Raw genomic sequence first — 57671 nt, 5'->3', positions numbered from 1 at the left:
GATAGGCGGCCGAGGTCACATAGCCGACTGATGATCTCTTGACGAAATCCGTCACAGAAAGCGGTCCGAAGGTTCGCGCCCACCGGCTGGTCGGCAGCACCGCATTGGGCCCGAGGACGAAGTTGGCGAGGGTCACCGGGGTATGCGGCCCCATGAGGATCTCGGCGGCTTCTGTGATACGTCCGAGATGCGCAAATGGCTCCGTTGACAGAATCTCGAGATGCTCCGGCGCATAGTCGTTGATGAAGCGGTAGCTGTCCTCCAGCGATTCGGTCAGCACAATACCGCCGCGTTTTCCGGTGAGCACGGCGCGCGAGAACTCCACGCGCTGTTCGGTCATCCGGGACCAGTGTTCCGGTATCGCAATCAACGCGGCTTCGGCGACCTTGCGGCTGTGCGTCACCAGATAGGCGGACGAATCCGGCCCGTGCTCGGCCTCGATCAACAGGTCAAGAGCGGCCAGGCCGCCGTCGATGCTGTCATCGGCAAAGATGATCGCTTCGGACGGACCGGCGGGGAGACCCGTGTTGACGATCGGGGACAACACGCTCTTTGCCGCCACTACCCACGGGCTCCCCGGTCCGACGATCTTGACGGCGGGCTTCACAGTCTCGGTTCCATAGGCGACAGCGGCAACCGCATGGGCGCCGCCGCACTTGTACACGGTCTCCACGCCGGCGAGGCGGGCGGCAACCAGCGTCGCGGCATCGACGGAACCATCCGAAGTCGCAGGCGTCACGATCGCGATCTGCGGAACCCCGGCAATCACCGCCGGAACCGAGGTCATCATCGTCACCGAGGGGAAGGCGCCTTTGCCGCGCGGAACATAAAGCGCAACCGAAGCGATCGGTGTGTATCGGTCACCCGCATAGGCGCCAGGCCGAACTTCCTTGAGCCACATCGTCTCCGGGCGCTGCTCCTCGTGGAAATGCCTTATGTTCTCGATGCCAAACCGGATACTCTCCACGACATCCTTGTCGACCTTGTCGAATGCCGCATCGAACTCCGCTTCCGAAGCTTTCAGTCCACCGTCGGCAACATCGGCTTTGTCGAGCTCGCGCGCAAACCGGAGCAAGGCCGCGTCACCTTCATTCTTGACGGCCTGGATGATTGGACGGACCTTTTCGATGAAGGAAGACAGATCTCCTTCGGCGCGTTTAAGTAAATTGGCGCGCTGATCGACACTGAGGGATGACAGGCGGTGGAAGCTGACGTCAGACATGGCGGCTCCTTTTCTTAGTACGCAATCACGGTTAGCGCTTGTCGATCACTTCTGGGACACGTCTCCAGTCCCTGAAGCCTTCAAATCGATGCGAGAAAGCCTCCATCCACGGGAATGGACTGGCCCGTTATGTAGGCTGCCGCATCCGAAGCGAGGAACACCGCGATTCCGTGCAGGTCCGAGAGATCACCAAAACGGCGCTGCGGAATCTTGGCGAGCATCGATTGCTGCCATGCCTCGTTGCTGTAGAACACGTCTGTCATCGCTGTCCTGAAATAGCCAGGCGCGATGGCGTTGACCCGGATCCCGAGATCGGCCCACTCCGCCGCAAGCGCCCGCGTCATGCCGAGGAGGCCTGATTTCGACGAGCCGTAAGGCACCGCCGTGGGAATCCCGACCTCGGAGGTCAACGAGCAGAGATTGATAATGACGCCGGGCCGTCCGGCGTCTCTCATCTGCCGCGCGGCGGCTTGGGCGCAGAAGAAGGCGCCTTTGAGATTCGTATCGACAATCCTGTCCCACAAGGCCTCGTCGACATCGAGCGAGGGCCGGACCTCTTCCACACCCGCATTGTTGACGAGAATATCGAGACCTCCGAGCAGGCTGCCGGCCTCGGCTGTCGCCGCCCGGCATTGGTCGACATCGGTGACGTCCAGGGCGATGGCATGCGCGGCCCCGCCGGCAGTGCGGATGGCGGCCACCGTCTCCTCGAGCGAGGCCACGCTGCGCGCCGTGATCGCGACGTCGGCGCCGGCTGCGCTGAGCGCCTCGGCGATGCTGCGCCCGATGCCACGGCTTGCGCCGGTTACAAGCGCCTTCCTGCCTGACAGGTCGAAGAGAGATGCGTTGCGCATGTCATCCTCCTTGGTAATGTCGCGCTTGGACCGATCGCGTCGAGACTATCCGAATGCAGCTTATCTATACAAGCATGTACATCATGGCGGTAGTGCGCCATGCGGAACTTTGCTTGTCAGAGCGGCAGCGTATTGGCCGGCATCGGACGGGTCTGCGCGGTTCGCCGCAGCCCATCTGGAGTTCATCGGGAGGATAGATGAAGCGCGCAGTAGACCACGACGCGATGAGCGTGGTTGGTTATACCACCCCCTGGAGTGCCAAAGCAGGCCAGCAGATCAACCTCAGCCTGTCATGCGATCGGCCGATAAAGGCCACACGAATTTGCCGACTCGACAAGCCGGCTCCGGAATTTCTGGCCTGGCCCATCGAAGCGGTGGGTGAACCACGGCATCGGCATTTCGACCAAGGGTCGTTCCTGTTCGTGCGAGCCGGCGAACTGGCCAAAGTACAAGCCGTCCACGGCATTCGTTTTGAGCTGTTCCTCACGCGCAACGGAGGTGCGCGTACGATCCTGGAAGCAGGCGCCCTCAAGCTGCGCCTCCGCGACGGCGCATTTGCCCTGGAAATCGGCGGCGAAACCTTTGTCGAGAGGAAGGCGCCAACTGGTGTGTGGCTCACTGTCGAGTTGGATCTGCGGCAGGAGCAGCCGCGTCTGCGGATCAAATCGCATGATCTCCTCGCGCCTTACGAACTTCGTGAAGGTTTTGGCAGCCCTGCGCGGAACCTTCAAGCGCACGGCATCCATTTCGGCGCAAGTGCTACTCACCACGAACCTACCCTCAACGCGAAATTTGCCGCGATCCGGCTCGAGACACCGCAGGGGACCATTGCCTGGGATTTCCCGACGCTGTTACCAACGCAGCCGATCCTGTCGTCGGGCAGAGCAGATCCGCTGCTCCTCGATGTGATCAATCAGCCAGCCTTCTGCATGACTTCGGCACGCTGGGACGGATCGAGCTTCGAACCTCGCTTCGTGCCGTCGCACTACGACGCTATCCATTGCCACGACGACGACATCGGCCCGCTTGAGTGGCCGGCATCGCACTGCGTGACAATCCCTGAAAACGCACGCCCAGGCGTCTACGCGTTCCAGATCGAATGGGAGGATAGCTACGAACGCGTGGTGTTCTTCGTCACCTCATCACAGGTTTCGTCGCCGCTGTTGTATCTCGTGCCGACGGCCACCTATCTCGCTTATGCGGACGAATATCTCCCAGATCATCTTTATGAATGGAAAAGCGACGACCGGGGACATCGCTTCGCGGTCGCCAACAATCTGAAGTCTCTTTACGACTACCACTCCGACCTTAGCGGCGTTTCTATCTGCTCCTACAAAAAGCCGAAAGTGACGCTCAGGGACGATTACGATTATCCCCTCTGCGGCTGCCCACACAATTTGCCGGTCGATCTGCACTTCCTCCGATTCTGCCACGACAATGGAATCGTGTTTGACGTCATGACCGATCATGATTTGCACGAATGCGGTATAGACGGTCTGCGTGGACACCAAGCGGTCGTCACCGGCAGTCATCCCGAATATATGTCGATCGAGATGGAGCAGGCGCTGCGGCAGTTTGTGGCCGAAGGCGGCAGCATCGCCTATCTCGGCGGAAACGGCTTCGCCGCCACTGTGGCTTTCAAGGACGATCTGATGGAGCTGCGGCGCTCGCCGCTGGAGGCCGGCCGCACGTGGGACGGCCCGGTCGCCGAACAAGCGCTGTCGATCACCAACGAACCAGGCGGCTATCTCCGCTCCCGTGGCCGCGGCGAATTCTCGCTGATCGGTGGCGCGATCTCACTGATGGGATTCGAAGGCGCACGCCCCTTCACGCGCACTGACGAAAGCCATGAAGCAGGATGCGCATGGCTGTTCGAAGGCGTTGAAAATGCGACCTTCGGTTCGGACGGCATCGTGCTGGGCGGTGCCGCGGGCTACGAAGTGGATGCGACGGATCCAGCCCTCGGCACATCCGCGGACACCGTCGTGATCGCGCGTGCGACGGGATTTCCCGACAGCTTCTTCCAGGATCCGACGCGCTGGTGCGAGGGCGGGGATACGCAACGCATCGCCCGCCGCTGCGCCGAAATGACCCTGCGAAAGCTCGCAGCAGGCGGCTTGATCTTTTCGGCAAGCTCGGTTGCCTGGTGCGGCGCGCTGCCAGCCGCAGGCGCCATGAACGATGTCGGCAGGATCACGTTTAATCTGCTTAACCGCCTCGGCGCGACGAAAGGAGAACCCGGCCGAGAAAATCGATAAGCTGATTGGTCTCATTACGAGAAAGACCGCATCCTCAAGTCGCTGAGCCCAGCCTTCAACCGCGCAATGCGGCCGCGACGAGGCTTTGCATCGAAGTGGTCGGACGACCGATCAGCCGCCCGAGGGCGCCTCCGTCATCGAACAACGCTCCGCGTGAGGCTGCGGCGTCGGTATCGGCCAGAAGCGCAGCGAGGTCGGCCGGCAGCCCGGCCCCCGCCAACACATCCTGATAGGCGGCTTGGGAAAAATCGTTGTAGGCGATAGCCTTGCCCGACTGCCGCGAGACCTCCGCCGCAAGCTCGGCGAGCGTAAAGGCTTGGTCTGCGGCGAGCTCGTACGTCTTTCCCGCATGGTCGTCGGTCGTCAGCACCACGGCTGCGGCCTCGGCATAGTCCCGCCGCGCTGCGGACGAGAAACGCCCGTCTTTCGCGGCGCCGACGAAGGCGCCGTGCTCCAGAGCCGCCGGAAGCGCCAGCAGATGGTTCTCGGTGTACCAGCCATTGCGCAGGATGACGGCGGGAACGCCCAAGTCCGCGATGACCTCCTCCGTCTGCCGGTGCTCGATTGCGAGCGTTGCGGAAGACGTGTCGGCATGCAGCATGCTGGTGTAAGCGATCAGCGAAACTCCGGCGCGTTGGGTTGCCTCGATCACCGCCCGATGCTGCGGCAGGCGGCCGCTGACCTCGGTCGACGAAATCAGTAGCAGTTTCTGGACGCCGGCGAAGGCCGGGGCGAGCGTGTCGGGACGGTCGTAGTCCGCCTCCCTTACGATCACACCGAGCTCCGCCAGATCGCTGGCCTTTGCCGGATTGCGAACCGCCGCGACGATCCGGTCGGCGGGAATGGTCTTCAGCAGTGCCTCGATCACGAGACGGCCAAGCTGTCCTGTTGCTCCAGTTATTGCATACATCGTTCAGTCCATTTCGTGGTTGTGTGATTGGAGAGCCTTCGAATAGCGGCCATCGTTACCATTGGAAACCACGTATCTTGCGGTTACCGCCATTTTCCGGTAACCAACTGGAAACTCCTCGAGAAGGGTGTGCGATGGTTCTCAAGGCGCGAAAGAAGGTGAAGGCTCCCCCCGGCTGCCCCATGTCGAGATGCATGGCGCTGCTTGGCGGCTGCTGGACACCCGAGGTGCTCTGGTCCCTGAGCGAAGGCCCGCGTCGGTTCTCGGAACTCCGCCGCGATATCCCAGCCGTTTCGGCGAAGGTACTGACCAGCAGACTGCGGGATCTCGAGGAGCGCGGCGTCCTCGGTCGCAACGTGATGGCGACCTCGCCGCCGACGGTGGAATATGAGCTGACCTCGTTGGGGCAGGAGCTGCTGCCGGCTATCAGGTCTATCGTGGAGGTCGGGTCGCGCCTGCTGCTCGGTGATTCTGTTCTTTAGAGAATCGCGAGCACATCAGAGAATCGCGAGTTTGTGGCGTCGACACTACTTTCGGCCTGCGCTTAACAGCGAGGATGACGCTTGATGTGCGTGTTGATCTGGTGGTGGAGCAGTTCCGCCCGCCCAGGTCAGCGTTCAAAATAGATGGCCAACCTTAGCCTCGGGTCATCATTTCGGACTGAAAGATACGGAGCGCCAAAGGGTGGTAATGCGCAGTGACTTGGGCCCTCCAGGAGTCTAAGCTAGCATGCTTCTGCCAGCACGAAGAAAAACCGCCGCATGCCCCGCTTTCTTGCCGTCTACACCATGAAGCCCGAAGACCTCGCCCGCTTTCGCAGCCTGCCTAAGCCCGAGCAGGATACGATTGATGCCGTCGGCTTACAGCTGTGGGCGGACTGGGAGGAGAGAAATGCCGCATTTTTCCCCGATCGCGGCGGCATGGTCGGTAAGACGAGGCGCGTTACCAGGGACGGCATCGCCGACGCCGTGAACCCTTTCTGCGGCTATATTGTCGTCGAGGCCGATACCATCGATGCCGCCGCCCGCCTGTTCGAGAACCACCCGCATTTCACCGTCTTCCCAGGAGACGGCGTGGACATCATGCCCTTCCTCACCGACCCTGCTCCGACTTGAACATCCGCTAATCGCTTGCGATTTACCAGAAGGGGCGGCCGGCAACGCAGCCCACTCGGTCTCCCCTTGCACGCCGCCAGCCCGTCTGTTAAATACTGAACCATATGGTTCAGTATTTAATGCCCCACCTCGATGCCTCATTCGCCGCGCTCTCGGACGCCACCCGGCGCGGCGTTTTGGAGCAACTCGGACGAGCAGACGCCTCGATCACGGACCTTGCCGAAAAGTTCCACATGACCCTCACGGGCATGAAGAAGCACGTCGGCGTCTTGGAGAAGGCGGGGCTCGTCACCACGGAGAAGGTTGGGCGCGTGCGGACCTGCAAGCTTGGCCTACGCGCACTGGAGGAAGAGGCGGCATGGATCGAGAGGCACCGCCAGCTCTGGGACGCACGCTTCAACGAGTTGGACAAGGTTGTCGAGGAATTGAAACGGAAGGAGAAAGTCGATGGACGAAACAAGAGCTAGTGAGCCCACCCCCATGCAGAACCGCACGATGGTGGAACGGAAGTCCGACCGGGAGCTGGTCGTTACGCGAACCTTTGACGCGCCGGCACGCACCGTGTTCGAGGCTTGGACCAAGCCCGAGCTGTTCATGCGGTGGTGGGCACCGAAGTCGATGGGCATGTTCCTGCGTTCCTGCGAGATGGATGTTCGTGTCGGGGGCAGGTACCGTTTGGTATTCGGCCACGATGCCTCAAACCCTGACGAGTTCTTCGGTAGGTATATCGAAGTGACACCGCACTCGCGCCTCGTCTGGACCAATGACGAAGGTGGTGACGGTGGACCCATCACCACGGTGACCTTCGAGGAAATAGGTGGCAAGACGCTGCTGGTCATGCACGAGCTCTATCCCTCAAAGGAAGCTCTCGACGCTGCCGGCACCGGGGCGGCGGATGCGATGGGCGAGACGTTCGAGCAACTGGACGAGCTTCTCGTCACGCTAGGCGCGAGCGTGCGACGGTGATGAAGTCGTCGATCTCCCGGTCGGCAGCCTGGATCTTCAACTAGGCGGAAGAGAACCCCGACGAGATCGTCGCCGCCCTCTGTGAACCTACGAGGCCAATCATCAAACTCATTGAGGTTTCGCCAACTATCGGGACCAATCGAGTGATTTTCGCACCTCGCGACGTTCGGCGACGCGCTCAGGTCGTCTCAAAAAGGACCGTCACCGCCCCAGCTAAGGCATTAGCCAGAGGCCATAGCGATCGACAAGTAACCGGTGTTGCACACACTCTGCCGCAGGCGGTGTGTTGTGAGCGCTGGCGTCCACTCGATTCCTGCCGAAATTCCGGCTAGCTTGGGCGATAGATGGCTCAGTTCTGGTCGGTGAATCATAATCAGACCGCCCGTCAAGAGATTGATGGGCAGCACTTTTGGTCCCCCAAGACCGAGAGCAATGGCGCGCGAAATGAGTTCTACAACAACATGCGCCGTGCGACGCCCGGTGACCCTGTCCTTTCGTATACCGATCAAGCAATTGACTATATGCGCAGGATAGCGGAATTCGCTTTCACCGCTCGGAAACCAATCAAGTTCGGAGAGGCCTTATTGGAATCAAGAGCGATGACTTCTGCCGATCTTTTGGACACCGCTTTCCCCTTCGATCCCCAAAACAACAACGGGGAGTCTCGACCCGCTCCCGCCGAGGCGATATTCGTCAATCCATCTAGTTTCGGACTCAGGCAATCAGAAAGTTATCTGACAGGCATTCCACAGAAGTAATACAAATTGAAAATCGCGGCCTCATGTTTCAAAACCAGGATGGTTTCGAAGCCGGCGGGTCGCTCACGGTCCTCAAAGCGAGAATTCTAAGAGACGTTCAACAATGACCCAGCACGCAGAAAACGCTCGAATTCTCATGTACAGCCACGACACGTTCGGGCTCGGCCATTTGCAGCGCTGCCGGACTATCGCGCATTCGCTGGTCGAGGATTTCCGCGGACTTCAGGTGCTTATCATTTCGGGTGCGACTATCGCTGGCGCCTTCGACTACCGCGCCCGTGTCGACTTCGTGAAGATCCCCAGCGTCATCAAGCTGCGCAACGGCGAATACACCTCGCTGGAAAAGGACATCGATCTGCATGAGACGCTAAGGATGCGCCAGTCGATCATCCGCCATACAGCTGAGACCTTCCGGCCGGATATCTTCATCGTCGACAAGGAACCGCTCGGCCTGCGCGGTGAGATCGAGGACACGCTGTCCTACCTCAAGACGCGGGGCACCACTCTCGTGCTTGGCCTGCGCGAGGTAATGGATGCGCCGCATCTGCTCGAAGCAGAGTGGGCACGCAGGGATGTGATGCGCAAGATAGGCCTGTTCTACGACAAGGTCTGGGCCTATGGCCCGCCGGATTTCTACGATCCGTTGACCGGCTTGGATGTGCCGCCGGCTGTCAGGGCAAAGATGAGGTTCGTCGGTTTCCTGCAACGGAGCCTGCAGCGGAACGAGTTGCCCGGCCACCGGCCCGAGGGCGACTATATCCTCGTTACTACCGGTGGCGGCGGTGACGGCGCCGAACTGATCCACGACGTCATCGATGCCTATCAGCAGGATCCGCAATTGCAGCATAGGGCCCTGATCGTGCTTGGGCCTTACATGCCGGCGCGCAAGCGCAACAAGCTGCTCAAGAAGGGGTCCAAGATCCCCTACATCAAGATCATCGAGTTCGACAACCGCATGGAAGACCTGATTGCCGGCGCCAAGGCGGTAGTGGCGATGGGCGGTTACAACACCTATTGCGAGATACTGTCTTTCGACAAGCCGGCGCTGATCGTGCCGCGCGTCGAGCCCCGCCAGGAACAACTGATCCGCGCTCGGCGCGCAGCCGAACTTGGCCTCATCGAGATGCTTTTGCCGGAGGAAGCCAAGGATTCCCAGCGGTTTGCCGATGCACTGGTGGCGCTGCCGGACCGGCCCCACCCATCACAGAGCAATCCGCATCTGACGCTGGAAGGGCTGCCTCATATTTCCGAAATCGTCGCGGAACTGCTCGACCGGCGGGCCGGCCATCACCTTTCGGTCATTGAAGGAATGACCTGAGTTGCAACATCGCAAGATCGTCGTGGTTCTGAAGGGCTATCCGCGGCTGTCCGAAACCTTCATCGCGCAGGAATTGCTCGGTCTGGAGCGTGCAGGGTTCGACCTGATACTCGTCGCGCTCAGGCGGCCGACCGACGAAAAACGCCACCCCGTGCATGACGAGATCAAAGCGCCGGTCCATTATCTGCCGGAATATCTGCATGAAGAGCCGCTGCGCGTGCTTCGCTCGCTGTTTGCCTATCTGCTGCGGCCGTGCTTCTGGCGCACGCTCGGATCGCTGGCTGCCGATCTCCCCCACGACTTTACGCGCAATCGCGCGCGCCGCTTCGGGCAAGCGCTCGTGCTGGCGGCCGAATGGCCGGAAGACGCGGGCTGGCTGCATGCACATTTCGCGCACACACCGGCATCGGTGACGCGCTATGCCAGCCAGCTTCGTGGCCTGCCCTGGACCTGCTCGGCCCATGCCAAGGACATCTGGACTTCGGCGGACTGGGATCTGGCCGGCAAGCTTTCCTCGGCGCGCTGGACGGTCACCTGCACGAAAACCGGCTTCGACCGTCTGAAAAAACTCGCTAACGGCAACTCGTCTATACATCTGAGCTATCATGGGCTCGACCTTGATCGCTTCGGCAGTTTCGGCGAGGCGCGAAAGCAGCATGACGGCTCGGCGCCGGACGAACCGGTTGTCGTTCTGAGTGTCGGGCGCGCCGTTGAAAAGAAAGGTTACGATACGTTGCTGCAGGCCCTTGCCCTGTTGCCCGGTGATTTGGCGTGGCGTTTCGAGCATATCGGCGGCGGCGAGGAACTGGAGCGGTTCAAGGCGCTGGCGCAAAAGCTCGGACTGGATGGTCGCGTCTCTTGGAAAGGCGCGCTTGCGCAGGAGGAAGTGCTTGAGCACTACCGCCGCGCCGACATCTTCGCCCTGGCCTGCAGGATCACCGCAAATGGCGATCGTGACGGTCTGCCGAATGTTCTGGTGGAGGCGGCCAGCCAGCGGCTTGCCTGCGTGTCGACCGATATTTCCGGCGTGCCGGAGCTTTTATCGCCGGATGAAACCGGGCTGCTGGTTCCGACGGAAAACCCAATTGCCCTGGCACAGGCGCTGGAGCGCCTGATCCGTGATCCCGTACTGCGCGCCCGCCTCGGCGACGCCGCAGAGCGGCGCGTGCGCGGCAATTTCGATCATATGGCAAGCATTGGACAGCTCAAGGAACTGTTCGAGCGGGAGTGGCGGGCCGCCGAATGAAGCGGCTGCGCGCTTTCTTCTATGTCCAGCACCTGCTCGGCATCGGCCATCTTGCGCGCGCCAGCCGCATTGCGGCGGCTCTGGTCGATGACGGGTTTGACGTGACCGTCGTGACCGGCGGAGCGCCGATCGCCGGGTTTCCGGGACTCGGTGTAAAATCTGTAATCCTGCCACCTGTCACCTCCGGTGATGAAGGATTTTCCGGACTTGTCGACCTGGAGGGCAACCCGATCGACGATGATTTCAAGAAATGGCGTTCAGAGATGCTGCTGCAGGCATTCCGGGATTGCAGGCCTGATATCGTCATTCTCGAGGCGTTTCCATTTGGACGCCGACAGATGCGTTTCGAACTCTTGCCGCTGATCGAGGCCATCGACGCGACGTCGCCCAGACCGCTGCTGGCGACGTCCGTCCGTGACATCCTTCAGGAGCGCGTCAAGCCGGGCCGAAACGAGGAAACGGTCGATCTCATCAACAGGCATTTCGACCTTGTTATGGTCCACGGCGATCCGGCGTTCGCAACCATCGACAAGACATTTCCGCTGGCTGGGACGATCAGGGCCGAGGTCACCTACACAGGGCTCGTTGCCGCGCCGCCCTCACCCGCGGCCTCCGAGCGCTTCGACGTTCTGGTGTCGGTTGGCGGCGGGGCTGCCGGAAAGAGCCTTGTCAGCTCCACGATCGCAGCGGCGCGGAATGCCAACAACGCTCGGAAATGGTGTTTGATCACCGGCCCAAACCTGCCGAAAGACGAATTTGACGCGATCGCACGCGATGCCACGCCGGGCCTGTCCATCTTCCGGTTCCGCGAGGATTTCGCCAGCCTGCTGACAGGCGCCCGCCTGTCAGTCTCGCAGGCGGGTTACAACACGGTCTGCGATGTCCTGCGCGCGGGTTGTCGCTCCCTGCTCGTTCCATTTGCAGCCGGCGGGGAAACCGAACAGACGGTTCGCGCCCTGATGCTCGAAGAACTCGGTCTTGCAACGGTGCTGATGGAAAAGGACCTAACGCCTGAAGGTTTGGCGCAAGCGATCGAACAGGCGCTTGTGAGACCGACGCCATCCGCGCATCGTCTCGATCTGGAAGGCGCGCGTCGCTCCGCGCAAATCCTGCACGAGCGGTATCGAACATGGTCCCTAAAAGTGGAGCCCGGTTTCGGAAAAGCTCATGATCAAACAGACGATAGATCCTAGTCCTACTGCGTTACTGACTCAGTAGGACTAACGCACGTCGCGTCTGGTGAGTTTCGTGCGACGCGCTTCAAGTCCTGTTTTATGCATGTCGTTGTCCGAAAACCGCTACGCACTTTTGGGCGAAATACATTAAACAGTTCCAATCAGCATGAAGCGCGTATAATTTTTTGTCGGCAGTTCGCCGGAGAACCGCACCTCCCGTAGCGCCGCCATTGCTTCGAAGGTTGCAAGTGAAGCCACGCAGTTGATGTGCGTCGGCTCGCTGAAATAATCGTTCGATTGCAGCAGTACATTCGTGCCCCGCGGAAGCAGAGCAAGCCAGGCGCGCAGATCGGCTATGTGTTCGCAGCTCGTATTGACTATCAGGTCGGGCCGGACGGCCGCATAGTCGAGTGCGTACATATCTGCCGTTAGCGCCCGGAACCGGTCGCCGGCTTCCCGGTTGAGGGTCCGGGCGACCGGCGCGACTTCGGGATCGATGTCGATGCTATCGACCGCCGCGATGTCGAAGCGGGCGTCGTTGAAAAGCATTGCCGGCAATACGCCGTACCATCCACCCAGAACCCATATGCGCCCGAACCGGCCGCCGCAGCTTTCGAACAGCCTGTCGAGCGCCCACATCTTGCAGGCGACCTGCTTGTGGTTGAAGGCGTTGGCGATATCGGCCTTCGGATGCTTGGTGACGACGCGCGCCAGCCCTGCCACGAGAGGGCAGTTGACATAAGCAGCAATTCCCCGCGTGAGGTCCAAGGCTTGCTCGTGCCAGTCCATACCGGCATTGCGTGGTTGCGTGACATCCATCATATTTGTCTTGTATGTTGGGATTTCGGGCGACACAACGCAATCTTGCCTCCCGCAAGACTGTTTGATTCCGCGGACGTGATTATGCTGCAAGCCGCTTGGCTATTGCCCGGTGCCGGAGAGAGCCTGTTGCATCTGTCCGGATCATCGGCGTCCATCCGCCAGCACCAGCCGCCCAGCTGCGGCCTCGTGCTGCTCGGCTATTCGCCAACGCCCTGCGGAAGCCGCGAACCGTCTGGCCAGCTGCCTTCTTCGCTGATCAACAATGCCCATGTCGTTGTCATCGACCATGCGCCGGAACTGGATCGCGCCGCCTCGCAGGTTCCTTGCATCGTTGAGCGCAGGACAATGTCCGTGCACTGCAGCTTCGACTTTGTCGTTGGCGACGAAGAAATTGCCGATACGCCATTCGCCAGCAGGTGCGTTTACATCCTGCATCCTTTCAACTGAAGGGTCCGCAGTCGCATATGGAACCCAGCCTAGCCCGCTACATCTGGACGCACACCAAGAAGCAGCAGCTCTGGATATTGATGATCGTCGTGCTTTCGATGGTCCCGTATTTCATGTCCTTCGACCTACCGAAGCTGATCGTCAACGGCCCGATCCAAGGTAGGGGCTTCGAGCAACCGGGCGCGACCCAGCCATTCATGAGGCTACACTATAACCTGCCGTTCATTGGAGAGGTCCAGTTCTTCTCCGGTTTTCAGCTCGACCGCAAGGAGACCCTGTTTGCCCTGAGCCTTGTGTTCCTCTTGCTAGTCGTCATCAACGGCCTGTTCAAATTCTACATCAACACCTACAAGGGCCGCCTGGGCGAACGCATGCTGCGACGTATCCGCTTCGATCTGGTGGACCGTGTGCTGCGTTTTCCGCCGGTCTACTTCAAGCGGGTGAAATCCGCCGAAGTGGCGACCATGGTGAAGGACGAGGTAGAGCCGCTGGGCGGCTTCATCGGCGACGCCTTCCTGCAGCCGGTACTGCTCGGCGGCCAGGCGGTGACGGCCATGCTGTTCATCATGATCCAGAACGTCTGGCTCGGAATGATAGCGGTCGTGATCGTGGTGATCCAGATCGTACTCATCCCGCGAATGCGGCGGCGGCTGATCGTGCTCGGGCGCCAACGGCAGTTGACGGCGCGCGCGCTTTCGGGCCGGGTTGGCGAAATCGTCGACGGCATCGGCGCGGTTCACGTCCACGATACATCAAACTACGAGCGCGCCGACATAGCTGCCCGGCTCGGGCTCATCTTCAAGATCCGCTTCGATCTTTACCAATGGAAATTCATGGTGAAGTTCCTCAACAATTTTCTCGCGCAGCTCACGCCCTTTCTGTTCTATATGATCGGCGGGTATCTGGTCATCCAGGGGAGGCTGGACGTCGGCCAGCTCGTGGCCGTGATCGGCGCCTACAAGGACCTGCCCGGACCGATGAAGGAACTGATCGACTGGGATCAGGATCGGCAGGATGTCCAGGTCAAATATCAACAGGTCGTTGAACAGTTCACCGTCGAGGGTCTCATCGCGCCGAAAATCGGGGCATTGACGATCGACGATCCTGATCCGATGACCAATCCCCTATCGGCGATCAATCTGTCTATAGCAGACGATGGCGGTGCAATGCTCCTCAACCGTATCTCCCTCCAGGTCAAGCCGGGTGAGACGGTGGCGCTGGTCAGTACCGCAACAGGTGGAGCGGAGGCGCTTGCAGAAGCCTTCGCGCGGCTGAACTGGCCGGACAGCGGAAGGGTCGCTTCGGGCACCGACGACCTGCTTGAACTTCCCGAGGCAGTGACCGGCCGGCGCATGTCTTATGCCTCGTCGGATGTTTTCCTGTTCCAGGCAAGCCTCCGCGACAACCTGCTCTACGGGTTGAAGCATGCGCCGCTGACATCGGTGCCTTATGACGGTGCCGCGGCAGACCAGCACCGCTGGAATATCCACGAGGCGCGCCGGTCGGGCAATCCGGATCTCGATATCCACAGCGACTGGATCAACTATGCTTCCGCCGGGGCTACCGGCCCGCACGACCTCTTTGAAGCCGTGCGCCGGGTGCTCGACGCGGTTGTTCTGTCGCGCGACATTCTGGATCTCGGCTTGCGCTCTTCGGCCGACCTCACGCGTCACACGGAGCTTGCCAGGCGGATCGTTGAACTGCGTGCGGCGCTGCGAACCAGGCTGGAACAAGAGGGGCTGAGCGGACTGGTGGTTCCTTTCGAACCGGGCGCCTACAACAAGGAAGCAACGATCGGCCAAAACCTGCTCTTCGGCGCTGCCGCCGGCCCCGAACTGGCCGACAGGGCCCTGGCGGCCAATCCCTATTTTGCTTCTGTGCTGAGGCAAGCCGGCCTCGACCGCACGCTCTACGAAATGGGCTTGGAGATCGCCAAACAGGCGATCGAGCTGTTTGCCGACCTGCCGCCCGATCACCAGTTCTTCCAGCAGCTCGCCTTCATGAGCGCCGAGGAGATACCCGCCTACGAAACCTTGCTACAACGGCTCAAGAACCGTCCTCACGAGGCGGTTTCAGAGAACGATCGCGCCATGATCGTCACCTTGAGCTTTGCCTACATCGAGCCCCGGCATCGCTTCGGCCTGCTGAGCGACGAGCTGATGAGCAAGATCGTCGCTGCACGCAGCCGGTTCTATGAAAACCTGCCGCCCGAACTGCAAAATGCGGTCGAACGGTATGACCCTGCCAAATACATTGCCGCGGCCACCGTCATGGATAACGTCCTGTTCGGGCGTGTGGGCAACAACCATCCCGACGCACCGGACCGCATACGCTCCATCGTCTATGACATTCTTGACGAACTGGGGCTTTATGCCGAACTTCTGGATGTCGGCCTGGACTTCAACGTCGGCTCCGGCGGCAGGCGGCTGACCGGTGGACAGCGACAGAAGCTCGATGTTGCCCGGGCCCTGCTCAAGCGTCCCGATTTTCTCATTCTCAACCGGCCACTTTCGGCGCTCGACCAGCGCATGCAGGACAAGGTGCTGCGAAACGTGCTCGAGGAAGCCAGGCGCGACGGCCATTCGCCGGCAATTGTATGGGTCGTGACGAATCCGGCAATGGCGATGATGTTCGATCGCGTTATCGTCTTCGACTCGGGTCAATTGGCGGAAGACGGAACACACGAGGCACTTTTGGCAGGGAACGGTATCTTCAAGGAACTGTTGTCATAGAGCAACGGACATTCAGATGGGATCATTCTGCCGGTGCACGACATCGGGCTCGCCACCTTTCGCGTGGTTTGTCTCGCCGTCTCGAAAAGAGAATTGATTCCATCTGGGCGTCCGTTGCTCTAGTCTGGCAAACGCGAATTTTGGAAGGTTTGCGACAATGCTGCTCAAGGATGAAGTTGGAATGCTGCAACGCGTTCCCTTGTTCTCTGCCATCGAGCCGACAAAGCTCAAGCTGCTTGCGTTCACATCCGATCGTGTGAGCTACAGCGCCGGCCAGATCCTTTTCCGGCAGGGCGACGAGGGAGACGCCGCCTATGTCATCCTTTCAGGCAGGGCGGATATTCTTGTCGATTCCGACAGCGGACCGATAAAAGTTGCCGAACTGGAGCCAAATTCGATCGTTGGCGAGATTGCCATATTGTGCAACAGCTCCCGCACTGCCACCGTCAGAGCGGCAAGTCCGCTGGAAGTCCTGAGAATCCGCAAGGATCATTTCCTGAGGCTTATGAGGGAGTTCCCGGAAATGACCATCGAGATATTGCGGGTTCTTGCCGATCGCCTAAGCCATACAACCGCGGATCTGATCGACGCACGAAGCGCCAAATAACGAAGGACGTGCGCTCGATCCTCGCCGTCGTGACGGCACTGTCCTCTCGCTGAGAAGATCACCCGGAGAAAGCCTGTCTCGCCTAGCAGCAGTTGTTTGGATATGATGGGCGAAGGGGTAGCATGGACGACAACGTTTTCCTGGTCAGGTTTTGGGGTGTCCGCGGCAGCATTTCGGTATCAGGGCCAGAATTCTCTCGCTATGGCGGCAACTCAATCTGCGTCGAGATGCGATGCGGTAAGCATACGCTTCTGTTCGACGCAGGCTCTGGCCTACGGCCTGCCGGCGCGGCGCTTCAGGCGTTGGGCGTCACCGATTTCGACCTGCTTTTCACTCATTGCCATTACGATCACATCATCGGGCTGCCGTCTTTTGCGCCGATCTATGACCGGGGCGCCAAGGTTACGCTTTGGTCCGGGCATCTTGCAGGACACATGACCACCCGGCAGATGATCGATGAGTTCATGCGGCCGCCGTGGTTTCCGGTGAAACTGGAGATCAGCAAGGCAAGCCTCGACTATCGCGATTTCGTATCCGGAGACGTGCTTCGCCCGCGCGAAGGGGTGGTGGTCCGAACCGGCAGTCTTATCCATCCGGGCGGCTGCATAGGCTACCGGGTCGAATGGGGCGGCCGCGTCGTGGCGGTGATCACAGACACTGAGCACGAGCCGGACAAACTCGATCAGACGGTGCTCGGCCTGATCGAAGATGCCGACCTCGTCATTTACGATTGCACCTACACCGAGGAGGAAATGGAACGCCGCCGCGGTTACGGGCACTCGACATGGCAACAGGGCGTCAAGCTCTGTGAGGCGGCCGGTGCGCGGGGGCTTGCGCTGTTTCACCACGATCCGACACGCACCGACAAGGAACTGGACAAGATCGAGAAACTGGCCAAGGACAGGTTTACCGGCGCTTTTGCCGCGCGGGATGGCCAGACGCTCAAACTTCCAGTCTCATTGCGCAAAAAGCGCTGAGCTATTTTCCTCTAGAGCGCTTCACCGTTTCACAGAAACGGCGAAGCGCTCTATCTCTTTGTTTTGACGCAATTCCAGACGGAAAATCGTTCACACTTTTCCTGGAATTGCTCTACCGGCGCTGCGCCCGATCAATGTCCTGATCGGAAGCCATGCGCAGGCTTCAGTCCGTGCGGTGACGGCGAACAGCCGTTCGAGGAAAAGCCAGGCCGATTCATCGTGTACGAGATGGTGGGTGAGCAGACCGACCGGTTCGCCGCCATCGAATGCATGCTGCAATTGCGCGATGATAGCCTGAACCAATAGGCCGTGATCGCGGCAGCCGCGCGTGCCATGCCAATCCATGATGTCGACATTGCTGTTGATGACCGCCAGTGAAGCACGCCTCGGCGGCCCATAGACCGACAATGCCGCAAATCCTATCGATCCAAGGTCGGATACCAGGCCGGCGTCGATCCTGTTCCAGGGTGGCACCAGCATCGGAACGGTACGTGCGCCGTGCAGGCCGGTTACGTGCGACAGCCCGCGAGCCAGATCATTGAGCACCGCCTCGCGTGGCCGATGCGCGCCGAGCTCCTGCTTTTTCTGGTCCTCGGGCGCATGATTTCGGTGCGCCCAGCCATGGATGGCGACCGTGGCATGCGGCGCCTCGTCAAGCCGGACGACAAGCTTCTCATCAGTCAGGGCCGGAATGACGGCCAGAGTCACCGGAACCGCGAATTCACCGGTGAGGTCGAGCAGCCGATCAAGCGCAGGCGTCGGATCCACGGCGTCATCGTCGCGCAGCCAAAACTCTGCCTTGCGGTCTGCCCGTTGCCGGCACGCCAGTTCTTCCACCAAGGGCTGCCAGATCTGATCGGGTGTCATGAAACCGGGATCTTCGCAAGGAGTTCGGCCAGCCGCGCCACTGCAGCACCGAGCGAACGTTCTTCGAGGATGAAACGTCTGGCTTCCGCGGCCATGATGGTTCTTTCGTCGTTACGGGCCAGAAGCCTTTCAATGGCAGAAGCGAACGCCGCAACATCGCCCGGCGGGGTGAGAAACCCGGTCTGGCCATCCCGCACGACCTCCGGCACGCCGGCGATGTCCTGAGCCACCACCGGAAGGCCGGCGGCCTGTGCTTCAAGATAGGCAACGCCATAGGCCTCGCCGCAACCCGGCCAGACGTAAATTCCCCCACTGTAGAGGACATCCGGCACGGCGGCTGGCTCAATCGCGCCAAGCCATTCGATACGGGCGGCGGGCAAGCCGGCGAATTGCGCTTTGACCTCGTCACGGGCAGGCCCATCCCCGACGACCAACATGGTCCAGGGCAGGTGGCCGATCGGACCGAGCGCTTGCGCCAGCATGCGATAGCTTTCGACTTTGTCGCCCGGGCGCATCATGGCGACGGTAACGAGGCGCGTCGGACAACTCCGTGCCGGCGTTTCCCGGAATACCGATGTGTCGATGAAGGGCGAAAGCATGCCGAAAGCGGCGTCGGGAATCGCATCTGCCAGTCCCTGACGATCCCTTTGCGTGAAGCAGATGTTCAGCGCTGCCTGTTCGACGGCTCGCGCCACCAACGCTTGCGTATCGGCCCACAAACCGGTGTTGCGCCGCCTCGAATAGGAGGCTTCCGCTGTCACATAGGGGACACCAAAGGCCAACGCCAGCTCGGGCCCGATCAGGTCGGGCGCCTTGTAATAGGGATGATAGGTGAACCACAGACCGGGCTTGCCGTCACGATCCCAAAGCCTTGCCAGCCGCGCGGCTTCCTCCCGGGCCTCGATCTTGAGCGCGTCGAAACTTTTCGAATCCGGTTCGCGTAGATAGAAGCGTAATTCGGATGCTAGTTCGACGCTATGCCCTCCATGCTCCAGCGCCTTGACCAGCATCCGTGCCATCTGGCGGTCGCCGGAGGCAACGGGATGATTGGGCGACTTCAGCGGCGCGTAGAAGGCAATTCGCATCGCCGGACCCTATCATCGGAAAGCCAGCGCAAGTCAATTTCGAAGCATGATCGACTTCACCTTCAAGCAGTGGAATGTGCTATCTGATGCTCATGGAAACAGCTGCCGCGTCCGATCCGTTTGTCGCTTCCCTGCCGGTCTTCGCAAAGTTCGAAAGCGTTGCCGATATCGATAACTATCGGCCTCTCCCCGATGGCTGGGCGCTGGCCACCGCCGACATCGTCGGCTCGACCAAGGCGATCGGGGCTGGGCGCTATAAAACCGTCAATATGGCCGGTGCCAGCGTCATTTCGGCGCTGCTCAATGCGCTGGGTCGGCAAGATCTTCCCTTTGTCTTCGGCGGCGACGGCGCGCTCGTGGCATTTCCCGGCTCGGCGCTGGAGATCACCCGCAACGCGCTGGCGGCTGTCCAGAGATGGGTGGCGGACGAACTCGACCTGACCTTGCGTGCCGCAATCGTGCCGATAAAGGATATCAGAGCGCAAGGCCTCGACGTTCGCGTGGCGAGGTTCCAGGCCTCCGAAGCGGTCTTCTATGCCATGTTCGCCGGCGGTGGCGGCAGTTGGGCGGAAGCCGAGATGAAAGCGGGGCGCTACCGCATCGATCCAGCGCCGGCCGGCGCGCGGCCGGATCTGACCGGCCTCTCGTGCCGCTGGAACCCGATCGAAGCCCGGAATGGCGAAATCGTCTCGATCATAGCCATACCGGGGGCGTCGCGCGACTTGCGCGGTTTTCAGTTTCTGGTTTCCGACATCATCGCCCTTGCCGGCAGGCAGGAACGCGATGGCCACCCGGTGCCGGTGAACGGACCGGACTACAGTTTGCTGCCCGCCGGCCTCGATATCGAGGCGCGCGCCACGGCGCCGGCAGGACGGCGATGGCTGTCGAAGCTGTGGATAGTGTTCCTGATGACGCTTACGGCTGTTACCGATAGATATGGCTGGACAATCGGCAAATTCGATCCGAAGATCTACAAACGCGACGTGGCCAGCAATTCGGATTTCCGGAAGTTCGACGACGGCTTGAAGATGACCATCGACGTTGACGCGGATGTGTTGCAACGGATCGAGAACCGGCTGAAACAGGCGGAAGAAGCGGGCATCTGCAACTATGGCCTGCACCGCCAGAAATCGGCCTTGATGACATGCCTCGTCGCCTCGCCGCTGCAGCGCGATCACGTTCATTTCATCGATGGCGCCGCCGGCGGCTATGCGATGGCTGCAGCAAGCCTGAAGGCGAAGGTGCCGGTCTGACAGCTTGCGGACATCGATTTTCCGCAATATGCCTCGGGGTTCTTGGGACCAAGTGAGCCTCGCCATGGAAGCGGACGGTCTGTCCGAATTAAGGGAAAGCAGATTTTTTGGACGCCTCACGATCGACATATGACCGTCTTCTGAACCGGATTTCGACGCGCGCCGCGCAAGTCGGCGTGATCGGATTGGGGTATGTCGGGCTGCCGCTGGCGGTTGCGATCGCACGCGCCGGCTTCCCGGTTTCCGGCTTCGACGTCGAAGCCCAGAAGGTCGAGAGCCTGAACAACGGCCAATCCTATATCGAGGCGGTGACCTCGACAGCCCTTGCCGGCCAGGTGGCGAGCGGACGGTTCCGCGCCACTGCGGATTTTGCTGAACTGGCCGTCTGCGATGTCATCATCATCTGCGTTCCGACACCGCTGACGAAAAACCGTGAGCCGGACCTCTCCTTTATCAGGAACACGGCAGGCACCATCGCGAAGCATCTGCGTCTCGGCCAGCTGATCGTGCTGGAATCGACCACCTATCCCGGCACCACCGACGACGTGATCAAGCCCATACTGGAAGAAACCGGCTTGCGGTCGAAGATAGATTTCTTCCTCGGCTTCTCGCCCGAACGCGAGGATCCCGGCAACCGAAGCTTTGAAGTCGCGACGATCCCCAAGATCGTGGCAGGCGACGGCATTGAAGCGGCGACACTCGTTCAGGCTTTCTACCAGGGCGTGGTCAAGACCGTTGTTCCGGTTTCCACCACGGCGACCGCCGAGGCGGTCAAGCTGACGGAAAACATCTTCCGCTCGGTCAACATAGCCCTGGTCAACGAGTTGAAGGTCGTGCTCGGTGCGATGGGCATAGACATCTGGGAGGTGATCGAGGCGGCAAAGAGCAAGCCCTTCGGCTACATGCCTTTCTATCCCGGCCCCGGACTTGGCGGCCACTGCGTTCCGATCGATCCCTTCTACCTGACGTGGAAGGCGCGCGAATATGAACTGCCGACCCGCTTCATCGAGCTGGCGGCAGAGATCAACACGGCGATGCCGCGTCATGTGGTCGATGAACTGGCGAAGGCGCTGGACCGGCGCTGCGGCAAGGCGCTCAGCCGCTCGCGCATTCTCATCATCGGGCTCGCCTATAAGAAGAATGTGCCCGACATCCGCGAAAGCCCCTCATTGCGGCTCATTGAACTCATCGAGGAATGGGGCGGCAAGGCGGAATTCCACGATCCGCATGTTACGGAGATCCCGACCACACGGGAGCATATGGCGATCAAGGGGCGTCGCTCGGTCGAATTGACCGAGGCGGCCTTGAAGGATTTCGATGCTGTCGTCGTTGCAACCGACCACGACGCGATTGACTATCAGGCGATCGCGGATCACGCTCTTCTGATCGTCGACACACGCAATGTTTTTGGCCGCCTCGGGCTAACCCGAGAGACGGTGGTGAAGGCCTGACGGCGTCCGAGCCGGCGAATTTGTGGCGGATCAAGGAGATTTCGAGATAGCATGAGCACAGCGCAAGCAGAAATTTCTGCCATTCTCATGGATAAGGTTGCTGATTGGCTGACCCAATCGGCGCTGGCGGGCGACGACCTGGAAACATTGGTAAAGGGCTTTTGTGAACGGCTGGCTGCTGCCGGCCTGCCGTTGAGGCGGGTGCATTTGAGCTTTTCGATGCTTCATCCGCTTTATGACGCGCTTGGCTTCACCTGGCTCCGCGGCCAGGGCTTGGAAGTAGAAGGCTTCCGTCATGACGACGGCGTTCCTTCCGACAGATTCCTGACCAGCCCATACTACCATCTGCTCAGCCACAAACTCGACCATCTGCGGCGCCGGCTCGACCCGTCGGTGCCGTCTGAATTTCCTGTTTTCGATGACCTCAAGCTTATGGGCGTCACCGATTACATGGCTTTCGTCCATCCCTTCAGCGGCAACACCAGTCAGGGCATGATCGGGTCTTGGTCCACCGACAGTGCTGCAGGCTTCAGTGACAACATGATTTCGGCGCTGCTGCGGATCCAGAACCATCTCGCTATCGCAACCAAGATGGCGGTGCTCACCAAGCTCGCCGACAACATGATGACCACTTATCTCGGCGGCGACGCCGGCAGGCGGGTGCTGGACGGCCAGATCAAGCGCGGCGAGGGCGACACAATCCGGGCTGCACTGGTCATGGCCGATATGCGCGGGTCGACAAGGCTTGCCGAAACCTCCGGCCGCGAAATCTATATCGATACGCTGAACCAGTTTTTCGATGCCATTGCTGCACCTTTCAATCGCAGAGGCGGGCAGATCATGAGTTTCCTGGGGGATGGCTTCATTGCTGTCTACCCTTGCGAAAGGCACCGTGCGCAGTCCGAGATCGCCTGCCGGGCTGCCCTTGCGGCAGCGCACAAGGCCACCGCGCGCATGATGGATCTCAATCTGCGCAGAAAGGAGCAGCGGTTGGGCGACATTAAATTCGGCATCGGCCTGCATGTCGGCAATGTGATGTTCGGCAATGTCGGGCTTTCCGACCGGCTCACATTCTCTGTCTTCGGCTCGGCTGTAAACGAGGTCCAGCGCCTTCAGACCCTGACCAAGAAATATTCGCACAGCGTTCTCGCCAGCGAAGATTTCGCCGGCTATTGCAGCGCCAACAACTGGCTGACGCTCGGCAAGGAGGAACTGGCGGGCATCAAGCAGAAGCTGACGGTGCTTTCACCCGATTTGTCGGGTGCTCTTGCACTCGATGAAGACGGTGCGCTGGAGCCGATTTACGACCGAATATCGGACGCCGAGCAGGTCATGCTGCTTCATCGCGATGCCGCGCGGCTGTCGGCGGGCGACCCGAGGAAGCTCCAGTAACCGTCACGATCTGATCCGAACGCCTTTGGTATGCAGTCCGGTCGCCGGTTCCGCCGGGGAACTGGCGACCGTTTCGAATCCAAGTTGCTCTAGGCTGGCAATGCGCTAGTCTCGCTTTCTGGGCCTGCCGACCGGCAGGCCGCCAGAGTGGGGCTGGTGTGAGAATGAATTCGAGCGTTGATCTGCTGCGGATCGAGGATGTTGGCATCTCTTTTGCCATTATAGGGGGACCGTTGCATGCCGTCAGGCGTGCAAATCTTCGCGTCCTGCCCGGCAAGGTTACCGCGCTTGTGGGCGAGTCCGGTTCCGGAAAATCGGTTCTCAGCCAGGCAGTGATGGGCATTTTGCCGAACACAGCCCATGTTCGCGGCCGTATCCTGTTTTCTGATCCTGAAAAGCCCGGCACGACGCAGGATATCCTGCAAATGCCGCGTGACGGACCCGAAATCCGGGCGTTGAGAGGCAGCCGCATCGGCAAAATATTTCAGGAGCCGATGACATCACTGTCGCCGCTGCATACGATCGGCAATCAGGTGAGCGAATCCCTGCAGATTCATACGCCCATGGCTCGGGTGAAGCGCAAGGCGCTGACCGAGGAAATGCTCGGACTTGTCGGCTTTCCCAACCCCAAGCGCGCCTATGACATGTATCCCTTTGAACTTTCGGGAGGATTGCGTCAACGCGCAATGATCGCCATGGCGCTTATCTGCCGGCCCGCCCTGTTGATCGCCGACGAGCCGACGACGGCGTTGGACGTCACCATCCAGGCGCAAATCCTGCAATTGCTGCGCGAGCTTCAGACGAAGCTGAACATGGCGATGCTGCTGATCACGCACGACCTTGGCGTAGTCGCCAATGTAGCCGACGAGGTGGTGGTCATGTACCATGGCGACATCATGGAAGCGGGACCCGTGGAGGCGATATTCCGCCGGCCAGGCCACCCTTACCTGAAGGGCCTGATGGCAGCCGTTCCGCATTTCGACCTAAAGCCTGGCGAAAGGCTACAGGCGCTCCGCGAGGTGCCGGTGAATGTCGAGAACCTGCTCGGCAAGCAGACGGCGCCGGCATCGAAGGGGCCGGACGACCTCCTGCTGTCGGTCAAGGATCTGACAAAGACCTTCACGATCCGCAAGTCCGGATGGTTCGGCGGAGATCATCAAACCTCTGTTCGCGCCGTGGACGGCGTGAGCTTTGATATCAGGCGGGGTGAGTGCCTGGGTCTTGTCGGCGAAAGCGGCTCCGGCAAAACTACCGTCAGCAAGATCCTCATGCGGGCTGTCACCCCTAGCGGCGGCTCTGTGATCTTTAACGGCCGCGATGGTCCGATCGACGTCTTGGAAGCCGAGGGAGACGCGCTGCGCCTGTTGCGCGCGAAAATCCAGATGGTCTTTCAGGACCCGGTTTCGTCGCTTTCACCTCGCATGACGGTGGAGAACATCTTGAGCGAGCCGCTGGAAATCCATCAACGTGGCAATGCCGCGTCCCGACTCGCCACGGTCAAGAGCCTGATGCAGGCAATCGGGCTCGATCCGCGCTTCATAAAGCGTTATCCGCACAGTTTCTCCGGCGGGCAGCGTCAGCGTATCGGCATCGCGCGCGCGTTGGCGCTGGGACCTGAACTCCTGATCTGCGACGAGCCGGTTTCGGCACTCGATGTCTCTGTCCAGGCGCAGATTCTGAACCTTCTGAAGGACCTGCAGAAGGAACTGGGCCTGACCTACCTGTTCATATCCCACAACCTGGCGGTGGTGGACTACATGGCAGACCGCATCGCGGTGATGTGCGGCGGGCGTATCGTCGAGCTCGCGCCGCGCGAAATTCTGCTTAGGAAACCTATCCACCCCTACACGCGCTCACTGGTCGCCGCAGTACCTTTCCCCGATCTCGACAGGCCGATGGATTTCAAGACGCTGAAGCTCAGCGGCGCTTCCGACACCAGCGCATGGGGACCGCAATTCCGCGACGAGGGCGACGAGGATATGCTGTTGCCGCTCGATCTTGGCGGCGGCCACCTCGTGCTGGCCCGACGTTCGGCCGATGTCAGCGAGCTACGCCATTGATCAGCCGGCGCACCGTCCTTGGGCTCATGGCTTCGGCATTTCTGCCGGGCACGTTGCGCGCCGGCGATCTGGAGCCGGAATTTCTTCAGCCGCAGCTGAAGGCCAGGGCGCTGCCGGCACTCGCCGAACGCCTGCCCAAGCGCCCGCGCGCATTGAATCTCGCTGCGATGGGTCGGCAGCCCGGCCAGTATGGCGGCACGCTGCGCACGATCATCGGCAGCCAGAAAGATATCCGGATGATGACGATCTACGGGTACGCTCGCCTGGTCGGCTATGACGAAAAGCTTAACTTGCAAGCCGACATTCTCGAAAGTTTCGATGTAGCGGATGATCGTGTCTTCACTTTCAAGATACGGGAAGGACATAAATGGTCTGACGGTAGCCTGCTGACGCCGGAGGATTTTCGCTATTGCTGGGAAGATGTCTGGCTGAACGATGAGCTTTCGCAAGGCGGGCTCGCCCCGGCCCTGCTGGCGGACGGCAAGCCGCCACGCTTCGAGATCGTCGATCCGTCGACGGTCCGCTATAGTTGGGATGCGCCCAATCCCGACTTCCTGCCCAAGCTCGCTGCTGCTTCGCCGATATCGCTTGTTCTGCCAGCCGCCTATCTCAAGCAGTTCCACAAGAAATACCAGGATCCATTCCGGCTCGCCGGCCTAATGAAGGAGAACCGGGCCCAGAAATGGACGCTCCTGCATATCCGCATGTCGCGGCAGTATCGCCCGGAGAACCCGGAACTGCCGACGCTCGATCCCTGGCAGAACCGGACCAAGCCGCCGGCCGAGCAATTCGTCTTCGAGCGCAACCCGTTCTTTCATCGAATAGACGAGAATGGCCGGCAACTGCCCTATGTTGACCGGATCGTCATGAATGTCAGCTCGTCGGCGATCATCTCCGCCAAGACCGGTGCGGGCGAGAGCGACCTGCAATGCATGGGAATTGACTTCAGCGATTATTCCTTCCTGAAAGACGCGGAGAAGCGCTACCCGGTGAAGATGCATCTCTGGAAACGCACACAGGGTTCGCGGCTGGCGCTGCTGCCCAATCTGAATTGTGCCGACCAGGTGTGGCGTGGCCTTTTTCGTGACGTGCGCGTGCGCCGCGCACTTTCGCTCGCTGTGGACAGGCGCGAGATCAATTTGGCTGTGTTCTACGGATTGGCGCAGGAAAGTGCCGATACGGTCCTGCCGGAAAGCCCGCTCTACCGGCCGGAATTCGCGAAAGCCTGGGTCGCCCATGATCCCGACCAGGCCAATGCCCTGCTCGACGAGGTCGGGCTTCAGGCGCGTGACGATGACGGCCTGCGGATACTTCCCGACGGACGCCCGGCGCAGCTCGTAGTGGAAACGGCCGGCGAAAGCACGCTGGAAACCGACGCGCTCGAGCTCATCACCGATCACTGGCGCAAGATCGGCATCGCCCTGTTCATCCGGACTTCGCAGCGCGACATCTTCCGCAGCCGCGCGCTTGGTGGCCAGATCGTGATGTCGATGTGGTCGGGCATCGACAATGGCGTACCGACCGCCGACATGAACCCGTACCAACTGGCCCCCACCGTCGACGACCAGCTGCAATGGCCGCTCTGGGGTGCTCACTACTTGTCTCATGGCAAGGTCGGTGAAGCGCCCGATCTTCCGCCTGTGGTCGAGTTGATGGCTTTACTCAAGCGCTGGAACGCATCGACCGAAGCCACGGAGCGCGCCGAAATCTGGAATTCAATGCTGTCGATCTATACCGATCAGGTGTTTTCGATCGGCACGGTGAACGGAACGCATCAGCCGATTCTGGCGTCCTCGCGGCTGCGCAATCTGCCTGACAAGGCGCTCTACGGCTACGACCCGACCGCCTATTTCGGTGTCTACATGCCGGATACATTCTGGCTTGGAGAGTCCTGAGCGTGCTTCGATATTTTGTCTGGCGCATCGCCGTGATGGTTCCAACGCTGCTGGTCATATCGGCACTGGTGTTCACGATCATCGAACTTCCACCAGGCGACTATTTCGACAGCTATGTTGCCGAGCTTCGGGCTCAGGGCGAAGCGGTGGATTCCGATCGCATCGAGATGATGCGCAAGGAATATGGTTTCGACCAGCCACCGGTCATTCGCTACTTCTACTGGGTCGGCGGGATGCTGCACGGCGATTTCGGCTATTCCTTCGAATATGAGCTGCCGGTTCGCGACGTCGTCGGGGACCGAATGTGGCTGACCGTGCTGGTTTCCTTCGTCACGATCATCTTTACCTGGCTCATAGCCTTTCCGATCGGCATGTACTCCGCCACGCATCAATACAGCTGGGGCGACTACGGCCTGACTTTGTTCGGCCTTCTCGGCCTTGCCATTCCGAACTTCATGCTGGCGCTGATCCTGATGTATTTCGCCAACATCTGGTTCGGCACGTCCATCGGCCATCTCATGGACCAGCAATATCTCGGCGAGCCGATGAGCTGGGCCAAGGCGAAGTCGATCCTCGCCCATCTCTGGATCCCGGTCTTGATCATCGGCACCGGGGGCACGGCAAGTATGATCCGGCGGCTGCGCGCCAATCTGCTCGATGAGCTACATAAGCAATATGTCGTGACCGCGCGCGCCAAAGGCCTTCATCCCTTCAGGGCGCTGGTCAAATATCCGCTGCGCATGGCGCTCAATTTCTTCATTTCAGACATCGGCTCTATCCTGCCGGCCATCATCTCCGGCGCCGAAATCACGGCGATCGTGCTGTCTTTGGAAACGACCGGGCCGATGCTGATCAAGGCGCTCCAAAGCCAGGACATGTATCTGGCAGGGTCGTTCCTGATGTTCCTCGCCTTCCTGACGGTCATCGGCGTCCTGATTTCCGACCTGGCGCTGGCGCTACTTGATCCGCGAATTCGTTTGCAAGGCGGCAGCACCAAATGAACACGCAATCGCCGCTGCCCGCTCCGGGTGCCCCACTGCAACACTACGTTTCCATCGCGCCCTTTGACCTGCAGTCGGTCGAGGTGATGACGCCGGAGCAGTCGAAGGTCTTTCAGGCGTCGCAGTTGCGGCTGATGTGGTGGAAATTCCGGAAGCACCGGCTTGCCGTCATATCCGGCATATTCCTGGCGGCGCTTTATTTCGGGATACTGATCTGCGAGTTCCTGGCGCCCTACAATCTGCACACGCGCAACATGGACTACATCTATTCACCGCCGCAGCGGGTGCACCTGTTCCACAACGGCCAACTCGTCGGGCCGTTCGTCTATGGCCGTCAGATGACGCTGGATATGGACACGCTCAAGCGGAACTACATCGAGAAACAGGATGATGTTCAGCGGATCCGTTTCTTCTGCAAGGGCGACAGTTACCGGTTCTGGGGCCTGATCGAAGGTGACAGGCATTTTGTCTGTCCTGCCGAAAACGGCCAGCTCTTTCTGGCGGGCACTGACAGGCTGGGGCGCGATGTGCTCTCGCGCATCATCTATGGTGCACGCATTTCACTGACAATCGGCCTCGTCGGCATCAGTTTCAGCTTCCTGCTCGGCATTGTCATCGGCGGACTGGCCGGCTATCACGGCGGTATCTTCGACCTGATCGTTCAACGGATAATCGAAGTTCTGCAATCGATCCCCAGCATTCCGCTATGGCTGGCACTGGCGGCGATCATGCCGATAACCTGGAGTCCGATCCTGATCTATTTCGGCATCACCGTCATCCTCGGGCTGCTCGACTGGACCGGACTGGCGCGGGCCGTGCGTTCAAAGCTTCTAGCCTTGCGCGAGGAGGATTACGTTCTGGCCGCGCAATTGATGGGCGCCAGAAGCAGCCGCATCATCGGGCGGCATCTCATTCCCGGCTTCATGTCGCATCTGATCGCGACGGCGACGATCTCCATACCCGGCATGATCCTGGGCGAGACGGCGCTGAGCTTCCTCGGGCTCGGCCTGAGGGCGCCGATAACCAGCTGGGGCATCCTGCTCACCGAGGCGCGCAGCGTCAGCGTCATCGCGTTCTATCCATGGCTGCTTTTGCCGATGCTCCCCGTCATTCTCGTCATCTTGGCGTTCAACTTCCTCGGCGACGGCTTGCGGGACGCCGCAGACCCCTACAAGTGAGATCGCTATTCCGCCGCGCGCCGTGCCGCCGACTCAACCCGGTATGGTCCTTGTCAGCGGCCTGTTCGCTTGTTGCAATGTTCATCGTTCGCCTCGGCAAGACTCGATCTGGGTTTAACACGTCGGCGTCGGGTTTCAGCCGCGAAACGCTCTGGTCGGGGGCAGTTGATTTCGTGGACTGGTTCAGGACATACAATCGCACATGAGTCGCCTCGACAGTTTCATCCGGAGGATGACCGCACAGCGCGACATACTCGATCATGTCTGCGCCGAGGTGGCGAAAATGGAGGGGCCTGTGCTCGAGCTCGGCCTCGGCAATGGCCGGACGTTCCACCATCTGCGCGAGCGCCTGCCCGGACGCCGGATCGTAGCGTTCGACCGCGCACTTGCCGCACACGCCAGCTCAATTCCCGAAGCGGAAAATCTCGTGCTCGGCGAAATACGCGAGACCGCGAGCAGGTTCATTGGCATCGACGCCGCTCTTGTTCATGCCGACATCGGCACTGGCTATGAAGATCGCGATGCAGTGACCCTTACCTGGCTTCCCGATCTGACCGCGCGCCTGCTTCGCGTCGGCGGCATCGCGGTCAGCGGCATGCCGTTAGATCATCCGCAGTTGCAACGCCTCCCGCCGCCGCCTTCGGTGCCCGCCGATCGTTATTTTATCTGTAGGCGCGTGTGAGGGGCCGAGACGATCCAAATCTTCAGGGGCCAAGCCTTCAGGGGATCGTATATACTGCTATCTCCCGCTCAATGCCGCGCAGCGAGACCTCGTGGGGCACGGGCGTCAGCGCCTTCCTGTGCAACAGATCGGCGGTGAGATTGTCGTCGACCACCGCCCGAGTGGCGAAGATCGCCTGTGCGTTGGCAAGGTTCTGGACCCGCGAAGCAATGTTGACCGTCTGGCCGAAATAGTCCTGTCGGTCGTTCATAGACACAGCAATGCAGGGGCCGGCGTGGACTCCGATCTTGAGCAGCAGATCCTCGCGCCCGCTCTTGTCGTTGAGCGTACGCATGGCATCGCGCATCCTGAGGGCGGCAGCAATCGCACGATCAGGCGTCACGAAGGTCGCCATCACCGCATCACCGATCGTCTTCACTACCGCGCCTGCCTCCGCTGCGACGATCTCGTGCAGAACCTGGAAATGCACGCGCACGAGATCGAAGGCTGAAAGGTCGCCCACCCGCTCGTAAAGCTCGGTCGATCCGCGCAGGTCGGTGAACAGGAACGTCAGGCTGGTGATCTTCAGGCGCTGGTTAATGTCGAGTGTATCCGTGCGATAGAGATCGCGGAATGTCTGGTTGGTGAGCAGGCGCTTGGCGGTCAGGAAGGGCCGGCGTTTTCCCAGGAAATCATGCAATGCCTGGCCGGCTATGAAGACCGTCGGCAGCACGCGGGTGTCGGTCCTGTTTTCCAGCGAAATGCGCAACGGGCCGGGTTGCATCTCCAGCGTCTGGTTCTGGACATGGTCGCGGTCGAAGGCCAAAGAGAGGCTCCGGCGCTCCTTTGTTGGTTCGCCCTTCCCGTCGATGAACTGCGCTGAATGGGTGACCGGCTCGAAGACGATGATGAATTCGGACGGAAGCTGTATGGGCAGAACCGCCTTTTCACCGGGCGCAAGCTCGATATCCTCCAGCGAGAACGCTTCCATCTTTTCCGCGAAATCCTCTTCCGGCAGATCGACGCCGGACGCCCAGTAGATCTGGCGGAAATATTCCGCCACCGGCAATTCGTGTGGATTGTGGGCGGCAATCCTGCGCACGCGGGGACTGACGGTGAATGTCACCTCGACCATCTCGTCGAGGGTGGGCGAATAGCCCTCGGAGCACAGCGCGCAGGTGTATTCGTCCTTCTGCAGGGTTTTCAGCGTGGCGTTGGTGTCGAGCACGCCGCCACAGCCGGGGCACAGAACATTCCAGGAAATGTCGAAGATGCCCACCCGCGCCGCATGGAGAAAGGCGCTTATGGCGCGCTCCTCGTCGAGGCCATGCTTGCTGGCGAAGGCTGGCGCATTGATGCGGCAAAGTTCGCGGTCCTCGCCCTCCGCGATGGTTCGCTTGATCGCGTCGATCGCCTGTGGATCGACATCGGCCGATTGTCGCAGAAGCGAGAACAGATCCTGAGCTTCGTTCATCGTGCAGGTTCCGGAAAATGCGCCCCGAGGCGGGTTGACCGGACCGGTCTTTGGTCCGAGTGCTCCATCTTACTTCGAAACAGATCGTACGGCCATTCGAATGGATAAGCCTGGTGACCGTCCAATTTCCATTCGGCGGATTTTCACCGGCCGCAAGCAGCACTATGATGGTCCATGGAGCATTCATCTTTGGGATTTTCTCCCATGCCGACATCCAACAACCCGCCATTTCCCGCGGCCCTGCGCCTTTTCTCTGCGGTGGTCATCATCGTCCTGATCGTAGGCGCCGGCCTGTTTTTCGTGCCTGTTCTGGTCAAACCGGGCTGGCCTTGGGCCGTCACGCCGTTCAATGCGCGCTTCCTCGGTGGCTTCTACACCGCCGAAATGGTCGTGATGGCGGCGCTGCTGGTCTGGAATCGCTGGTCGCCCGGCAGGCTCGTGCTCGTCATGGCCTTCATCTTCACCGTCATCGTGTCGGTGGCTTCGTTCATCAATCTCGGTTATTTCAACTTCGAGCGCAAAGCGCCCTGGCTGTGGTTTTTGGTCTATCTTGCTTCGGTCGCGGTATCCGGGCTGTTCCTGTGGCGGGCCAGGGCCCGTCCTTCTGCAAAAGGCGTGACCTTAAATCCCGCATGGCGCGGCTACATGCCGGCGGAATCCGCGATCCTTGGGCTCTATGGCGTCGGCCTGTTGCTGTTTCCCCTGACATTCAGTGGCATCTGGCCATGGCCGATCGATGCCTTCCACGCTCAGGTCTACAGCGCCGTCTTCCTCGCCGGTGCGGGCGGTATATATCTGGTCTGGAGAAGCGCGCCGCGCGAGGAACTGCTGGTGCTCGGCTTGGCGCAGTTTCTGGTTGGCCTGCTTGCCATCCTCGGCGTCGCCATCACCGACGCTGCGGTGCACCGGATCGACTGGACAGCGACCGGGACATTGTGCTGGCTCGTCCTTTTCGGCTGGATCGGCATCAGCGGCGTCTTCAAACTCTACGCCGCCTCCCGGTATTTTAGCTCGCAATCGGCATCATAGGTTGCAGAGACGGCTGGATTTTCAGGTGACGTCCGGTGCATCGTACCGGGCCGATTGCCTTCGCCGGGAACGCCATGACCAGCACGACCTCGCCACCCTCCGAGAAAATCCAGCCGCAGCTCCGGTCCGTCCGGCCAAGCGATGCGGAGGCGCTTTGCGCTATCTTCAACATGCCGGGCTTCCGCTGGGGCACGCTCAGGATGCCTTTCGAGATGGTGGAGCAGGTGGCGCGGCGTATCGCCAAGTCCGGCCAGGAAACCACCTGGATCGTTGCCGAGCTGGACGGCAAGGTCGTCGGCCATGGCAGCCTGGTCGTGCAGGGTTCGCCGCGCCGTTCGCATATCGGCGAGATCAATATCGGCCTTGACGATGCCTTTGTCGGCAAAGGTATCGGCTCCGCCATACTTGGCGCGCTGCTTGACGTAGCCGACAACTGGCGCGCCCTGAAGCGGGTCGAATTGACCGTCTATGCCGACAACGAACCCGCCCTCCGTCTCTACAAAAGCCACGGCTTTGAGGTCGAAGGCCGGCATGTGAAGGCCGGCTTTACCGACGGGCAGTACCACGACCTCCTGAGCATGGCCCGCCTGCGGTTTTAAGATCCGCTGGTTTGGCCTTAACTGTTTAGCCAACCTAACAATTCGTGCCGAGTCGGCGAACAGGCGGTTGCTTATGGAGAACTCCGTAGGAGACGGTCATTTCGGCTCACACCATCTTGATCGAGTTGACGATCTATGTGTGGGCCGGCCGCATCCAGCAAGTCTGGTCTCCCTTGGCGTTTGCACCGCAAGCGGCTAGACGGGACCAATGACCGCCGTCCTTGACCCAACGCCTACGCCTCCGGTGGAAATTCTGGCTGTGCTGTCGCTGCTCTGCCCGGAGGTCGTGCGCGACATCGAGCAGAACTGGAATGCACCGGTTTCCGATTACGCCCGCCATCTGTGGCGGCCGGTGGCAAGGCCTGCATCGGCCCCGGCGATCGCTGCCCGATCGATCCTGCGCGAAGTCTTGCATCAGCGCCTTGGTGTGATGATGCAGCCTGACGAGATCGGCAAGACCCTCGACGAGTTCGAGTACAGACCGGTGATTCAGTCCGGCCTGCACTGCCTGCTTCTGATGGACCGGATCACCTTCGATGCCCTCCTGCTTGCCTGGCTCGGCGCGGTCGAAAACGGGCTGTCGGCCTTCTTCGGCTTCATGGGAACGACGATGACCATGGAGACAATTGGCCGGGAGGGGCCGGGATGGCTCGATGTCGGCGACGACAAGGTCAACCTGTTTGGCATCGGGCGCCACAAACTGTGCCGCAAAAGCGCCTGCGTGGCCGGTCCCGTTTCCCTCAACAAGCGCGCGCTTGAGGCGGTGGGCGATGAAACGGATGCCAGCCGCTGGCTGGGCACACTGCTTGCCAGCCAGGACAAGGTGTTTGGAACCGCCGCCGATGCGCTGACAGCCCTCAACGAGGATCTGGTCGCCAATTGGGATCGTGCCGGCATGGCCCTGCCGGTTTTCATCGATGATCGGCTCGCCGCGGCTGCCATGGCACGGCATCTAGAACATGACGGCAGCCTTCTTTCCAGGCTGCTCATTGAACCCGCAAGACGCCAGCGTCTCGAACATGCCTTGCAAGAGGCCGCATCGAGCCCGTTTGGCAGATTCCTGCCCAATGCCACGGACTATTTCTGGGGCATCCGCGAGGAGCGCGTGCGCAAGCTCGTCCTCGAGAACGGGCACCTGATCGAGCCTGACAGGCCGCATGGTCTTTTAATCCCGTTCGAGCGGCTGCATCTCAAGCAGGGGCTGCTGGACGGCGTGCTGCTGCCGAACTTGTTCCTGACGTTCCTCGTCCTTGCCATATTGCCGCGCGTGCGGGTCGTGGGCGGCCTGAGACAGATTGGCTATGTAGCGCTTTTCCACTCGATCCTTCTGGCCGTGCTAGACGAAAACGCGCCGGAAGAGCGCGATCTGGCCGCTGAGCTGCAGGTTCGGGAAAATGCCTGGGGCATGCGGGTCATCGATGAAAAGATCTCGGTCCGGGAGCAGCTTGCCGGCCTGCCGGAAGGGGCGCTCTTCCCGGACCTGCTCCGACAATACCGTTTGCGGACATTTGCCGAGACGACCGACGACCTGAAACTGGTTCGCGAAAACACCCGATGGCGCAAGATCGGCCGGGCAGAGATCAAGCCGACCTGAGCCTCACTTCAAGCCTTATTTCAGGTTGATTTTCTGGTGAGCAACCGCAAGCGACGGCGACTATCGGTGAGCCTCTGGCGTCTGGTCCGGCCGCTTTCCTTGACGCTGATGCGTTTTGGGATTTCGACGACGGCTTCCGCCTCGACAGTCATATGGCTTGCCTGAGAGCCGTCTGCAGTTCAAGGCCTGACCTGACATGGCCTCACCTGTCATTGCACGACACCGGCCTTGCGGAACCCGTCCACAGCGAGTTCGAAATCGGCAATGACTGCTCTATCATGCTTTCGGACGTTCGACACTGTCACGCCGAGCGGCCGCTCTGGGTCAAACTTTGCCGTTTAAGGCGGCGCCCCGGAACGGGCAACTTGCGCCATATCCGGACCTTGCCAGTGATGCCGTGAATGTTAAGTCTCGGCTCCGATGCGGACGTTCCGCCCGAGTTCAAAGACTGACCGCGACCGTTCTGTGGCCTTCGCATCGACAGCGCCAATAAGCTGCGTCCCACATCCTACTCCTTGCGTCCATGGAAGGGTCGTTGTGAACCAAGCCCTACTGCCCGGGCTTGTGGGAAAGCCGATCCAGCGCGTCTCGAAGCGCAGTGGCGGCATCGTCACGCTCGTCAGCGGACATCAGCTCCGGTTCAAGTTCCAGCCTGAAGTGCGGCAGCTCGGTTCGAACGGCGTGACAAGCGCCGGCTAGATTGGCCTTCAGATCGATGACGCGGTAGGTGGCGACGGGATAGGCGATCCCCTTGACCTGGACATGCCCCATCTCCTCACAGTCGATCGTGTTCTTCACTTGCGCAAACGTCTCGTAGGAAATGAGGACGGTCCCCGGTGGCGCCTCCTGTTCCAGGCGCGAGGCGAGATTCACGGCGCCGCCGATTATCGTGTAATCCATCCGGTCCTCGCTGCCGAAGTTACCGACAGTGCAGTAGTCGGTATGGATGCCGATGCGGCAGCGCAGCGGTGTCTCAATTCCAATGTCACGCCAGATTTCGGCAAGTTCGCTCATCCGCTTTTGCATGGTGAGAGCCATCTGCACACACGCCAGCGCGTCCTCCTTGACGCCGCGCGTCTCAGGGTCGCCGAAAAACATCAGGATCGCGTCGCCGACATATTTGTCGATCGTCGCGCCGTGATCCGAAGCAATTTTCGACATTTCCGTCAGATAGTGATTGAGGAGCTGGGTGAGATCCTCGGATTCCATTTTGTCAGTGGTCTCGGTAAAGCCGGCGATATCGGAGAAGCATATTGTCAGTTTCTTCCGCTGGCTGGCGATTCTAACGTCTTGGCGGCCGGCGAATATCGAGCTGTACACTTGCGGCGCCAGGTATTTGGCCAGCTTGTTGGAAAGCGCCTCGAGAGCCGTGGATTTCTCTGCGAGGTTCTCCTCTCGTTGCTTCAGCTCAGTGATGTCCGAATAGACCGCGACCGTGCCGCCGGCGGTGATCCGCCGCTCGCTTATCATGATCCATCGCCCGTCGCCTCGCCGCTGCACCCACGGTTCGCCTGGGTTGCGGTGCCGGGAGAGCCGCTCGGCGACCCATTCCTCGAGCCGCCCCTCGGCATCCTTGATGTAGCCGCGCTCAGCGGATCGGCGAATAATGTGCTCGAATGTCGTGCCGGGCATCAGTTCGATCGCAAGGTCGCTGTAGAGCAGTTCGCGGTAGCGGCTATTGCTGAGGACAAGCCGGTCCTCCCCGTCGTACAGCGCGAATCCCTCGGAGATACTCTCGATCGCATCGATGAGCCGTTGGCGCGCCTCAGCGACATCGCGCAGGTTCTTTTCCTCGACCTCGACTGCGGTGTCCCGGAAGAGCCTAAGCGCTTCGGCCATCCGGCCGATCTCGTCGCGGCCCGCGGCAGGCAGCGGCGCACGAAGATCGCCGCCGGCGATTGCGAACATGCTTTGGCTCACCTCTCCCAGACGGGCGAGAAGGCTACGGTCGACATAGAGCCAGACAACCAGAACGGAACTCAAGAGGGTGAGAAAGGCGGAGCCAAGGACAACTCCGGTACCGTAGCGCTGGACCGTCGCGGCTTCGAGACCGGACGCGGTGATCTCGCGGTCTGCCGCGGCGACCAGGCGATCGACGGCAGCGGTGAGACTGCGCGACAGCCGATTGTTTTCGGCCAGAAGCTTTTCGCCCTCTGCGAGCACTGCTAGCTCGTCCTTGCGCGCCTTCGGGATGCTGTTCCCGCCGTCGATCAATGCCTTGAACTCGCCGACCCGCTGTTGGAAACGGGTTCGCAGCCTCTCGTCGATCTCGGTGGAAACCGTGTCGAGAACGGCGAGCGACCGGCGCAGCGGAAACAGGATCAACGTCAGATCGTCTGGCGTTGGCGCGTCCGTCGTCTTGACCAGCACGTCATTGACCGCCGATATCTCCTGCTGCGCTTTCTGCTGCGGAATGTAGGCCGCAATTGCCTGGACCAGGTCGGCCGCCGCCGCCGCACCGCGATCCGGCGCGAGCGACGTGTCGGCTGTAACCGCCTGCCATTGCTGGAGCTTGGAATTCATCACGAGGATACCGGGCGCCACAAGACGCTGGCTTGCATTTGTCGTAGCCGACAAGCGGCGTAACAGTTCTTCTTTGCGCGCCACCACTGTGAGGCGGGCGACAACAAGGTCGTCGAGGGCGTTGAGGTTGCGCCGCAGACCAAGAACTGCAGCCTCGATCTCAGCCACCACCGCCGTGCTAAGCGTGGCACCTTTGAGTGCGGCAAGCAGTTCCTCGAGGCGCGTCATCTCGACCCCGACCGCGGCGGAAACCTCGCCGTGCTGAGCTTTGCTGGTCGAAGTAAGTACGGCGGGCGCAGAGGCGGCTACCCGCTCTGCCTGGCGCGACAGCTGGAGGGACGCGAGCGCCAACGGTACCCGATCCTTGGTGATGCGGTCGACGACCTCTCCTACCTGGAGGAAGGCATAGAGAGCGGCCGCTGTCGCGAGTACGGCGAAGGTGCTGATGCCGAAAAAAGCGAGCAACAGACGGCCACGTATGCCGAAGCGTTCAAGCATAACGGCGACACATAGCTCTGAACGGTCCAGCTAACTCGATCTCCATCAGCTGTCTCAAGCGGCGACGGCATCGGCGGTCCTTATTCGACCGGCACGTACTCTCCACCTCGCCAGACGTACCATACCCAGTTTTGGCTCGTGAGATCGCCCTTGTTGTCAAAGTCGATACGGCCCAACACAGTATCAAATTGATTGCCGCGCAGCGCCGCTATCACGGCTTGGAGCTCTAGTGAGCCGGCCTTGTCCACTGCCTGCGACCAGGCCTGGACGGCGGCGTAACTGAGCAGCGTGTAGCCTGCGGGCTCGAAGTTTTCAGCCCGGAACCGCTCGACGACCGAGGCGGCTTCGGGATTTCGGCGAGCGTCCGCGGGGAACGTGAAGAGGGTACCCTCAGCCGCGGGGCCGGCGATCAAAGCAAATTCCTCGGTCGCCATGCCATCGCCTGAGACTAGCTGAACCGTGTAGCCGCGGTCGCGCGCAGCGCGAACCATGAGTGCGACCTCGGCATGATATCCGCCGACATATGCCACGGCGATGTTCGCAGCCTCTAGCGCAGCGATCTCGGCCGAATAGTCGTTCTTCGCGGGTGTGTATTCCTCGTAGATCGCTTCGACTACGCCGCGCTTGTTCAGCTGTTTTCGAGTCTCGTCAGCAAGACCCTTTCCATAAGTGGTGCCGTCATGAAGGATCGCAATCTTGCTGTTGCTCCAATGCTCGGCCAGGTAGTTGCCGGCCACGATCCCCTGCGTGTCGTCGCGACCAATGACTCGAAAAACGTTGGCGCGGCCTTGTTCAGTCAACAGCGGATTGGTTGATCCTGGTGAAATCTGCAAAACGCCCGCCGCCTCGTACACCTTCGATGCTGGGATCGAGGCTCCAGAGCAGTAGTGCCCGACGACGAGCACCACACCATCACCCACCAATTTCTGGGCTGCGGCGACCGCTTGCTCGGGATCACAGAAGTCGTCGGCCGTGATGAGCCTCATCTGCTGGCCGAGTACGCCACCCGTCGCATTGATGTCGGCCACGGCCATCTCGGCGCCACGCTGCGCCTGCTCGCCGAACCAGGCGAGCCGTCCCGTCATCGCAGATGAAACCCCAATCAGCACCTCCGCCCGCGCGGAGCTGAACGCGGCCGCGAGAACTAAGATCGCCATGGCGATGATGCGGTGCATGTGTGCACCCCCTTAACTGTAGCTTACGCCAATCCCGTCAGAGCCGACAGCCCCTTCGGCAAGCGCGGCTGTCTCGGCGGCGTTCGCGGATCCGACAACTATTGCGCCTTCAACAATGCCTGCCCGCAGCGCCCTGCCACCGGACCCACACTGATCGCTCGATGCCCATTTGCGCTCCCGCTTGCCGGTCGACGACTATCGGTGCATCCTTGCGAATAGCCTGGCCGTGAAGTGCGTGGCGAGGTCACGCCGGGACGGCCTCTAGTGAGGTCTTGTTCGATGGACTGCTCGGGCTGCGGTTTCGAGGTTGAGGGCGGTTACGCCTTCTGTCCGAGGTGTGGCAGGCGCCAGCCCGTGCCATGCGCCAGTTGCGGCTACCCCTGCGCACCTGATTTCGAGTTCTGTCCGAAATGTGGGGCAAACGTCGGTGCGCCCGCAAAAGTCGTCGAACGGCCTGCTCCGACACCAAGCCGGACCATTGTGCCGCCTTCTCGAACTCCATCGATGCTTCCGGACATCGAAAGCGAAGAAGGGCTGCATCCCTTCTCTGACGCCGATCGCCGGACGGTAACGGTCCTGTTCGCCGACCTTTGCGGCTTCACGACGCTCAGCGAGCAGCTCGACCCCGAGGTCATGCAAGCGCTGCAGAACAAACTGTTCAAGGAATTGACGGCGGCCGTGCGAAACTTTGGTGGTTTCGTCGACAAATTCATCGGCGATGCACTGCTCGCGTTGTTCGGTGCGCCGGTCGCGCATGAGGACGATCCCGAACGTGCGCTTCGCGCCGCTCTCGACATGATCGCCCGGACGGCGCGGCTCGGCGAAAGCACCCCCCACTCCGGCTCGCCTCTGTTGCTCCACATCGGCATAAACACTGGTCCGGTCGTTACTGGCGGATTGGGCATCGGCACCGCCAAATCCTATTCGGTGACCGGCGACACAGTGAATACGGCGCAACGCCTGCAATCGCTGGCCGCACCGGGTGAGGTGCTGGTAGGCGAGCTCACTCACAGACTGACCCGGCATGCCTTCTCTTACGAGTCGCTGGGTGATGTCGTGTTTCGCGGCAAGGCTGGCAGTGTGCTCGTCCATCGACTGGATGCACCGCTTGCGACGCCGCGTGCAGCGCGTGGGCTCGAGGCGCTCGGCCTCAGTGCGCCGATAATAGGTCGTGGTGCGGAGCTCAGTAGAATGATGGCGAGCCTTGACCAGGCGTGCAGCGGCTCGGCCCAACTCGTCCGCCTCGTCGGAGAAGCCGGTATCGGGAAATCGCGGCTGGTGAAGGAGTTCGTCGCCCGCGTCGGCGACGAGGATCGTTTTCGCAACGTCGCCGTGCGGCTGGCCACGTGCTCACCGCTGGGCGAACAATCATTTGGCGCCTTGGGCGCAGTGGTGCGCAGCGCTGCCGGGATGATGCAAAACGACAATGGGGACGAAATGCGGGGGAAGCTCGCAGGCTTGCTTACCGATCTCGGCCTGCAGGGCGAGGAGGCGAAGCGGCTGATGCCTTTGCTCTACCATGTGCTCGGCCTTGGCGACCCCGATGCCACCTTGCAGCATGTCGAACCCGAGCAGCTGCGGCGGCAAATTCTCTACGCAGTCCGCACAATCATCGAACGGCGGCTTGCGTTGTCGCCGCTGTTGATTGTCGTCGAAGACCTGCACTGGGCTGACGCCGTGTCGCTTGAGGCACTACGTTTCGTGATGGACAGGTTGGAGCGCACGCGGTTGATGTTGCTGGTCACGCATCGTCCGGCGCCGGATAACGACCAGCTCGACTCAAGTCGGGTCAGTCACACAGCGCTCAGGCTTCCGCCGCTCAGCAGTGATGACGGACGCAGCCTGCTGGCGGCGCTTTTCGGCGAGAGCTGGGTAAACTCCGCAGGAGGGCTTCTCGACCAGATTCTCGAGCGCGCGGGCGGCAACCCCCTTTTTTTAGAGGAGATCGTTCGCGGCCTTATCGATCGCGGTGTACTGATGCGAGAGGGCCAGCGATGGCGGACTGTGGCAGGCGAAGTCGCAACCGGCATCCCCGCCACTATCCAGGCAATGTTGCTTGCCCGCGTCGACCGGCTGCCCCAAGAGGTGCGCCGGTTGGCCCAGGAGGCCGCGGTAATCGGCCCGCGCTTCGATGCCACACTTCTGAAAACTGTGACAACCGACCCCGGCCGGCTCGAAGCCGGCTGCGAACTGCTTTGCGATGCGGAAATCATCGAGGAAGTTGCCGGATCAGGCTCGGTCTCGTCGCAAAGCTACCGCTTTACGCAAACATTGCTGCAGGACGTGATCTACCAGAATCTACTCCTGCAACGGCGGACCGACATCCACGGGCGGGTCGGAGCTGCCTTGGAGCAACTGTTCGGCGACAAGCCGGAGCGGCTCGAGGATTTGACCGTGCTCGGTCATCATTTCGCACAGAGCGCCGAGCGGGAGAAGGGCGCGCATTACCTGCAGGCGGCGGGCGATCGCGCTCGCATGATATACGCCAACGACGACGCCCTTCGTTTCTACGAGCGAGCACTGACTGCGTTGGGCGCGATCGGGCAAACACCGCTCAAACTGGCAATTGCAGAGCGCATTGCCGATTTGAGCGGCCCGGCAGGCCGCCGCGAGATCGCGCACCACCATTACGAAACGGTGTTGCAGGTATACCGCGAGTCGGCCAATCGCGTCGCGTCGGCGCGAGTTTTACGCAAGATCGGTCGGCTGCTCTGGGACGTCGGCAAGCGGGACGACGCAGAATCCCGCTATGCTGAAGCGGCAGCGCTCCTCGATGGAGCGGATGCCCCGATCGAGCAGGCGCATCTCTGGCAAGAACGTGGCCGACAGGCGTTCCGTAGCGGAGATCACGCTCTCGCGGCAAAATGGGCAGACGCGGCGCTGGATTGCGTACGCACTCTGACAACGGAGCATGTCTCCGAGGTAGGGCGTGATGCCACCCTTGTGACCGCCGAGGCACTCAATACCAAGGCTGTTGCGCTGGCTCGCCTTGGGCGAAACCGTGAGGCCGTGCGTCAGGTTGAGCATAGCATTGAATTGGCCGAAGCCGCCGGTCTACTGGGCGCGGCCTGCCGCGGCTACACCAATCTCGGCGTGCTTTACACGACCATCGATCCGGCGCACGCGATGGAGGTCTGTCGGCGCGGTCTTGAAGTGGCGCGCCATATTGGTGATTTGGGTTTCCAGGCGCGCCTCCTCGCCAATCTGGCGGTCGCTTGTTGTACTTTCACGGATCGCTGTCCAACGGAGGGCGTACCTGCTGCCGAGAAGGCCATCGAGATCGACCGGGCGCTCGACCAGCGCGAGCACCTGCCGGTGCCGTTGATCGTGCTTGGGCAGATCCACCAGTGCAACGGGCGTCCGGAGCTGGCGGTTGGCTTGTTCCACGAAGCACTGGACGTAGCCCGCGAAACGGGCGAACCCCAACTGCTGTTTCCGTGCTATGATGGTCTTGCAACGCTTAATCTCGACCTCGACAATCTGGCCGAGGCCGAACGCTACTTTTCCCTGGCGCAGGGTATATGCGCCCAGCACGGGCTCGACCCGGAAGCGCTTGTGGTGCTGCCTTTTCTCGACTAGCCGGGGTTGGAGGTGGAAAATGTCCGCGCGTAGTGACTTGGTACCGCTTCAACCGGGCGACCGTGCGCCGAACTTGATACTCGACGCCATTACCCAGGAAGGCAAGATCGCGCTTGACGACTTTCGCGGCCAAAAGCCGGTGCTGGTCGGCCTGTTTCGAGGTCTGCATTGTGCGTTTTGCCGGCGCCATATCGCCGCCCAGGCGCGGCTTGATCCGGAGCTGCGCGAAAAGGGCGTGGAGAGCCTGACGGTGGTCAACACGCCAATCGAACGGGCGCGTCTCTATTTCCGCTACCATCCGATGCCGAATCTGCTTGCGGCCTCCGACCCTGAACGCGCTTCACATCGTGCTTTTGGACTGCCCAATCTCGAATTCACCCAAAACGAGACGAACTGGCCGTACAAGGTCTCGATGGCAGCGGCAAAGGATATGCGGGTCGATATACCAGGCGAGTTGCCCGGTCCTATGGACCCCATTGCGGCCAGCGAAATCCTTAATAAGAGGGACCATTACGAACTGACCGAAGCCGACGAGCAGATGATGGCAACGGGACACGGACAACTGGTCGGTCAGTTCCTACTGGATCGGCAGGGGATCGTCCGCTGGAGCTTCACGGAGGTTCCAGAGGGCGGGCGATACATGTTTGGGGCGCCAAGCCCGCAGGAGCTGATGTCAGCCGTGTCCCAAGTGGCCCAATAGACTTGCGAACGAGGTAAACGGGCGCGGCACTGAACAAAAAGCGGAACCAATTTGTTACAAATCTAACATTGGCCTCGACGAGCCAGAATGTACGGTCCTGGCAATGCTTTCTGTCGCCTCTGGACTAGCGATGTCCTCTGTGGATGGCTCCTGTATCGTGGGGTGGCTGCGACAGCACCCCTTCCAACCGTCAGAACGCTGTCGTCAACAACAACAATCTCGAAAGAGCGCGCAGCTGCGGAGCGTCTCGTCGATTGTATCTTGCGCATTGTGAGCGGGAATGATGACACTGACAAGCTCACCGTTCATTCGAGCACGGCCTCGATACGGGCAACAAAGTAATCGAGCGAGCGATCCCCGCGAATCTCGATCCGCGGAAGGTCGATGGGATCGCAATCGAGGTCCGCCGGCCCGTGTCTGCCGCCGAAGCCGATCCGATAGCCGCACTCCTTGGCCAGCCTGCCAAGCCGTCGGTCGGTGACCGAGAAGGGTGCCGCGAACGCCGTGGTTGGCCGACCGGTCCACCGTTCGATGAACATACGAGAGCGCAGGAGTTCGGCGGCCAAGTCAGAGCTCGACAGACCATCGATCGCGCGATGCGTCGCCAGATGGCTTCCGAAGAACGCACCTTCGCCGGCGAGGCGTCGCACTGTCCTGGCGTCCATAAGCTGCGTCGGCGGGCCACTGTAGGCGTCCCACTGTGCACTTTCACCCACCAGGTCCGTCACCAGGAACACTTCCGCGGTCAGGTCATTCGCGCGCAAGGTCGGCCAGGCATGGTCGGCAAAGTTCTGGAAGCCGTCATCGAAGGTGATGAGCACTGGGCGGCCAACGAAAGGCTGACGGTTGGCGATGAACCATTCCAGCTGCTCGGACCTAATCGCGTGAAAGCCATTGGCGCGCAGCCATGCCATTTGGCTGGCGAATGCGGCGGGGGTGAGCCGAAAACGGGCGAGCGCGGCCGGACCTTCATCGGAGACGCTGTGATACATGAGGACGGGGATACGCTGTCGCCGCTCGCTACGTGCGACGTCGCGGCGCAAGGCCCGCGCCCCGCCCCAGACGATTTTTCGCGCGACCCCGATTTCGACGGGCGCGCGGATTGGCACATGATCAATCGTCGGTTCCGTCGCCACGTAGCCTGGTGACAGACGGCGGAAGCGGTCTATGCGGTAGAGTTCGGTCTGGATCGATTGCTCGAGGACGAGGCCGTCGGTCGCTGCCAGCGTCTCTGAGATCGCTTGTGCACCGAATGTATTCCAGTCGAAGCCCGTCCTTTCAACATTGTCACGTAGCACGAACGCGTGTGCGCTGATGAAACTGCCGCCAGGCGCCAACGCCTCAACGAGTTTTTTGGCGATGCGCCGCAACTCGGCGAGATCATCCAGGTAGTAGAGCACTTCCGAACAGACGATCAGATCCATCTCACCCGGCAGCGTGTCGGCGGAGAAATCCAGTACGCCGAACTCAACGTTCGGCTGATCGCCGCATCGCGCGCGCGCCCGCCCGATGGCTACGGCGGAGATGTCAGTTGCGGTCAAATGGCCCACCCGCGGCGCCAGCTGACGCGTGAAGTGGCCCTCCGCGCAGCCCAGCTCAAGCGCCCGCCCGATGGGACCGGCAGGCAAAATTTCGAGCTGCCGCTCATATTTTTCCTGCTCATAGGGCGAGCCGTAGTTCCAGGGATCCTCGGTCGCGAAATGGCGATTCCAGAAAGACGTGCGATCGTTGTCGTGCCCATCCGCGGCCCGTGCACGGCGCGGCGCTGCTAGAGGCTCTGTAGCTTCGGCGCTCGACCCAACCAGCGCCTGCGCTTCCACGGCCAATCCCGCGAGTTTGCCGAAATGGCTGTCCCGATCAGACCGGCGTCCCGCTATGGACAACAATGCCTCGGCTGCAAACACGTTTGACTTGTCGGTACCGGCGCCCTTTTGCGGTGCAGATAAAGGTGATCGCCTCGCAAGCGGCGCGGCACTGTGCATAAGCCGCTCAGGGGGCACGAAATTCAGGATCAACTCAGTCCAATGACGCCTTGTCACTTTCCCGAGTACGCCGAACTGTACGAAAGCCTCGATCTGGCCATCCATCATCAGATAAGCATAAATTTGATCGATTCCTTCTGGAAGCTCGATCGAGGTCGGATTTCGAGCGTCGACGCGAATGCCGAGTGTCCGCGCCAGTCTGCGCGGCGCGGCAAGATCGTCGAAGTCGAGAAGCATTTGCTCAAGGTGATACTGGACGCGGCGACCCGCTACGGGATCGTCCCAGACCTTGCCGAGTTCGATGATCAATTCGGTGAGGGAGCCGCCGAACCTGTCCCACTTGGCAGCCAATTGCGCTGGCACCGATAGGCTTCCTACCATAAGGCCATCGAAGACCACCTTGGCGATCTCACGCGCCCACTTACGTCCTGCCGGGAGCGCGCGCAGGGACTGCGGGTTGATCGAGCGCGAGCCGCAGCCGCAATCCGACGCGGCGTTCCACAACGCGAACCATGCGAGTGCGTCGGAAGCGGTGCGGCCGTTCGCCTCGATCGCTCCATTGGCGTGAGCCGATGCTGGGTGTTTGACCCTGGGATCAGCAGAAAAACCGCGGCCGATCACGATTTCCGCATCTGCCAGCATCTGCGTCGAATTGCGGCTGAGCGAGTTGGGGCTGACCCGATGGAAAGCGAGCGGCTCGTCGACCATCACCCAATTTTTGCCTAGACGTGCGAGGCGCTGCCACAGATCCCAGTCCTCGCAGGTGCGCAGCGACACATCGAAACCGGCCAACTCGACAATTGTCTCCCGGTCGACCAGCAGCGCGTGAATGGCGATGGCACACCGGCGGGCGAATGTCTCGAAGGGCTGGATCGCAACCTCCGTTGCGATGCTCGACGGGGTGAGTTCGCCATCGGGCATCACGCGCCGAGAACCGCAATAGGCGGCGACCGCATCGGGCGCTGCTTCAAGTGCGGCCAGCATTTTCGCAAGGAAGCTGGCATCCACCCAATCGTCCGCATCCAAAAACATGAGCCAGTGGCCGCGCGCTGTCGAAATCCCGCTATTGCGCGCGCCGGCGGCGCTGTACGCGCAAGAGCTTAACGTCCGAAATCGGGCATCGTGCTCCACATAACCGGCGATGATCGCGGGGGTGCGGTCCGTGGAGGCGTCGTCGACGATGATCGCCTCCCAGTCCATTATTTCCTGATCGAGAAGGCAATCGAGTGCGCGCGCCAGCGTTACCTCCGCGTTGTGCGCAGGAACCACGATTGAAACCAAGGGATTAGGCGCCACGCCGTCTTACTCGCGCCCGGTTCGAAGGTAGAACAAGATGCGTCGATCTTTCTCGGCATAGGCCGTCACAATCGACGCCGATCAGTCCATCGACCCATCGTCTACCACGACTATATCCAGTATCTGGTAGGTCTGCCGGCGGATGCCGGCAAGCGTTGCGCCGACGGTTTGCTCGGCATTGAGCATCGGTACCACACCGCCTTGCGGTAGCATTGTCCTGGATCATCGAGCTTTCGTTTTCTTCGGCAAGAGTCGGCGAATGTCAAAACCGGATGACGGCATCGGCTGGCAGCACTGCCCTGTCAAGATCGGGGCGAATTAGAGGCAGGCGAAAAAGACTTGAAGACAGGGCGAATGGCAAGCGCGCATGCCCGACGGCTTAGACTGAGGCCGATGCGCCGCGGCATTTCCTTTCGCGCATTTCATCTGCAAAAAGATGATCGCGGGCGAGACGCGAGCGTAAGCTGATCCGGATCGAGCCGCATGTCCAAATCTACCCGAATGGGGACGCACGAAACGACTTAAGCCGAGAAGATTCCGGCTTGCGGGTCGGCTATTTTGCTGACATGTTTATCAGTTGCTAAATTAGCGCTGTGACAATGTTCAAAAGAAGGGGCATGGGATGGCCAAGGAATCTTCGAGTACCGCTTCTTCGGCAAATAAAGCGGACGCAAATCTGATAAGTAATGCAGACGGAAACGGGCTGACCTTCGTGGCGGGCCAGGCTCGCGAGAGCGGGGCCCCCGGCGACGCTGTAGGTGTCGACAAGATACGTGATCTGCTGTTCGGCAACCAGATGCAGGACTATGACCGCCGCTTTTCCAAGCTTGAAGAACGGGTCTTGCAGCGCTTCAAGGATGTCGAATCCGAGGCCAAGCGCAATCTTGAAATGTACGAGTCAAATGCAAAGAAGCAGGTCGACTCGCTTGCCGCGCAATTGCGGAACGAAAAAGACGCGCGAGCCGACGCCGACAAGGAGATTGACCGGAATCTTCGCGAGCAAAATCAGGCGCTTGAAAAGCAGGTGCGCGCGTTGTCGGATCAGTTGAGCGAGCTTGAGCGCGAAGTTGCGGACCGGATAAATCGAAACGACCATTTGCTGCGTGAGGAAATCAAGCAAAAGAATGAAAGCATTCAGATGCTGATGGAGAAAATGTTTTCCGATCTCGGCAATGTCAAGACCGACCGAAATCTTTTGGCTGGCCTGTTTGTCGAGGTTGCAAAATGCTTAAATCAGGATCCCGTCGGCAGCAAGAGCAACTCGGAGCGTAGCTGGAAAGTGAGTTGATCGGAACTTGACGTCAACCGTCGACCCAATCAGCCTTCCTCAAAGAACAGCTTCGAACGATACAGAGATTGATCGCGAGGCTCTGGCTCGCCTTTTGATCGAAATTGCCCGGAACGTTGATCCGGACTATCGTGCGCGTCTCGACGGAATCCCGACCGCCGATCCTCGCATGGAAACGCTTCGCCAGTTGCTGGTCGGTCGCGAAATTTCGGAGCTTTCACGAGTTACGCACCTGCTCGACGAACCCGAGCAGCTTGCGGCTGCAGTGGGGAGCGTTCTCCCCAGTGCAGCCGCACGTGCGCTTCATGCGCAACTCGGAGAGGCCCTTGCGCCGGCTGTCGAGAGGGCCGTGCAACGGTCCATCCAGAAGAGCCCGCGTACGCTTACGGATATATTGTACCCGGTGTTTCTGCCGGCTATTCGCAAGTCGATCGGCGAAAAGATCGACCAAACCTTTCAATCGCTGAATGAAACTTTAAGACATATATTTACCTGGCATGGACTCAAGTGGAGACTTGAAGCTTGGAGAACAGGAGCAAGCTTCTCAGAAGTTGTTCTTAAGCATTCTCTTGTCTATCGTGTGGAACACGTCTTCCTCATCAATCGCAATTCCGGGCTTTTGATAGCGCATGTAACTGCCGACAATGCAACTAGCGAAGATCCTCAACTCATTTCTTCTATGCTTAGTGCAATTCAAGATTTTGTAAAAGACTCATTTAACGAGAAAGAACAGAGCGGCCTGGACACTATTCGTTTCGGGGAGCTTCGTCTCTGGTCGGAAGTTGGACCGTTTGCGACCTTGGTTGCGGTGATCCGGGGAAATCCGCCGGAGGAATTACATGAAATAATTCGCGATGTATTGCTTCGCATCCATGATGAATGCTCACAGGCTCTAGAGCAGTTTGACGGCGACAGTTCGCAGTTGGCCGGCGTAGAGACGCAGTTGCAGACCTGCGTTGAACTGAAGCAGGAGGAATCAAACCAGGGATTTCCGTGGCTGGTAGTGGCTGCAGTCCTGCTGGTTTTGATTCCCGCAGGCGGTTGGTTCTTTCTTTCCTGGCAATCCGGGCAGCGCTGGCAGGCGTATGTGTCGCGACTGGGGACCCAGCCGGGCATCATCGTTGCCGAACAAAAGGTGCGCGATGGCCAATTCTATATTGCCGGCCTGAGAGACCCGCTTGCCGCCGACCCGCAGTCGCTGTTGGCCGGAACGCAGGTCGATCCTGCCCGCGTTCATTCACGCTGGCAATTCTATCAGAGCCTTGATCCGGAGTTCGTGTTGAAGCGGCTGATGGTGTCGCTGACCCCGCCGAAATCGGTTCGGCTTTCGATCGTCAATCATCGCATCGTTGCCGAGGGTGAGGCTTCCGACAGCTGGATAGATCGCGCACGCGCAGCGGCCCGACAGCTTTCGGCAGGCGGACCGGAATTCGACATCTCCAGAGTTCGTGATGTGAGCCCCGAAGCACGCGCGGCGGAGCACTGGCAGACTTATGTGTCGCGACTGGAGGCCCAACCGGGAATCATCGTCGCCCAACAAACGGCGAGGGGCGGACATTTCTATATTTCCGGCCTGAGAGACCCGCTTGCCGCCGACCCGCAGGCTCTGCTGTCCGGAACGGAGGTCGATCCCGCCCGCGTTCATTCGCAGTGGCAATTCTATCAGAGCCTTGATCCGGAGTTCGTCCTGAAGCGGCTGATGGTGTCGCTGACCCCGCCGAAATCGGTTCGGCTTTCGATCGTCGAGGATCGCATCGTTGCCGAGGGTGAGGCTCCCGACACCTGGATAGATCGGGCGCGCGCAGCGGCCCGACAGCTTTCGGCAGGCGGACCGGAATTCGACATCTCCAAGGTTCGTGATGTGAGCCCCGAAGCACGCGCGGCGGAGCACTGGCAGACTTATGTGTCGCGACTGGAGGCCCAAGCGGGCATCATCGTCGCCCAACAAACGGCGAGGGGCGGACATTTCTATATTTCCGGCCTGAGAGACCCGCAGGCCGCCAACCCGCAGGCTCTGCTGTCCGGAACAGGGGTCGATCCTGCTCGCGTTCATTCGCAGTGGCAATTCTATCAGAGCCTTGATCCGAAGTTCGTGCTGAAGCGGCTGATGGCGTCGCTGAGTCCGCCGGATTCGGTACGGCTTTCGATCATCAAGGATCGCATCGTTGCCCAGGGTGAGGCTCCTGCCGCCTGGATAGATCGGGCGCGGGTCGCCGCCCAACAGCTGTCCGCGGACGGACTCTCTCTAGAAATCTCCGAGCTGCGTGAGTTGACCCCTCCGGAACTCACTCATTTGAGGGAGGCTATTCAAGCGGTCGACATTTTCTTCGATTCTGGCAAGGCTGTACCGGGACCAGAGCAACTGCCGGTTCTCGACAAATTGGCGAATCAGTTGAAGCAATTGGCCAAGGACGCCCGCAAGGCAGGCGTAACAGCACAGTTCATGTTGACCGGCCATTCGGACGAGACGGGCCGTGAAACGGCCAAATTGTCCATCAGCGCCGCGCGCGCGGAAACAGTTCGTGCGCTTCTCAAGAAGCGCGGCGTCGATCCGGAATTGCTCTTGGTTCGCGGCGCGGGCACCTTTGAGCCAGCGGAGACTGAAAATAGCCGAACCGGGAGCTCGGCCAATCGCAGAGTTTCGGTTACGGTAAACTTCCACTAGGGCGGAGCCCAGGATATTGCAAAAGAAGATCTGCATGTTGGGCGGGTTCGCTGTCGGAAAGACGAGTCTGGTTCGCAGGTTTGTGCAAAGCATCTTTTCCGAAACCTACTTGACCACGGTGGGAGTGAAAATCGACAAGAAGAGTGTCGCATTCCCGGACAAAACCGTGGATCTGATTTTGTGGGATTTGGCCGGCGAAGACGATATCGGCTCATTCCGCGTCAGCTATGTGCGAGGTGCGAGCGGGCTCGTGCTTGTCGTCGATGGAACCCGCGCCGCTACTCTTGCCGTGGCGCTCACGTTGCGCGAGCGGGCCGAGGCGGAATTCGGCGCTATGCCGTTTGTATTGCTGTTCAACAAATCCGATCTGGTCGATCGGTGGGCAATATCGGATAGTGAAATTAACGAACTGAGGCAACTTGGATGGCAAATCTATCTAACAAGTGCGCTTTCGGGTGAACATGTTGATGATGCGTTTCGTCATCTTGCTTCGATGGTTAGCAAATAGACCATGCATGAATTGCCACGAGAAGTCAGAAGCTGGATTTACGATTTCTTCGACAACGAGCACTCCGTCGCATATCTGAAAATCGACGCCCAGCTTTGCATAGCTGCGAAGGGCGGTAACGTTGAACATTACGGACTCTCATCAGTTCGCATAGGTAAGCCTGTTGCCGAGCAGCTTGAATTCATGGAAGGTTTGCTGCCCTGCCCGGAGCTTCCATATCATATGGCCATGGTCGAACTGCCCAGCGGGCGTGTCGCGGACCTCCATCTTTTTGCTGACAATGCCTGCGTGTGGCTGCTCTTTCTTGACGCCACTGCCGAACGCGACAATAGGCAGCGACTTCAACAGAAGGCTTATGAAATGACGCTCCTGCAAGAGAGGGAGCGTCAACTCAACGAGAAATTACAATCGATGAACGAGGCGTTGAGGGCGAGCCAAGAGGGATTGTCGCGTGAATACCAGCGCGCCGAAGCCCTGCTCCTCAACATTCTTCCGGCGTCTATCGCGGAGCGGCTAAAAGCGCACGAAGAAATTGCAGACAACTACGCAGAGGTGAGTGTGCTTTTTGCCGACATCGTCGGTTTTACGGAAAGAGCGCGGAACGTCGGAGCCGTGACGACGCTCGCTATTTTAAATTACTTCTTCAAGGCGGCGGATCTGCTCTCGGAGCGATACGGCTGCGAAAAGATCAAGACAATCGGCGATTGTGTGATGGTGGTCGCTGGCCTGCCCGCCGCGCGATCCGATCATGCGGAAGCCCTTGCGCACTATGCACTTGAACTGCGGAAGGCGGTTAAGCTCGAACGCTTCGCAGGAGAACCGATAAGACTCAGAATTGGAATTCACTCAGGACCAATCGTGGCGGGCGTCATAGGCAAAAGGCGGTTTGCCTATGACCTATGGGGCGACACCGTTAATCTCGCTGCACGTATCCAAACGTCCGCGGAGCCCGATGAAATCCGTATTTCGGATGCAACTCATCAACTGCTTGGACCAAATTTTGCTTGCGACCCACTCGCGGAAACGGAATTGCGTGGTACAGGTCGTGTGCGAATGTGGCGGCTCCCGGGGGAAATCGGATCCTGATATCTGACGTCGCCATCGTTCTTCCCTGCACGGTCATGCGCCCAGTTTCCATCACATAGCCTCGGTCGGCGATGCCCACCGCGGCATACGCGTTCTGGCCTGGGGGATCCTGGTGCCGGGTGTTTTACGCCCAGCATCACGGATGCGCAGTTCATAGAACGGCTGGAGGCTGGGCCTAGGTCGGAATGCCCTCCCCCGGCGGCTAAGTAGACACCGCGAAGTACCCGGCGTAACGGTCTGGGTCGAAACGATGACGTCTTGCACCGCAACATCGGTTTCTTCAAGGTAGGGCAACAACGGACATAGATGTCGTTGCTAGCCGATCTGACCGGAAGGTTAACAGCACGATGCCACGCATCACTCGACGATTGGGGGCCAGGAACCTGGCGCGCCTGGCACGGCGTCTCGGAGACCTGACTGCGATGTTTGCCCTGATTGCCAGGCCGCTCGTCTTTGGGATCGCCCTTTTGTTGACAGGTCAGGCACAGGCGCAGGCGCCGGCGACCGCCCCGCCTGAAAGGGTCAAACAGCTGCTCGACCTTCTCGACGATCCGTCAGTGAAGGCCTGGGTGGCCGAACAGCGAAATCAGGACGCCGGGTCAACGGGAGCGCCTGCCGAGACAGGAGTTTCGCCGACCGACGCATCGTCCGGCGCCGTGGCCGCACCCGGCCAGATGAATACGATGGCATCCTCGACGCTCGATGGGATCAGGCATCATATCGAAAGAATCGTGCGAACTTTGCCCTTGCTGCCAGGCCAGTTCGCGCGCGTTCGGGCAGAGACGATGGAGGATATGTCCAGCAAGGGGTCAGCCGCCGTATTTGTGCTGATTGCGATGTTCATCGCTGCCGGCCTGGCACTCACTTGGGCAACGTTCAAGTTCACCCGTCCATTTCGTCTTTGGATTATCGCGCAACCGAAGGATACGCCGATTGGGCGAGCCAAGAAGATTGGTGGTCGCATGCTTTATTCCAGCATGCTGATCGTCTCTTTCGCACTGGGCAGCGCCGGCGCGTTCATGTTGTTCGACTGGCCAATGCTTATCCGCGAGATTGTACTGACATTTCTGATGGCGGCAGTCGTTACATGGGGTGTGCGCATGTACGTCATGGCCACGCTCGTCCCTTCCTTCATGAACGTCGAGAACGCCGTCGAGGTTCGTGCTTTGCCGATCACCAACGAAGCGGCTGACCATTGGTCCTATTGGCTACCCCGGATCGTCGGCGTCTTCGCCTTCTTCGGCGCCGCGTTTATCCTCTTGCCAGGTCTCGGCATCGATCAGGACGGAATGATGGTCCTGTCACTAGGCGCCGACTTCGTGCTGCTGGTGCTCCTGCTGCTCGCGATTTGGCGTCGGCCAAGAACGCAGCGAGACGGTGCGCGCCACATCGGTCACACGGAAGCGACATGGCTATTGACTGCTTATTTCGTCGTCCTGTTCCTGCAGCGCATCGCCGGCCTTTATACATACTTCTGGTTTACCTTCGCCGCATTCTTCCTGCCTTTTGCAATCGTGATGACGCAGCGCGGGGTTAATTTCGTTCTGCGACCAGGTTCGGAAGATGTCGGCCGGCCTACGATCCCGGCGGTGACGATCGCTGTCATCGATCGCGCAATCCGAATGATTTTCATCTTGGCGGCGGCTTACTTTCTCGCACGTGTCTGGGGTCTGGACATGCAATCCATGCGGGACAGCGATACGACGACGACGTTCATATTGCGCGGCTTGGTCAATGTCATGGTCATTGCCCTAGCAGCCGATTTCGGCTGGTCGATCATCAAAGCTTTGATCGAACGAAAGCTGGGCATCGAAACACCGCACCCTGTGATCAGCGACGAGGATGTCCCGGTCCTCGATCCGCAGCAGGCGCGGCTGCACACGCTCTTGCCGATCCTCCAGAACATTCTGCTCGCATCGATCATCGTGATGGCGGTGCTTATGATGCTCGCCTCGCTGGGTATCCAGATCGGCCCGCTGATCGCCGGCGCTGGCGTCGTCGGCGTCGCCGTGGGCTTTGGGGCACAAACCATCGTCAAGGACGTCATTTCAGGCGTGTTTTTCCTGCTCGATGATGCGTTCCGTGTCGGCGAATACATTTCATCGGGCAATTACAAGGGTACTGTGGAAAGCTTTTCGCTGCGCTCGGTGAAGCTGCGCCACCATCGTGGTCCGCTGTTCACGATACCTTTCGGTGAACTCGGGGCAGTCCAGAACCAGAGTCGTGACTGGGTTATCGACAAATTCAACATCACCGTTGGTTATGACACCGATATCGACTTCGCTCGCAAGCTGATCAAGCGGATCGGCCTCGAACTGGCGGAAGATCCCGAGTTCAAACACTGGGTGCTCGACCCGATCAAGATGCAGGGCGTACAGGAGTTCGGCGAATACGGCATCGTATTGAGGGTCAAGGCCACAACCAAACCGGGAGGCGCCTTCGGTATGAAACGCAAATTCTATGTACGCCTCCGCCAAGTCTTCAAAGAGCAGGGCATCGAACTCCCATTTCCGACCGTCCAGGTCCAGGGGCTACAGAACCCACATGGGGCAGAGAATGCGCCGTTGGAGATCACACCCGAGTTGAAAATGGCCGTTGCTCAGTCGCACACTATTCGGCGCAGAAAAAAAGCCAGCACACCGGAGTAGGAAAGCTGTGACACCTGCCGGTCACAGCGTCGCTTTCCGCGCATCGCCCGTGGCAGGGATACTCTTCTATCTTCAACCGTTAAGACGAAAAAGACGGTCTCGAGGCAGTCTACAACCAGAGTCCGTCCCGAGATTTACATCGGGCTGCGTAAGTTGATACAGCGGTACGCTCGAGACAGCGCCATCGGCTACCTGCCGCGCGTCAGTCACGCGATAAGGACCGTCCCGCGAGAAGCGGCGCGTACGCGGCGAGCCTGCGGGATACGAACTCGGTGAAGAGCCGCACGCGCTTTGTCTTGCGTGTCTCCCCCTGTGTGAGAAGCCAGAGCGTTCCGTACATGTGCAGGTCGGTGCCCGGCACCCTCACCAGTAGGGGGTCGGCATCTCCGACGAAGCACGGCAGTGTCGTCATCCCGAGCCCTTGCCGTACTGCAACGATCTGCGCCTCGCCGTCCGTGGTCCTGAACGGAACCCCCGTGGTACGAACCTCACCCTCGCTGGCCCAATCCGGGATGCCATGAATGCTTATGACGATCCACCGGATGGGATCAGGCGCGCCCGCACGCCACGCGGCTAGTCGATCGCGAGACATGTAGACGCCGCCGAACAGCTCCGGTCCCTTCAGGCCGTGAAGATTGAGCGGCAGGGTTTTGCGGTCGTAGACGACGCGGATCGCGACGTCGGCCTCTCGGTTGGTCAGATTTGCCAGCTCGCCGGACGACAAGATTTCCATCTCGATGTCCGGATGCAGACGCGCGAAATCGGCGAAGTCCGGCATGAGCAGGTGTGTCGCGAGGGGCGGTGCCAGCGTCACCCGCAGAAGCCCGCGCACGCTCTGGTCGCGCCCGAAGACGCGCGTCTCCAGCAGGTGCGACGACACTTCCATCTGGTCCGCGAACTCGAGGACCTCCTCGCCCGCAGCCGTCAGGCGGTAGCCCGAAGGCAGCTTTTCGAACATGTGCACCCCGAGGCGTTCCTCGAGCTGGGCGACGCGTCGCAGCACGGTCGAGTGGTTCACACCGAGGCGCTCGGCGGCAGCCCGCACGGAGCCTCCGCGCGCGACGGCAAGAAAGTAGCGAACGTCATCCCAGTCGATCATGGTGCAATCCGGCACCGCGCGGTGCGCCTTCCAAAGCCCGTATCTAACACATCGAACAGCAGTACGGGCGGTCATCATAGCTTATGTCGACGAGCGCGGCCCAATTTCGAACGGCGGACGCCGATCGTCGCGGCTGGCCTCAGTCGTCCAGCCGGATCGATTTCGCACCACCGATGTGCGCGCTTCCGCACTCAACACCTGACGCCGGCGGACCCATTTCGAGGTTCTCGGAGGCAGATGCTGTCCCGACACCACGAAAGGAGAAGTCATGGGAAAGCTTGAGGGTAAGGTTGCAGTCATCACGGGTGGATCGAGCGGCATGGCGCTGGCGAGCGCCAAGCGGTTCGTTGAAGAAGGCGCCTATGTTTTCATCACGGGCCGGAGACAGGAGGCGCTGGACGAGGCCGTCAAGCTGATCGGCCGGAACGTGACCGGCGTGCGCGGCGATGCGGCCAATCTCGACGACCTCGACCGCCTGTTCGATACAGTCAAGCGGGAAAAGGGCAAGATCGACGTCCTGTATGCGAGCGCCGGCACGGGCGAAGCCGTCCCACTGGGCGAGATTACCGAGCAGCATTTCGATGCGACCTTCGGCCTGAATACGCGCGGCACGCTGTTCACGGTGCAAAAGGCATTGCCGCTGTTCAACGATGGCGGATCGATCTTCATGACCGGATCAGTTGCTTCGGTGAAAGGTTTTCCTGGTTACAGCGTGTATGCGGCGAGCAAGGCGGCGTTGCACGCATTCGCACGCGGGTGGCTCAACGAGCTGAAGGGCAGGAATATCCGGGTGAACGTGCTGCACCCGGGGCCGATCGCCACACCGATGCAGGACCAAGTTCTCGACGAGGAGGGGAAGCGGATGTTCGAATCCCTGATCCCGCGGGGAAAGATGGGGCGTCCTGAGGAAATTGCGACGGCCGCGCTGTTTCTTGCTTCAGACGATTCGAGCTTCGTGAATGGGCTGGAGTTGTCTGTCGACGGAGGCTTCTCGGCCATCTGAAATCGCGGCGGATCGCGGGAAGCGGCTGACCGGCGGGAACTAGCGTGTCCATGATGGAACGCCGGGACGTCTACGCAAAGGACGCCACACAGTAGAACGGATAACCCAGCGCCGTTGAGGGCCGGGGAATCAAGACCAACACGGATCGGAGAAGTATTATGAGCTACGCTATTGTAGGATTCGGTAAGATAGGCCAGGCCCTCGCCCACGCCTTCGCCCGTAAAAACATCGACGTGACCGTCGCGAGCCGCCGGCCGCCCGAGGCGCTGGCGCCGCAGGCTCGGGCGATTGGACCCACGGTCGTCGCCAAGTCGCTGCGGGATGCACTCGAGGCCGACACAATCATCTTGGCGGTGCCGTTCGGGGAGCATCGCGAGGTTGCGAAGGTCCTGCCGAGTTGGAAAGGCAAGACTGTCATCGACGCGATGAACGCGTTTCCAGTCCCTGAAGAGCTGGACGGTCTCCCGTCCTCCGCCTTCGTCGCGAAGGCGTTCACCGGCGCCAAATTCGTGAAAGGGTTCAATCACCTGATTGCGGCCACCCTGGCTGCCGATCCGATCGTCGAGGGCGTGCACCGGGTCGTCTTTCTGTCGAGCGACGACGAGGACGCGACCGCTCCGGTGGCGGCCTTGGCCAAACAACTCGGGTTCGCACCCGTCAAGCTGGGAAAGCTCA

The 57671-nt window shown here is 60.4% G+C and carries 45 protein-coding genes (1 of these 45 running past the window's edge); 33 read left to right on the top strand and 12 right to left on the bottom strand.

The window, feature by feature from the left end; all coding sequences use genetic code 11:
• Nucleotides 1-1222: the 5' portion of a histidinol dehydrogenase gene (gene hisD, locus NKH71_RS17925; protein ID WP_352482878.1), read on the bottom strand. 101 nt of this gene lie to the left of the window's left edge; 1222 of the gene's 1323 nt are visible here — the first part of the coding sequence; its start codon is at nt 1220-1222; its stop codon lies beyond the left edge, outside the window.
• An 80-nt stretch (nt 1223-1302) separates the two neighbouring features.
• Nucleotides 1303-2076: an SDR family NAD(P)-dependent oxidoreductase gene (locus NKH71_RS17920; protein ID WP_023716546.1), complete on the bottom strand. Its 774-nt coding sequence runs from the start codon at nt 2074-2076 to the stop codon at nt 1303-1305.
• A 197-nt stretch (nt 2077-2273) separates the two neighbouring features.
• Here NKH71_RS17920 and NKH71_RS17915 point away from each other — a divergent pair, with 197 nt between their 5' ends.
• Entirely contained in the window at nt 2274-4334 is a 2061-nt protein-coding gene (locus tag NKH71_RS17915) for a N,N-dimethylformamidase beta subunit family domain-containing protein (protein ID WP_352590449.1), read from the top strand.
• 55 nt (nt 4335-4389) lie between these two features.
• On the opposite strand, the gene NKH71_RS17910 is transcribed toward NKH71_RS17915, so the two are convergent.
• Entirely contained in the window at nt 4390-5244 is an 855-nt protein-coding gene (locus NKH71_RS17910) for an SDR family oxidoreductase (protein ID WP_352493880.1), read from the bottom strand.
• Between the two features lie 194 nt (nt 5245-5438).
• Between NKH71_RS17910 and NKH71_RS17905 the strand changes: the two genes are divergently transcribed.
• From NKH71_RS17905 to NKH71_RS17870, 8 genes are all read left to right on the top strand, one after another.
• Nucleotides 5439-5726, top strand: a complete 288-nt coding sequence (locus tag NKH71_RS17905) for a winged helix-turn-helix transcriptional regulator (RefSeq protein WP_245278483.1) — start codon at nt 5439-5441, stop codon at nt 5724-5726.
• 279 nt (nt 5727-6005) lie between these two features.
• Nucleotides 6006-6359, top strand: coding sequence for a hypothetical protein (locus NKH71_RS17900; protein WP_023716542.1), 354 nt, complete (start codon nt 6006-6008; stop codon nt 6357-6359).
• A gap of 104 nt (nt 6360-6463) precedes the next feature.
• Nucleotides 6464-6826 carry an ArsR/SmtB family transcription factor gene (locus NKH71_RS17895; RefSeq protein ID WP_023716541.1) on the top strand — a complete coding sequence of 121 codons (363 nt, stop codon included), beginning with the start codon at nt 6464-6466 and terminating at the stop codon, nt 6824-6826.
• Nucleotides 6807-7325 (top strand): SRPBCC family protein, encoded by a 519-nt coding sequence (locus NKH71_RS17890; RefSeq protein ID WP_352590452.1) that lies wholly within the window; start codon nt 6807-6809, stop codon nt 7323-7325. Before NKH71_RS17895 ends, NKH71_RS17890 begins: the two co-directional genes overlap by 20 nt.
• A 344-nt stretch (nt 7326-7669) precedes the next feature.
• A complete protein-coding gene (locus NKH71_RS17885; protein ID WP_352895218.1) occupies nt 7670-8083 on the top strand; it encodes a hypothetical protein in 414 nt (137 codons plus the stop codon).
• Between the two features lie 103 nt (nt 8084-8186).
• Nucleotides 8187-9401, top strand: coding sequence for a glycosyltransferase family protein (locus tag NKH71_RS17880; protein WP_023716538.1), 1215 nt, complete (start codon nt 8187-8189; stop codon nt 9399-9401).
• A 1-nt stretch (nt 9402) separates the two neighbouring features.
• Nucleotides 9403-10647: a glycosyltransferase gene (locus tag NKH71_RS17875; RefSeq protein WP_352482310.1), complete on the top strand. Its 1245-nt coding sequence runs from the start codon at nt 9403-9405 to the stop codon at nt 10645-10647.
• On the top strand, nt 10644-11840 hold the full coding sequence (locus NKH71_RS17870) for a glycosyltransferase family protein (RefSeq protein ID WP_352482311.1): 1197 nt from the start codon (nt 10644-10646) through the stop codon (nt 11838-11840). Before NKH71_RS17875 ends, NKH71_RS17870 begins: the two co-directional genes overlap by 4 nt.
• A 129-nt stretch (nt 11841-11969) precedes the next feature.
• Here the strand turns inward: NKH71_RS17870 and NKH71_RS17865 are convergent, their stop codons facing one another.
• On the bottom strand, nt 11970-12641 hold the full coding sequence (locus NKH71_RS17865) for a class I SAM-dependent methyltransferase (RefSeq protein WP_031193291.1): 672 nt from the start codon (nt 12639-12641) through the stop codon (nt 11970-11972).
• Between NKH71_RS17865 and NKH71_RS17860 the strand changes: the two genes are divergently transcribed.
• From NKH71_RS17860 to NKH71_RS17845, 4 genes are all read left to right on the top strand, one after another.
• Entirely contained in the window at nt 12627-13091 is a 465-nt protein-coding gene (locus NKH71_RS17860; RefSeq protein WP_352482312.1) for a hypothetical protein, read from the top strand. The genes NKH71_RS17865 and NKH71_RS17860 overlap by 15 nt on opposite strands.
• A gap of 17 nt (nt 13092-13108) precedes the next feature.
• Nucleotides 13109-15823 (top strand): ABC transporter transmembrane domain-containing protein, encoded by a 2715-nt coding sequence (locus NKH71_RS17855; protein WP_352482313.1) that lies wholly within the window; start codon nt 13109-13111, stop codon nt 15821-15823.
• A 157-nt stretch (nt 15824-15980) separates the two neighbouring features.
• On the top strand, nt 15981-16430 hold the full coding sequence (locus NKH71_RS17850) for a cyclic nucleotide-binding domain-containing protein (RefSeq protein WP_254023581.1): 450 nt from the start codon (nt 15981-15983) through the stop codon (nt 16428-16430).
• A gap of 122 nt (nt 16431-16552) precedes the next feature.
• Nucleotides 16553-17407 carry an MBL fold metallo-hydrolase gene (locus tag NKH71_RS17845; RefSeq protein ID WP_352482314.1) on the top strand — a complete coding sequence of 285 codons (855 nt, stop codon included), beginning with the start codon at nt 16553-16555 and terminating at the stop codon, nt 17405-17407.
• A gap of 90 nt (nt 17408-17497) precedes the next feature.
• Here NKH71_RS17845 and NKH71_RS17840 read toward each other — a convergent pair whose 3' ends face one another.
• Complete coding sequence (locus NKH71_RS17840; RefSeq protein WP_352895217.1) at nt 17498-18274, bottom strand: polysaccharide deacetylase family protein; 777 nt, start codon at nt 18272-18274, stop codon at nt 17498-17500.
• Nucleotides 18271-19359, bottom strand: a complete 1089-nt coding sequence (locus tag NKH71_RS17835; protein ID WP_352482317.1) for a glycosyltransferase family 4 protein — start codon at nt 19357-19359, stop codon at nt 18271-18273. Before NKH71_RS17835 ends, NKH71_RS17840 begins: the two co-directional genes overlap by 4 nt.
• A 92-nt stretch (nt 19360-19451) precedes the next feature.
• Between NKH71_RS17835 and NKH71_RS17830 the strand changes: the two genes are divergently transcribed.
• The 8 genes from NKH71_RS17830 to NKH71_RS17795 all read left to right on the top strand — a co-directional run bounded on the left by NKH71_RS17830 (nt 19452) and on the right by NKH71_RS17795 (nt 30271).
• A complete protein-coding gene (locus tag NKH71_RS17830) occupies nt 19452-20612 on the top strand; it encodes a DUF3095 domain-containing protein (protein ID WP_352482493.1) in 1161 nt (386 codons plus the stop codon).
• Between the two features lie 107 nt (nt 20613-20719).
• A complete protein-coding gene (locus tag NKH71_RS17825) occupies nt 20720-22063 on the top strand; it encodes a nucleotide sugar dehydrogenase (RefSeq protein ID WP_352895216.1) in 1344 nt (447 codons plus the stop codon).
• A gap of 51 nt (nt 22064-22114) precedes the next feature.
• Nucleotides 22115-23455, top strand: a complete 1341-nt coding sequence (locus NKH71_RS17820) for an adenylate/guanylate cyclase domain-containing protein (protein ID WP_023716526.1) — start codon at nt 22115-22117, stop codon at nt 23453-23455.
• A gap of 164 nt (nt 23456-23619) precedes the next feature.
• A complete protein-coding gene (locus tag NKH71_RS17815; protein WP_352482319.1) occupies nt 23620-25515 on the top strand; it encodes an ABC transporter ATP-binding protein in 1896 nt (631 codons plus the stop codon).
• On the top strand, nt 25512-27410 hold the full coding sequence (locus NKH71_RS17810; protein ID WP_023716524.1) for an ABC transporter substrate-binding protein: 1899 nt from the start codon (nt 25512-25514) through the stop codon (nt 27408-27410). Before NKH71_RS17815 ends, NKH71_RS17810 begins: the two co-directional genes overlap by 4 nt.
• A gap of 2 nt (nt 27411-27412) precedes the next feature.
• Nucleotides 27413-28411, top strand: coding sequence for an ABC transporter permease (locus tag NKH71_RS17805; RefSeq protein WP_023716523.1), 999 nt, complete (start codon nt 27413-27415; stop codon nt 28409-28411).
• Nucleotides 28408-29589: an ABC transporter permease gene (locus NKH71_RS17800; protein WP_352482321.1), complete on the top strand. Its 1182-nt coding sequence runs from the start codon at nt 28408-28410 to the stop codon at nt 29587-29589. The genes NKH71_RS17805 and NKH71_RS17800 overlap by 4 nt, the downstream gene beginning before the upstream one ends.
• Nucleotides 29590-29791: 202 nt before the next feature.
• Nucleotides 29792-30271 (top strand): class I SAM-dependent methyltransferase, encoded by a 480-nt coding sequence (locus tag NKH71_RS17795; protein WP_352493870.1) that lies wholly within the window; start codon nt 29792-29794, stop codon nt 30269-30271.
• Between the two features lie 37 nt (nt 30272-30308).
• Here NKH71_RS17795 and NKH71_RS17790 read toward each other — a convergent pair whose 3' ends face one another.
• Nucleotides 30309-31724: an adenylate/guanylate cyclase domain-containing protein gene (locus tag NKH71_RS17790; RefSeq protein ID WP_352493869.1), complete on the bottom strand. Its 1416-nt coding sequence runs from the start codon at nt 31722-31724 to the stop codon at nt 30309-30311.
• Nucleotides 31725-31928: 204 nt separating this feature from the next.
• On the opposite strand from NKH71_RS17790, the gene NKH71_RS17785 reads away from it, so the two are divergent.
• The 3 genes from NKH71_RS17785 to NKH71_RS17775 all read left to right on the top strand — a co-directional run bounded on the left by NKH71_RS17785 (nt 31929) and on the right by NKH71_RS17775 (nt 34946).
• On the top strand, nt 31929-32753 hold the full coding sequence (locus NKH71_RS17785) for a hypothetical protein (RefSeq protein ID WP_352547379.1): 825 nt from the start codon (nt 31929-31931) through the stop codon (nt 32751-32753).
• A gap of 74 nt (nt 32754-32827) precedes the next feature.
• Complete coding sequence (locus tag NKH71_RS17780; protein WP_023716519.1) at nt 32828-33352, top strand: GNAT family N-acetyltransferase; 525 nt, start codon at nt 32828-32830, stop codon at nt 33350-33352.
• A 208-nt stretch (nt 33353-33560) separates the two neighbouring features.
• Nucleotides 33561-34946 carry a hypothetical protein gene (locus tag NKH71_RS17775; protein ID WP_352895215.1) on the top strand — a complete coding sequence of 462 codons (1386 nt, stop codon included), beginning with the start codon at nt 33561-33563 and terminating at the stop codon, nt 34944-34946.
• Between the two features lie 549 nt (nt 34947-35495).
• Here the strand turns inward: NKH71_RS17775 and NKH71_RS17770 are convergent.
• Both NKH71_RS17770 and NKH71_RS17765 read right to left on the bottom strand, forming a co-directional pair.
• Nucleotides 35496-37967, bottom strand: coding sequence for an adenylate/guanylate cyclase domain-containing protein (locus tag NKH71_RS17770; RefSeq protein WP_352590478.1), 2472 nt, complete (start codon nt 37965-37967; stop codon nt 35496-35498).
• Between the two features lie 80 nt (nt 37968-38047).
• Nucleotides 38048-39142 (bottom strand): branched-chain amino acid ABC transporter substrate-binding protein, encoded by a 1095-nt coding sequence (locus NKH71_RS17765; RefSeq protein ID WP_352482327.1) that lies wholly within the window; start codon nt 39140-39142, stop codon nt 38048-38050.
• A gap of 279 nt (nt 39143-39421) precedes the next feature.
• Between NKH71_RS17765 and NKH71_RS17760 the strand changes: the two genes are divergently transcribed.
• Together NKH71_RS17760 and NKH71_RS17755 are read left to right on the top strand one after the other, a co-directional pair.
• Entirely contained in the window at nt 39422-42721 is a 3300-nt protein-coding gene (locus tag NKH71_RS17760) for an ATP-binding protein (protein ID WP_352482328.1), read from the top strand.
• 19 nt (nt 42722-42740) lie between these two features.
• Nucleotides 42741-43421, top strand: coding sequence for a redoxin domain-containing protein (locus NKH71_RS17755; RefSeq protein ID WP_023716514.1), 681 nt, complete (start codon nt 42741-42743; stop codon nt 43419-43421).
• 305 nt (nt 43422-43726) lie between these two features.
• On the opposite strand, the gene NKH71_RS17750 is transcribed toward NKH71_RS17755, so the two are convergent.
• Together NKH71_RS17750 and NKH71_RS17745 are read right to left on the bottom strand one after the other, a co-directional pair.
• Nucleotides 43727-46699, bottom strand: a complete 2973-nt coding sequence (locus tag NKH71_RS17750; RefSeq protein WP_352895214.1) for a trifunctional glycosyltransferase/class I SAM-dependent methyltransferase/polysaccharide deacetylase — start codon at nt 46697-46699, stop codon at nt 43727-43729.
• An 81-nt stretch (nt 46700-46780) separates the two neighbouring features.
• Nucleotides 46781-46912, bottom strand: coding sequence for a glycosyltransferase (locus tag NKH71_RS17745; RefSeq protein WP_084642351.1), 132 nt, complete (start codon nt 46910-46912; stop codon nt 46781-46783).
• Between the two features lie 409 nt (nt 46913-47321).
• On the opposite strand from NKH71_RS17745, the gene NKH71_RS17740 reads away from it, so the two are divergent.
• The 5 genes from NKH71_RS17740 to NKH71_RS17720 all read left to right on the top strand — a co-directional run bounded on the left by NKH71_RS17740 (nt 47322) and on the right by NKH71_RS17720 (nt 54894).
• Nucleotides 47322-47987, top strand: coding sequence for a DUF3450 domain-containing protein (locus NKH71_RS17740; RefSeq protein WP_352547373.1), 666 nt, complete (start codon nt 47322-47324; stop codon nt 47985-47987).
• A 7-nt stretch (nt 47988-47994) separates the two neighbouring features.
• The gene (locus NKH71_RS17735; protein ID WP_352895213.1) at nt 47995-50652 is read left to right on the top strand and encodes an OmpA family protein; all 2658 of its coding nucleotides are present in this window, start codon (nt 47995-47997) and stop codon (nt 50650-50652) included.
• 16 nt (nt 50653-50668) lie between these two features.
• Entirely contained in the window at nt 50669-51160 is a 492-nt protein-coding gene (locus tag NKH71_RS17730; protein ID WP_352482333.1) for a Rab family GTPase, read from the top strand.
• A gap of 3 nt (nt 51161-51163) precedes the next feature.
• Nucleotides 51164-52246 (top strand): adenylate/guanylate cyclase domain-containing protein, encoded by a 1083-nt coding sequence (locus tag NKH71_RS17725; protein ID WP_352895212.1) that lies wholly within the window; start codon nt 51164-51166, stop codon nt 52244-52246.
• A 347-nt stretch (nt 52247-52593) separates the two neighbouring features.
• A complete protein-coding gene (locus tag NKH71_RS17720; protein WP_352895211.1) occupies nt 52594-54894 on the top strand; it encodes a mechanosensitive ion channel family protein in 2301 nt (766 codons plus the stop codon).
• 202 nt (nt 54895-55096) lie between these two features.
• Here NKH71_RS17720 and NKH71_RS17715 read toward each other — a convergent pair whose 3' ends face one another.
• Nucleotides 55097-55993, bottom strand: coding sequence for a LysR family transcriptional regulator (locus NKH71_RS17715; protein ID WP_352716854.1), 897 nt, complete (start codon nt 55991-55993; stop codon nt 55097-55099).
• A gap of 268 nt (nt 55994-56261) precedes the next feature.
• Here NKH71_RS17715 and NKH71_RS17710 point away from each other — a divergent pair, with 268 nt between their 5' ends.
• Together NKH71_RS17710 and NKH71_RS17705 are read left to right on the top strand one after the other, a co-directional pair.
• The gene (locus NKH71_RS17710; RefSeq protein ID WP_292208972.1) at nt 56262-56996 is read left to right on the top strand and encodes an SDR family NAD(P)-dependent oxidoreductase; all 735 of its coding nucleotides are present in this window, start codon (nt 56262-56264) and stop codon (nt 56994-56996) included.
• A gap of 158 nt (nt 56997-57154) precedes the next feature.
• Nucleotides 57155-57671, top strand: a 517-nt coding sequence (locus NKH71_RS17705; RefSeq protein WP_352895210.1) for an NADPH-dependent F420 reductase, incomplete at its 3' end; no start/stop codon positions are given.

The organism is Mesorhizobium sp. M0983 (genome assembly GCF_040318975.1).
Classification (GTDB): domain Bacteria; phylum Pseudomonadota; class Alphaproteobacteria; order Rhizobiales; family Rhizobiaceae; genus Mesorhizobium.
Note: the sequence above shows the minus strand (reverse complement) of the source record. Positions and strands in the feature narration are given on the sequence as shown.

Bases quoted from the DNA above. Each gene is read 5' to 3' on its own strand.
- NKH71_RS17920 (WP_023716546.1), bottom strand. From the start codon at position 2,076: ATGCGCAACGCATCTCTCTTCGACCTGTCAGGCAGGAAGGCGCTTGTA.
- NKH71_RS17915 (WP_352590449.1), top strand. From the start codon at position 2,274: ATGAAGCGCGCAGTAGACCACGACGCGATGAGCGTGGTTGGTTATACC.
- NKH71_RS17910 (WP_352493880.1), bottom strand. From the start codon at position 5,244: ATGTATGCAATAACTGGAGCAACAGGACAGCTTGGCCGTCTCGTGATC.
- NKH71_RS17905 (WP_245278483.1), top strand. From the start codon at position 5,439: ATGGCGCTGCTTGGCGGCTGCTGGACACCCGAGGTGCTCTGGTCCCTG.
- NKH71_RS17900 (WP_023716542.1), top strand. From the start codon at position 6,006: ATGCCCCGCTTTCTTGCCGTCTACACCATGAAGCCCGAAGACCTCGCC.
- NKH71_RS17895 (WP_023716541.1), top strand. From the start codon at position 6,464: ATGGTTCAGTATTTAATGCCCCACCTCGATGCCTCATTCGCCGCGCTC.
- NKH71_RS17890 (WP_352590452.1), top strand. From the start codon at position 6,807: ATGGACGAAACAAGAGCTAGTGAGCCCACCCCCATGCAGAACCGCACG.
- NKH71_RS17885 (WP_352895218.1), top strand. From the start codon at position 7,670: ATGGCTCAGTTCTGGTCGGTGAATCATAATCAGACCGCCCGTCAAGAG.
- NKH71_RS17880 (WP_023716538.1), top strand. From the start codon at position 8,187: ATGACCCAGCACGCAGAAAACGCTCGAATTCTCATGTACAGCCACGAC.
- NKH71_RS17870 (WP_352482311.1), top strand. From the start codon at position 10,644: ATGAAGCGGCTGCGCGCTTTCTTCTATGTCCAGCACCTGCTCGGCATC.
- NKH71_RS17865 (WP_031193291.1), bottom strand. From the start codon at position 12,641: ATGGATGTCACGCAACCACGCAATGCCGGTATGGACTGGCACGAGCAA.
- NKH71_RS17855 (WP_352482313.1), top strand. From the start codon at position 13,109: ATGGAACCCAGCCTAGCCCGCTACATCTGGACGCACACCAAGAAGCAG.
- NKH71_RS17850 (WP_254023581.1), top strand. From the start codon at position 15,981: ATGCTGCTCAAGGATGAAGTTGGAATGCTGCAACGCGTTCCCTTGTTC.
- NKH71_RS17845 (WP_352482314.1), top strand. From the start codon at position 16,553: ATGGACGACAACGTTTTCCTGGTCAGGTTTTGGGGTGTCCGCGGCAGC.
- NKH71_RS17840 (WP_352895217.1), bottom strand. From the start codon at position 18,274: ATGACACCCGATCAGATCTGGCAGCCCTTGGTGGAAGAACTGGCGTGC.
- NKH71_RS17835 (WP_352482317.1), bottom strand. From the start codon at position 19,359: ATGCGAATTGCCTTCTACGCGCCGCTGAAGTCGCCCAATCATCCCGTT.
- NKH71_RS17830 (WP_352482493.1), top strand. From the start codon at position 19,452: ATGGAAACAGCTGCCGCGTCCGATCCGTTTGTCGCTTCCCTGCCGGTC.
- NKH71_RS17820 (WP_023716526.1), top strand. From the start codon at position 22,115: ATGAGCACAGCGCAAGCAGAAATTTCTGCCATTCTCATGGATAAGGTT.
- NKH71_RS17815 (WP_352482319.1), top strand. From the start codon at position 23,620: ATGAATTCGAGCGTTGATCTGCTGCGGATCGAGGATGTTGGCATCTCT.
- NKH71_RS17800 (WP_352482321.1), top strand. From the start codon at position 28,408: ATGAACACGCAATCGCCGCTGCCCGCTCCGGGTGCCCCACTGCAACAC.
- NKH71_RS17795 (WP_352493870.1), top strand. From the start codon at position 29,792: ATGAGTCGCCTCGACAGTTTCATCCGGAGGATGACCGCACAGCGCGAC.
- NKH71_RS17790 (WP_352493869.1), bottom strand. From the start codon at position 31,724: ATGAACGAAGCTCAGGATCTGTTCTCGCTTCTGCGACAATCGGCCGAT.
- NKH71_RS17785 (WP_352547379.1), top strand. From the start codon at position 31,929: ATGCCGACATCCAACAACCCGCCATTTCCCGCGGCCCTGCGCCTTTTC.
- NKH71_RS17780 (WP_023716519.1), top strand. From the start codon at position 32,828: ATGACCAGCACGACCTCGCCACCCTCCGAGAAAATCCAGCCGCAGCTC.
- NKH71_RS17775 (WP_352895215.1), top strand. From the start codon at position 33,561: ATGACCGCCGTCCTTGACCCAACGCCTACGCCTCCGGTGGAAATTCTG.
- NKH71_RS17770 (WP_352590478.1), bottom strand. From the start codon at position 37,967: ATGCTTGAACGCTTCGGCATACGTGGCCGTCTGTTGCTCGCTTTTTTC.
- NKH71_RS17765 (WP_352482327.1), bottom strand. From the start codon at position 39,142: ATGCACCGCATCATCGCCATGGCGATCTTAGTTCTCGCGGCCGCGTTC.
- NKH71_RS17760 (WP_352482328.1), top strand. From the start codon at position 39,422: ATGGACTGCTCGGGCTGCGGTTTCGAGGTTGAGGGCGGTTACGCCTTC.
- NKH71_RS17755 (WP_023716514.1), top strand. From the start codon at position 42,741: ATGTCCGCGCGTAGTGACTTGGTACCGCTTCAACCGGGCGACCGTGCG.
- NKH71_RS17745 (WP_084642351.1), bottom strand. From the start codon at position 46,912: ATGCTACCGCAAGGCGGTGTGGTACCGATGCTCAATGCCGAGCAAACC.
- NKH71_RS17740 (WP_352547373.1), top strand. From the start codon at position 47,322: ATGGCCAAGGAATCTTCGAGTACCGCTTCTTCGGCAAATAAAGCGGAC.
- NKH71_RS17725 (WP_352895212.1), top strand. From the start codon at position 51,164: ATGCATGAATTGCCACGAGAAGTCAGAAGCTGGATTTACGATTTCTTC.
- NKH71_RS17720 (WP_352895211.1), top strand. From the start codon at position 52,594: ATGCCACGCATCACTCGACGATTGGGGGCCAGGAACCTGGCGCGCCTG.
- NKH71_RS17715 (WP_352716854.1), bottom strand. From the start codon at position 55,993: ATGATCGACTGGGATGACGTTCGCTACTTTCTTGCCGTCGCGCGCGGA.
- NKH71_RS17710 (WP_292208972.1), top strand. From the start codon at position 56,262: ATGGGAAAGCTTGAGGGTAAGGTTGCAGTCATCACGGGTGGATCGAGC.